At 38.1% G+C, this 51,909-nt stretch carries 44 protein-coding genes and 1 riboswitch; of the genes, 17 read left to right on the forward strand and 27 right to left on the reverse strand.

The features are described 5' to 3' along the window. Positions 1–9 precede the first annotated feature (9 nt). Genes C9J34_RS11545 through C9J34_RS11555 form a run of 3 tightly spaced genes read right to left on the reverse strand, consistent with a single transcriptional unit; the run spans position 10 to position 2,031 of the window. Positions 10–792, reverse strand: coding sequence for a hypothetical protein (locus C9J34_RS11545; protein ID WP_107840028.1), 783 nt, complete (start codon positions 790–792; stop codon positions 10–12). 1 nt (position 793) lies between these two features. Continuing rightward, positions 794–1,666: an ATP-binding cassette domain-containing protein gene (locus tag C9J34_RS11550; RefSeq protein ID WP_420799125.1), complete on the reverse strand. Its 873-nt coding sequence runs from the start codon at positions 1,664–1,666 to the stop codon at positions 794–796. After that, positions 1,663–2,031 carry a GntR family transcriptional regulator gene (locus tag C9J34_RS11555; protein ID WP_107840029.1) on the reverse strand — a complete coding sequence of 123 codons (369 nt, stop codon included), beginning with the start codon at positions 2,029–2,031 and terminating at the stop codon, positions 1,663–1,665. The genes C9J34_RS11550 and C9J34_RS11555 overlap by 4 nt, the downstream gene beginning before the upstream one ends. A gap of 147 nt (positions 2,032–2,178) precedes the next feature. Between C9J34_RS11555 and C9J34_RS11560 the strand changes: the two genes are divergently transcribed. Together C9J34_RS11560 and C9J34_RS11565 are read left to right on the forward strand one after the other, a co-directional pair. Beyond that, entirely contained in the window at positions 2,179–3,081 is a 903-nt protein-coding gene (locus tag C9J34_RS11560) for an AEC family transporter (protein ID WP_107840030.1), read from the forward strand. A gap of 385 nt (positions 3,082–3,466) precedes the next feature. After that, on the forward strand, positions 3,467–3,940 hold the full coding sequence (locus tag C9J34_RS11565) for a DUF4279 domain-containing protein (protein ID WP_107840031.1): 474 nt from the start codon (positions 3,467–3,469) through the stop codon (positions 3,938–3,940). Between the two features lie 254 nt (positions 3,941–4,194). Here C9J34_RS11565 and C9J34_RS11570 read toward each other — a convergent pair whose 3' ends face one another. Both C9J34_RS11570 and C9J34_RS11575 read right to left on the reverse strand, forming a co-directional pair. Next, positions 4,195–4,764, reverse strand: coding sequence for a nitroreductase family protein (locus C9J34_RS11570; RefSeq protein WP_107840032.1), 570 nt, complete (start codon positions 4,762–4,764; stop codon positions 4,195–4,197). 50 nt (positions 4,765–4,814) lie between these two features. Beyond that, positions 4,815–5,312, reverse strand: a complete 498-nt coding sequence (locus tag C9J34_RS11575) for an amidase domain-containing protein (protein ID WP_107840033.1) — start codon at positions 5,310–5,312, stop codon at positions 4,815–4,817. Between the two features lie 120 nt (positions 5,313–5,432). Here C9J34_RS11575 and C9J34_RS11580 point away from each other — a divergent pair, with 120 nt between their 5' ends. Further along, complete coding sequence (locus C9J34_RS11580) at positions 5,433–6,455, forward strand: DUF2804 domain-containing protein (protein WP_107840034.1); 1,023 nt, start codon at positions 5,433–5,435, stop codon at positions 6,453–6,455. 149 nt (positions 6,456–6,604) lie between these two features. On the opposite strand, the gene ccsB is transcribed toward C9J34_RS11580, so the two are convergent. Further along, complete coding sequence (gene ccsB, locus C9J34_RS11585) at positions 6,605–7,732, reverse strand: c-type cytochrome biogenesis protein CcsB (protein ID WP_107840035.1); 1,128 nt, start codon at positions 7,730–7,732, stop codon at positions 6,605–6,607. A 128-nt stretch (positions 7,733–7,860) separates the two neighbouring features. Here ccsB and C9J34_RS11590 point away from each other — a divergent pair, with 128 nt between their 5' ends. Together C9J34_RS11590 and C9J34_RS11595 are read left to right on the forward strand one after the other, a co-directional pair. Further along, complete coding sequence (locus C9J34_RS11590) at positions 7,861–9,132, forward strand: sensor histidine kinase (RefSeq protein ID WP_107840036.1); 1,272 nt, start codon at positions 7,861–7,863, stop codon at positions 9,130–9,132. Next, entirely contained in the window at positions 9,113–9,823 is a 711-nt protein-coding gene (locus C9J34_RS11595; RefSeq protein WP_107840037.1) for a LytR/AlgR family response regulator transcription factor, read from the forward strand. The genes C9J34_RS11590 and C9J34_RS11595 overlap by 20 nt, the downstream gene beginning before the upstream one ends. Positions 9,824–9,886: 63 nt before the next feature. Here the strand turns inward: C9J34_RS11595 and C9J34_RS11600 are convergent, their stop codons facing one another. After that, positions 9,887–11,659, reverse strand: a complete 1,773-nt coding sequence (locus C9J34_RS11600; RefSeq protein WP_107840038.1) for a methyl-accepting chemotaxis protein — start codon at positions 11,657–11,659, stop codon at positions 9,887–9,889. Positions 11,660–12,029: 370 nt separating this feature from the next. Next, a complete protein-coding gene (locus C9J34_RS11605; protein WP_107840039.1) occupies positions 12,030–12,632 on the reverse strand; it encodes a 50S ribosomal protein L25/general stress protein Ctc in 603 nt (200 codons plus the stop codon). 137 nt (positions 12,633–12,769) lie between these two features. Here C9J34_RS11605 and helD point away from each other — a divergent pair, with 137 nt between their 5' ends. Then, positions 12,770–14,989, forward strand: coding sequence for an RNA polymerase recycling motor HelD (gene helD, locus C9J34_RS11610; protein ID WP_107840040.1), 2,220 nt, complete (start codon positions 12,770–12,772; stop codon positions 14,987–14,989). 309 nt (positions 14,990–15,298) lie between these two features. On the opposite strand, the gene C9J34_RS11615 is transcribed toward helD, so the two are convergent. From C9J34_RS11615 to C9J34_RS11625, 3 genes are read right to left on the reverse strand one after another with little or no spacing between them, the layout of a single operon-like run. Then, complete coding sequence (locus C9J34_RS11615) at positions 15,299–16,174, reverse strand: GNAT family N-acetyltransferase (RefSeq protein ID WP_107840041.1); 876 nt, start codon at positions 16,172–16,174, stop codon at positions 15,299–15,301. A gap of 18 nt (positions 16,175–16,192) precedes the next feature. Then, entirely contained in the window at positions 16,193–18,004 is a 1,812-nt protein-coding gene (locus tag C9J34_RS11620; RefSeq protein WP_107840042.1) for an ABC transporter ATP-binding protein, read from the reverse strand. Further along, on the reverse strand, positions 18,001–19,725 hold the full coding sequence (locus C9J34_RS11625) for an ABC transporter ATP-binding protein (RefSeq protein WP_107840043.1): 1,725 nt from the start codon (positions 19,723–19,725) through the stop codon (positions 18,001–18,003). Before C9J34_RS11625 ends, C9J34_RS11620 begins: the two co-directional genes overlap by 4 nt. A gap of 410 nt (positions 19,726–20,135) precedes the next feature. Here C9J34_RS11625 and C9J34_RS11630 point away from each other — a divergent pair, with 410 nt between their 5' ends. Further along, positions 20,136–22,145, forward strand: a complete 2,010-nt coding sequence (locus C9J34_RS11630; protein WP_107840044.1) for a GGDEF domain-containing phosphodiesterase — start codon at positions 20,136–20,138, stop codon at positions 22,143–22,145. Positions 22,146–22,198: 53 nt separating this feature from the next. On the opposite strand, the gene C9J34_RS11635 is transcribed toward C9J34_RS11630, so the two are convergent. Further along, positions 22,199–22,672: a threonine/serine exporter family protein gene (locus C9J34_RS11635; protein ID WP_107840045.1), complete on the reverse strand. Its 474-nt coding sequence runs from the start codon at positions 22,670–22,672 to the stop codon at positions 22,199–22,201. A 13-nt stretch (positions 22,673–22,685) separates the two neighbouring features. Beyond that, positions 22,686–23,438, reverse strand: a complete 753-nt coding sequence (locus tag C9J34_RS11640) for a threonine/serine exporter family protein (protein WP_107840046.1) — start codon at positions 23,436–23,438, stop codon at positions 22,686–22,688. 366 nt (positions 23,439–23,804) lie between these two features. On the opposite strand from C9J34_RS11640, the gene C9J34_RS11645 reads away from it, so the two are divergent. After that, positions 23,805–25,241 (forward strand): polysaccharide deacetylase family protein, encoded by a 1,437-nt coding sequence (locus C9J34_RS11645; RefSeq protein ID WP_107840047.1) that lies wholly within the window; start codon positions 23,805–23,807, stop codon positions 25,239–25,241. 175 nt (positions 25,242–25,416) lie between these two features. Here the strand turns inward: C9J34_RS11645 and C9J34_RS11650 are convergent, their stop codons facing one another. The 3 genes from C9J34_RS11650 to C9J34_RS11660 form a co-directional block, all read right to left on the reverse strand. Beyond that, positions 25,417–27,558, reverse strand: coding sequence for a beta-propeller domain-containing protein (locus tag C9J34_RS11650; RefSeq protein ID WP_107840048.1), 2,142 nt, complete (start codon positions 27,556–27,558; stop codon positions 25,417–25,419). A 160-nt stretch (positions 27,559–27,718) separates the two neighbouring features. Continuing rightward, a complete protein-coding gene (locus tag C9J34_RS11655; RefSeq protein ID WP_107840049.1) occupies positions 27,719–28,891 on the reverse strand; it encodes a saccharopine dehydrogenase family protein in 1,173 nt (390 codons plus the stop codon). A gap of 104 nt (positions 28,892–28,995) precedes the next feature. Further along, positions 28,996–30,468 carry an aldehyde dehydrogenase family protein gene (locus tag C9J34_RS11660; RefSeq protein ID WP_107840050.1) on the reverse strand — a complete coding sequence of 491 codons (1,473 nt, stop codon included), beginning with the start codon at positions 30,466–30,468 and terminating at the stop codon, positions 28,996–28,998. 267 nt (positions 30,469–30,735) lie between these two features. On the opposite strand from C9J34_RS11660, the gene C9J34_RS11665 reads away from it, so the two are divergent. Together C9J34_RS11665 and C9J34_RS11670 are read left to right on the forward strand one after the other, a co-directional pair. Further along, the gene (locus C9J34_RS11665; RefSeq protein WP_107840051.1) at positions 30,736–31,533 is read left to right on the forward strand and encodes a TIGR00266 family protein; all 798 of its coding nucleotides are present in this window, start codon (positions 30,736–30,738) and stop codon (positions 31,531–31,533) included. Between the two features lie 140 nt (positions 31,534–31,673). Continuing rightward, on the forward strand, positions 31,674–31,853 hold the full coding sequence (locus C9J34_RS11670) for a DUF4083 family protein (protein WP_193768979.1): 180 nt from the start codon (positions 31,674–31,676) through the stop codon (positions 31,851–31,853). A gap of 1,105 nt (positions 31,854–32,958) precedes the next feature. On the opposite strand, the gene C9J34_RS11680 is transcribed toward C9J34_RS11670, so the two are convergent. The 5 genes from C9J34_RS11680 to C9J34_RS11695 all read right to left on the reverse strand — a co-directional run bounded on the left by C9J34_RS11680 (position 32,959) and on the right by C9J34_RS11695 (position 38,225). Then, positions 32,959–33,786: an undecaprenyl-diphosphate phosphatase gene (locus C9J34_RS11680; RefSeq protein WP_107840054.1), complete on the reverse strand. Its 828-nt coding sequence runs from the start codon at positions 33,784–33,786 to the stop codon at positions 32,959–32,961. 22 nt (positions 33,787–33,808) lie between these two features. After that, positions 33,809–34,873: a metallophosphoesterase gene (locus tag C9J34_RS11685; protein WP_107840055.1), complete on the reverse strand. Its 1,065-nt coding sequence runs from the start codon at positions 34,871–34,873 to the stop codon at positions 33,809–33,811. A gap of 249 nt (positions 34,874–35,122) precedes the next feature. Then, entirely contained in the window at positions 35,123–37,396 is a 2,274-nt protein-coding gene (locus C9J34_RS11690) for a HAMP domain-containing sensor histidine kinase (protein WP_107840056.1), read from the reverse strand. Positions 37,397–37,408: 12 nt separating this feature from the next. Further along, positions 37,409–37,561, reverse strand: a complete 153-nt coding sequence (locus tag C9J34_RS21950; RefSeq protein WP_193768980.1) for a hypothetical protein — start codon at positions 37,559–37,561, stop codon at positions 37,409–37,411. Continuing rightward, a complete protein-coding gene (locus C9J34_RS11695) occupies positions 37,539–38,225 on the reverse strand; it encodes a response regulator transcription factor (protein WP_107840057.1) in 687 nt (228 codons plus the stop codon). The genes C9J34_RS21950 and C9J34_RS11695 overlap by 23 nt, the downstream gene beginning before the upstream one ends. A gap of 111 nt (positions 38,226–38,336) precedes the next feature. Between C9J34_RS11695 and C9J34_RS11700 the strand changes: the two genes are divergently transcribed. After that, positions 38,337–38,567, forward strand: a complete 231-nt coding sequence (locus C9J34_RS11700; RefSeq protein ID WP_107840058.1) for a MerR family transcriptional regulator — start codon at positions 38,337–38,339, stop codon at positions 38,565–38,567. A gap of 51 nt (positions 38,568–38,618) precedes the next feature. On the opposite strand, the gene C9J34_RS11705 is transcribed toward C9J34_RS11700, so the two are convergent. The 3 genes from C9J34_RS11705 to C9J34_RS11715 all read right to left on the reverse strand — a co-directional run bounded on the left by C9J34_RS11705 (position 38,619) and on the right by C9J34_RS11715 (position 41,746). Further along, the gene (locus C9J34_RS11705) at positions 38,619–39,605 is read right to left on the reverse strand and encodes a homoserine dehydrogenase (RefSeq protein WP_107840059.1); all 987 of its coding nucleotides are present in this window, start codon (positions 39,603–39,605) and stop codon (positions 38,619–38,621) included. A gap of 295 nt (positions 39,606–39,900) precedes the next feature. Continuing rightward, positions 39,901–40,287: a hypothetical protein gene (locus tag C9J34_RS11710; protein ID WP_107840060.1), complete on the reverse strand. Its 387-nt coding sequence runs from the start codon at positions 40,285–40,287 to the stop codon at positions 39,901–39,903. A gap of 172 nt (positions 40,288–40,459) precedes the next feature. After that, a complete protein-coding gene (locus C9J34_RS11715) occupies positions 40,460–41,746 on the reverse strand; it encodes an O-acetylhomoserine aminocarboxypropyltransferase/cysteine synthase family protein (protein WP_107840061.1) in 1,287 nt (428 codons plus the stop codon). A 108-nt stretch (positions 41,747–41,854) separates the two neighbouring features. After that, positions 41,855–41,969, reverse strand: a riboswitch (SAM riboswitch). Between the two features lie 178 nt (positions 41,970–42,147). Here C9J34_RS11715 and nfsA point away from each other — a divergent pair. Together nfsA and C9J34_RS11725 are read left to right on the forward strand one after the other, a co-directional pair. Continuing rightward, positions 42,148–42,882 carry an oxygen-insensitive NADPH nitroreductase gene (nfsA, locus tag C9J34_RS11720; RefSeq protein ID WP_107840062.1) on the forward strand — a complete coding sequence of 245 codons (735 nt, stop codon included), beginning with the start codon at positions 42,148–42,150 and terminating at the stop codon, positions 42,880–42,882. Positions 42,883–42,987: 105 nt separating this feature from the next. Next, on the forward strand, positions 42,988–43,413 hold the full coding sequence (locus C9J34_RS11725; RefSeq protein ID WP_107840063.1) for a hypothetical protein: 426 nt from the start codon (positions 42,988–42,990) through the stop codon (positions 43,411–43,413). A gap of 82 nt (positions 43,414–43,495) precedes the next feature. On the opposite strand, the gene lepB is transcribed toward C9J34_RS11725, so the two are convergent. From lepB to C9J34_RS11740, 3 genes are all read right to left on the reverse strand, one after another. Next, complete coding sequence (lepB, locus tag C9J34_RS11730) at positions 43,496–44,053, reverse strand: signal peptidase I (RefSeq protein WP_107840064.1); 558 nt, start codon at positions 44,051–44,053, stop codon at positions 43,496–43,498. Between the two features lie 78 nt (positions 44,054–44,131). Next, complete coding sequence (locus tag C9J34_RS11735; RefSeq protein WP_193768981.1) at positions 44,132–45,826, reverse strand: methyl-accepting chemotaxis protein; 1,695 nt, start codon at positions 45,824–45,826, stop codon at positions 44,132–44,134. Positions 45,827–46,008: 182 nt separating this feature from the next. After that, entirely contained in the window at positions 46,009–47,694 is a 1,686-nt protein-coding gene (locus tag C9J34_RS11740; protein ID WP_107840066.1) for a hypothetical protein, read from the reverse strand. A 73-nt stretch (positions 47,695–47,767) separates the two neighbouring features. On the opposite strand from C9J34_RS11740, the gene C9J34_RS11745 reads away from it, so the two are divergent. From C9J34_RS11745 to C9J34_RS11760, 4 genes are all read left to right on the forward strand, one after another. Next, the gene (locus C9J34_RS11745) at positions 47,768–48,412 is read left to right on the forward strand and encodes a lysoplasmalogenase (RefSeq protein WP_107840067.1); all 645 of its coding nucleotides are present in this window, start codon (positions 47,768–47,770) and stop codon (positions 48,410–48,412) included. Positions 48,413–48,445: 33 nt separating this feature from the next. Next, a complete protein-coding gene (pepT, locus tag C9J34_RS11750) occupies positions 48,446–49,675 on the forward strand; it encodes a peptidase T (protein WP_107840068.1) in 1,230 nt (409 codons plus the stop codon). Between the two features lie 89 nt (positions 49,676–49,764). Further along, complete coding sequence (locus C9J34_RS11755; RefSeq protein WP_107840069.1) at positions 49,765–50,718, forward strand: DMT family transporter; 954 nt, start codon at positions 49,765–49,767, stop codon at positions 50,716–50,718. A 409-nt stretch (positions 50,719–51,127) separates the two neighbouring features. Beyond that, entirely contained in the window at positions 51,128–51,838 is a 711-nt protein-coding gene (locus C9J34_RS11760) for a Fe-S oxidoreductase (protein ID WP_107840070.1), read from the forward strand. The last annotated feature ends 71 nt before the right edge of the window (positions 51,839–51,909 follow it).

Here is a 51,909-nt window from a genome sequence, read left to right on the forward strand (position 1 = left end):
CTAACATCTTCATAGTTTAACAGCTACTTTTTTGGTAAATTGGCGAATCAATATAAGCATTATTGCGATAATAGCAATGGCTAGTGAATAGGCAACTGGCACTGGAATTGCGTTAATTGGCAATAAACTCGGCATTTGTGAACTGAATGCAATGCCTATCATTGCGTCATAGATTAATAAGAGTGCAATCGCTACTGGAATTGACAATAAGCCCATTACACCTCCAAAACGGTAAAAGCTAATGCCAATCAACCAGCCTGCCACATAATAGCAAAAAATATTAAGTGCAAAGAGCCCAATACCAAGTAACAAGCTATCGTTTAAACCAATATAAGGAGAAAACAAAATATTTTGAACTACCTGCCCTAGCAATTCTTCATCAGGCTCTACTATTTTTGAGCCATCACTAAATTGCCCTGGCAAGAATTTTTCAACTAATAAAACAAGCTTAATAATAATTGGTATTGCTAAAGCAACACCGAAAGAGCCTAGTGCTGCGCCGATAAAATAATGCTTGCGTGTCACACCATTGCTCACAAAATATTGAAGAAACCCATATGCTGCCACAATGCCAATAATGAACATAAAAATATTGGATGAATAAAAAATCATTGTAGAAAAAGAATCGATATCTGCTTTAGCTTTAAAAATCGCGAACTCGATACCTTTTATAAAGGAGGTTGCAAATCTCACCACGAAAATGAGCAGTAGGACAAATAAATAACCAGATGTCCAACTCATTTGTGTGAAAAACATATCCGATGCTACTTTCATTGAATTTGATTTTTGCATATTAATCATTCCCTCCCTCTGTCAGATGAATAAATAAATCTTGCAACGCAATTGGCCCAATTTCTAACCCTTGCTTTGCCGCATCCTTATATTGTTGCTCTGATAAATGACCATAGACCATCACAGCCTTCGTGCCACCTAATTGCTTTGTATTCAGTTGGCGCATATCTTGGACAAATGCATCTACATCCCCTGCGCTCCCTGTTACTGTCACACCTTTTGAAATCAGCTCATCGTATTCCTCATGTAACACCATTGTCCCTTTGTGCAAAATCAACACTTCATCAAATAAATACTCCATTTCTGATACTAAATGTGTAGACATCAATACCATTCGTGGAAATCGCTCCTGCGATTTTAGCAATTCTTCGTAAAAAATCGTGCGAGTAGGTGCATCCATTCCCGCATAAATTTCATCAAAAATCGTAAGAGGTGCATTGCTTGCTAAACCAATTGTCGCATCAACGGCTGCTTGCATTCCCTTCGATAATTGCTGCATTTTTTTATCCTTTGGTATTTGAAAGCGCACAAGTAAATGCTCAGCATAATTCATATCAAAGTTTGGGCGATATTTAGCAATCCCTTGTAGCAAATTCTTTACTTTATCTGACTCCTCTTTGTAATCTTTATTGTAGGCAAAAATAACTTGCTGCATGACTTCTGCATTTTCAAATGGTACTCGCCCTAAAATCTCCAATGTTCCCGCTGTTTGCTGACGAAAAGAGGCAATAATAGATAATAGTGATGTTTTGCCTGCCCCGTTTCTCCCTAACAACCCATATATTTTATTCCCGTCTAGCTGAAAGGAAATATTTTGTAACGCTGTATCTTGCCTATAATTTAAGTGAATGTTTTTAGCTTCCATCTTCATCATTCGCTTTTACGCTCCTTCACTTGTTGAATGTATTCAATGATTTCCTGCTCACTTATTTCCAATTTATTTGCCTCTTCAATGAGGCTGACGATAAATTGGTCAACAAATGCTTCCTTTCTCTTTTTCATCAATTTTTCTCTCGCTCCTATCGCGACAAACATACCGATCCCTCGCTTTTTATAAAGAATGCCCTCTTCTACTAATTGATTAACCCCTTTCGAAACCGTTGCATGGTTAATTTTATAAAAGCTAACAAGCTGATTTGTCGACGGAGCCTGTTCTTCTTCTAATAACTGACGGTTTACAATTTGATCCTCAATCTTTTCTCGAATTTGCTGGTAAATTGGCTTATCTTTATCGAACACAAAAACTTCACCACCTTATATGGTTATATACTTATGTGTATAACCATAATAGAAAAAATAATATTTGTCAATTTTTTATCTTTACTTCTTTTGAAAAAATGCAATAATGAAAGGTAAATTATTTCGCATCTCGAAGGAGAAGAAACAATGACTTTATTTTTTATTATTTTGCCTGCACTCGTCATTTTTTTGCTTGGCTTTATTGCTCAAAAGCTGGTAGGTTTTGATATTAAATCAATTTCAACCATGTCTCTGTACATATTGTCACCGTGTCTAGCCTTTCGAACATTTTTCACAAATGACATTACATTAGATTATGTGTATATGATGGTAGCAGCGCTATTATTAAGCTTTTCATTATTAGTCATTACATACATCGTTGCCAAAGCGTTAAAAGCGAATCAAGCTGAAAGCTCCGCACTCATTTTAAGCAGTGTTTTTATGAATAGTGGCAATTATGGAGCTCCTGTTGTACTATTCGCACTTGGCCCTGTGGGGTTTGATTATGCGGTTATTATTATGGTGCTACATTCCTTGTTAATGAACACGCTTGGTATTTTCTTTGCATCACTTGGGGGACAAGAAGGAGGGGGTTATAAGCAAGCATTGCAAAGTGTCGTGAGGATGCCTGTGCTTTATGCGGCCATCCTTGGCATGTTCTGTCATTGGATTGGCTTAGAGCTATCTAGCCCTTTTCAAGATGCACTTAACCTTGTAGCAAATGCAGCGATTCCTGTTATTATGCTTGTGCTCGGCATGCAGCTTGCTGTTATTTCTCGTAAAAAGGTGACATATCGTTTCGTTGTAAGTGCAAGCATCCTACGTATGGTTGTCTCACCTATTATTGCAGCATTTATTTTATCTTTTCTGCCATTAAACGATTTAGCGAAAACGGTGTTTATCATTCAAGCAGCGATGCCTGCTGCTGCCAATACAACGATGCTCGCATTGAAATATGATACCGAGCCTGATCTCGTATCATTTACAACGCTAGTTACAACAGCAATTAGCATTATTTCTTTGCCAATTGTGTTGTATTTAACCATTTAGGGGGAACCAAGAAATAAGGGGTGTAATTTCTGGCTTCGATGATAAGAACATGTGGATATTGATTGAACATTGTAGCGTGCGCTGAGACTTTATATTTCTTCACAAAAAACGATTCTCTGATGGAATTCCAAGAATCCATTTTGAAAATATGAATCACAATGGATTCAAAACTAGTAAATTTATATTTCTTTCAAAAATCAATCATTATCCAAAATCTCGCTCAGTTATTATTGATACATTTGTATCAAAGAAACTAACCAAGTATACTTAATAGATAAATTAGGAAAAATAGTTATTGAAACTGGTGTATATATTCGTTAGACCGCAAAAGGGGGTATCTTAAATACAGCCAAAAGTATTTATTACATTTTCTATTGAAACAAATATGGACCCAGACAATCAGTTTGAACATTTTGACCCGAATGAGATAACTAAGATTTTGCAAGTCCAACCAATTCAAACACAATCCTATGATTTAGAACGTAAAGAGCCACCTAGGTCAAGACGTCCTGGAAACCCTTGGTGTTCTTCATGGATTTACAGATTAGGCGGATATTATGATGAGGAACAATACAATCATCCAGATGGTTATATACAGCATTTATTAGAGCAGTTTAACAAACAATTTTTAACAGTTAAACAAAACCTGATTATTGACATACAAAATCGATATAATGCTATTTGTTATTTAGAAATATATTTATTTTCTGCTCAAGATTCCCTTACGCATGTTTCTATCCCTTCTAACATTATGAAATCTTTGTTAACAGTTAATTGTTCCGTAGACATATATACGCATAGTCAATCAATCGAGCACTACCCTCGTTATGAACAAAAGGACATGTATAAATTTAAATAAGAGCTATTATTGGGGCTGTCCATGTATTTTCTTTTGGACATGCTCCTATTTTTGAATTTGACGGGCGAATCATTACCCTTGAACTAAAAATTTCAAAATCCCGCACTTCTACACTATTTTCAACATATTTGGTTGTAGTATATTTCTTAGTGTATAGTTACCCTAAGAAATATGCACTCAACTCATAGTTGAATCCTTATTTCATGAGGCTTTAAGCATAAAAAAATCCACTGCCTATACAGTGGATTTTCTTGTTATTCTCCAAAAAACGCAACAATGTCAGTAGCTGTTTTGCGCTCTTTTCCTTTTGGTAGCTCATCAAAATAGCCAAGCTGTAGCATGGCAATAACTCGCTCACCAGGTTTTATACCTAGTGCTTCTCGGAATTTTGGTACATCTAAAAAGCCTGGTGTTTTCCAGCATGAGCCGATACCTTTATCCCATGCAAGCAGCTGCATATTTTGTAAAAAGCTCGATGCTGCTGCATAATCCTCTAATCTCTCTTTTTGACGCGCATCCTCAGGCACAACCATAAATGCATAGCCACCTGCTAAAGTAAATTTTTGCATTTGTGTAGCTAAAGCCTCATCTGATAGTTCTTGCCACTTTGGTACAGCTAAATCACGCAATAGTTCATGTAGTTTTGGTAATTGCTCCTCACATGCTACAACGAGGCGCCAAGGCTCACGTGTACCATGGTTCGGTGCCCATGCTGCATCATCAATAATATTTAGTAAATCTTCACGCTTTACAAGCTGTCCGTTAAATTTTTTAATTGAGCGACGAGTTGTAATTGCTTCTCGTACTGTTAATTTTGTTGTCATTATGCCATCTCCCTTTCTGCAATTGATGCTCCCTCTCAATTATAAAGCTTTTACCACGAAAATACATCTGCTATATGAAAGTAATAGTAACGCATATTCGGTGTGGCTGCCGTTGAGTCACGATAATGATAGGCCCTATCCGCGCTATCGGATGTATGTGCATGCACATATGGGACGCCCCCTTGAATGCTTGTCACAATCGTCGTATGATCAATGCGATTGTCTCCAGAAAAATCATAGGCAATAACATCACCAATCTCAAGCTCTGTAGGTGAATAGACGCGCGTTGCCGTAAGCCCCTCTTTCGATGTTTCTAAATACCAGCGCAGTGAATGAGCGACAGACCAACTAAAGCTCCAAATTCCTTGCTCAGGCAATATCCACCACCCTGTCGATTGATTAGGTGCCCCTCTCATTGGCGCGCCTCCTGCATATAAGCATTGCGATACAAAATTTGTACAATCATTTTGAAATGCAGGAAAGGCTGGATTACGGTCATTCCACCATCTTCTTGCATACGCTACTGCCTGTTCACGATTATAACGCATTTATCATCCCCCTTTTCTAGGATTTACATATTTTTTCATTTATCGTGTCAAAAGCTCCCCTCTTTGCTCACGATTTGTTACACTATTCAGTAATAGCAATATGCAAGGGGGATGATTTTTATGAGGCTAATTGCAGAACGTGAAGTGACGGTGCCTACACCACTATGTGACAAAAAGGGAAATTTGAATCCTGCTGCAATTGGTTTTGCGAGAAAACCATTGATTGATTGCAACGTTACAGGGCATTATTTACGGAAGAAAAAATGGAATTATTGGTGTGTGTATGGCGAGGATATACTATTTTCAGCAACAATTAGCCATTTAGATTATGCGGCTGTTTGCTTCGTCTATTTTTTAGAGTACGAAACACAGCGCTATTTTGAAAAAACGGTAACAATCCCACTTGGCACAAGTGTAAAAATGCCGACACAAGTACTTGAAACAGTAAAATTTTCACATAATGAGCTAGATGTTCGCTTTACTTATAACAATGATGCGACACAGCTCTCTGTCTCCATACCAGATTTTGATAATGAATTTTTACAGGCAGATTTAACAATTCAGCATCCTCAGCATGATGAATCATTGAATGTTGTCATCCCTTGGAACAGACAATTATTCCAATTTACAGCGAAGCATCATACATTACCGACTTCTGGTACGGTGCATATTGGGCAGCGAAGCTATACTTTTAATCCAGATGAATGCTTCGCAGTGCTTGATTATGGACGTGGTGTATGGCCACGCAAAGCGACCTGGAATTGGGGGATGGCTTCACAACGCATTCGTAATAAACGGATTGGGCTTAATTTCGGTGGACAATGGACGGATGGAACAGGGATGACGGAAAATGCTGTTTTTATTGATGGTACAATGATTAAAATTGGTGAGGATGTAGCTTTTACATATAATCGTGCTAACTTTATGCAACCATGGGCAATCCGCTCTAAATCAAGCAATCAAGTCAATTTAACATTCACGCCTTTTTTTGAGCGAATAGCAAAAACAGATGCAAAATTAGTAACATCTGAAGTACATCAGCTCGTTGGTTATTATCATGGCACAATCGAATTACCAAATGGTGAAACATTGACCATACAACAAATGCTAGGCTGTATCGAAGAACATATAGCAAAGTGGTAGGTGAAAATAGCTGCCTGAACGTAATACTTTCAGGCAGCCTTTTCCTTTCGCTTAAAAATTTCTCTATCCATTAATAACTCTTACAGTATGTAAAATAATCAAGATAGTTGGATTCAACAGGTGATGACTACCCGCTGAATCCAATTTTTTCACACATATGAATGCAACCCTGCAATCACTAAATTCACAAATACTTGATTAAACACAATCAAGCCAAAACCGATAATTGCGAGCCATGCTGTCCGCTCCCCTTCCCATTCCTTCGTCAAGCGCAAATGGAGTAAGGCGGCATAAAATAGCCATGTAATCAAGGCCCATACTTCTTTAGGGTCCCAACCCCAATATCTTCCCCATGCAATTTGCGCCCAAATCATCGCGAAAAATAAACCACCTAGCGAAAATAGCGGAAACCCAATTAATACGGCCCGATGCGAAATTTCATCAAGTAGCTTCAAATCCATACGCAACGTAAAAGGCTTCAATAGTTCACAAAATGTTTTGCGCACTACCAAGCGAATAACGAGATAAAGCACCCCGCCTACCAGAAAAGACCAAACAATCGTATTTAACTTTTTCGCATCAATGCTATTGGATAACATAAATAATCCCGCTTCAGCATGATTCGAAGTGATGATCGGCAGTATATATGTAGCAAGCTCCGTTTCTCCCTCTTTATTGGTAAACTTCACAGTTTGAGGATTCAAAAACAGTTGACAAAAAGTTGAGATTAAAATAAACCCTACAACGACAACAAGTTGAAACATCACAAACTCCAGCCATTTTATGCTACGTGCTTTTGCCGTTTTCAACAAGTACATTACGCTTGTAATAAATGCTACCGACAAAATAGCACTTGAAGCAGCTACAGTAATCACATGAATGGCTAACCAGTGACTTTGTAAACTCGGGATTAATGGCATTGCTTTATTTGAAAAGACACTGCCATAGCCTAAAATAATCAGTGTTATTGGGATAGCGAAGAAACCAATTGACCATTGCTTGTACAGCGAGCTAATCAATAATACTGCACCGATTAGCATAATGCCGAAAAACGTCATAAATTCATACATATTGCTGACAGGTGCATGTCCTACCGCTCTCCATCTAGCTACGAAATAAACCATTTGTGATATAAAGGCTAGCCATGTTAATGCTAATGCCATTTTCCAACTTGCCGCATGTCTTGTTTTTGTTGCAAAGCCAAATGGAATGATAGCGACGAGCAACAAAATAAATGCCAATAATAACGCATTGCTGCTTAGTGAAAAGTAATTCATCCATTTCCCTCTTTCTATTATGTAAATGCTATACTGTTCATTGTAGAAACTTGCGCTCAAAAAAGCTGAACTTTATCTTAAACGTTAGAAAATTCCTCTTGAACGTCTTATTTCGAAGGAGGGTCTGAATGAATTTTTTCTTTTGGGCTTTTAGTTTGTTGAATTACTTGATTGTCTTTGGTTCACTCTTTTATTTATTGCGTATTCGCCCCACGCCAAAAATGCTAGCTATTACTTTATTGTGCAATATAATCATTGCAATCAGCGCTATTTATTTGGCACCTTTTCAATGGGTGGCATTAATTTTAAGCGTGTTATTAAGCGGCATGTTCTTTTACTATATAACGAAAAAAAGTATCGCCTTTTTGCACAGCATCATCATATTATTGCTATTAATCCCTGTGGAATATGCAAGTTTATTGCTGGTTAAATCCTTTCATCTGCCGCTTGCCATACATGTTTTGCTCATCATTACATTATTTATGTTTGTGCTCTACCTGTATAAAAAATTGATGGATACAATGGCATGTTTGCCGTTAAAAATCGAACTATTGCTTATTTTAATGGCTACAATGACATTTATTATTTTTTATATTACGGTCTTTATGGACAATCTGTCACTTTCACTGTTTCATTTTAGCCGATTGCTCACCTATTTGATTTTTCTTTTTGTGATGATTGTCATTGTGCTGCAAACTGTTCGAAAAGAAGCAATACTTGAGCAAAAGGAATTGACGCAACAATCCTTTTATGAATATACAATCCAACTAGAGCAAATGAATCGAGAAATTCGCCAAGTACAGCACGACTATTCGAATATATTATTAGCAATACGAGGTTATATAGAGCAGGAAAATATGGAAGGGCTTAAAAATTATTTCGAGAAAGTGACATCGACCACACAGTCACCATCTATTCATAGCTTACAGCAGCTTGAAAATATTCAATTACCTGAATTAAAAGGGCTTCTTAGTGCTAAAATTGTTAAAGCTCATCACCTGTCTATTCAGATAAATGTAGAAGTGCCTAATATCATTGAACATTTATTTATTGAATCCATTGTTTTAGTTCGGCTCATTGGCATTTTATTTGATAATGCGATAGAGGCAAGTGTACAACACCCTACACCTCAAATCGAATTGGCTATTTTAACAATGAGTGCCAATGAACAGCTACTGATAATTCGTAACACTACAATACAGAGTTATAATGATATAGCAAAAATTTTTGCGGAAAACTATTCTACGAAAAAGAATAATCAAGGTTTAGGCTTGTATACTGTACAGCAATTCGTAACACAGCATCGCAATATCCTGCTGAATACATATGTCGAGGGTGAATGGTTTGTCCAAGAAATGCTAATCGAAAGAGGTGGAGAAGATGCGAATCGCAATATATGAGGATGACATTTTCTATCAACAGCTCATTGTAGAAACGGTGAAAAATTATGCGTTATTTCAAGCACCTAGCATTCAGATTGTATCATGCACAAAGCAACCACTAATTGAGGCAGCTGATTGTTACATACTTGATATTGAGCTAAATAGCTGTGTCAATGGCTTAGATATCGCACAAACGATACGCCAGCAAGACCCGCTTGCACATATTATCTTCATCACAACATATGCACAGTATTTAACATTAACATTTAAATATAAATTAGCAGCACTCGATTTCATCGTAAAGGACTCACCTTCACAAATACAAGCTGACCTTACCGAGGCATTACAAGCTGCCTTCACAAAATATCAACAGCTTGGTGCAATCGACCAAACAAAATGGTTTCAAATTAAAACTGGGGAAAAGGTCAAAAATATAGCTATAGAAGATATTTACTTTTTTGAAACGGCTACACAGCCACATAAAATTAAGCTCCATGAACGCAATGGTTGCCACTCATTTTACGGCTCTTTAAAGGAACTAGATTTAGGTGATGGTTTTTTCCGCAGTCATAAAAGTTTTTTAGTCCATTTAAAAAATATGAAGGAAGTAAATTTCAAAAAACGCAAAATCATTATGGAAAATGATAGCTACTGCCCGATTGCCTTCCGCTCACTGACCGCCTTGCAAAAAGTGTTACAAGAGAACTAAAAAGCCCGAACGATTATGGCATTTCCTTAGAGCATGCCATACATCATTCGGGTTTTATTTTAACTAAAGCTTAAATTTCGTCACATGTGTATTCAATTCCTCTGATAATTCAGCAAGCTGCTCTGCATTATTCGCAATTTGCTCCACTCGGCCATTTGTCATTTGCATCGTTGCAACGGTTTCCTCAATGCCAGCTGTCGTTTGTTCGGTAATCGCTGCAACCTCCTCAATCGACTGTTGAATCACTTGACTATTTTGCGCCATATCCGATAAATTATCCGTAATCGAATCTAGATTTGTAACCATCTCCGTTACAGACTGACTAATTTGCTTAAACGTTACGCCTGTATGCTGAATTTGCTCCGCACCTTGCTCTACTTCTCGATATCCCTCTTGTAAATAAGACATAACAATTGTGGATTCACTCTGAATATTTAAGACAATCGTTGTAATATGTGCCACAGATTGCGCGACTTGTTCAGCCAGCTTGCGCACCTCATCAGCTACAACGGCAAAACCTTTACCTTGTTCTCCCGCACGCGCTGCCTCAATTGCCGCATTTAATGCAAGCAAGTTCGTTTGATCAGCAATATCCTTAATGACCGTTACTAATTGTGTGATTTCCTGTGATTGTATATCGAGCCCCTCTACTTTTTGTAAAGATTGCTGGACGATTTCATCAATTTTGTGCATTTGCCCAATCGATGCTTGCATTAATTCATTACCGCTATTCGTCAATTGCAATATATTATGTGAGGTGTTGCGTGCCATTTCTCCATCTTGATTAATCGTTGTCACTTTTTGTGTAAAGGCATGCATCGTATGGGATAGCTCTGTTGCATGATGTGCCTGTGTTTCAGCACCAGTCGCAATGCCTAGCATCGTTTCTGAAATTTGATTGCTATTTTCCCGCACTTCATCCGATGCTGATGATAATTGCTGACTCGCTTCATATACTTGCTCAGATGTTTGGATTGTATTTTGTAAAATATTACGTAAATTTTCTACCATGCGATTCACATGCATACTTAGTTGCCCTATTTCATCTTGTGTCGCCAGTTTCATTTCTTCTTTTGATAAATCATTTTCCGCAACATGCTCCACATATGTGGCGATGTTTGTAATATTTTTCGCCAGACGTTTGCTAAATACATATAAAATCATAATAAATACAATGATTAATGCTACAATAATCAAAAATTGATTCATTAAGCTACTCGTCAAAGATTTTTTATTTGAATCATACTGTGCTTGTACTAGCTGCTCAATATCATCAATATAATTACCTGTACTTACAATATAGCCCCACGGTTCAAATAATGTAGAATACGCACGCTTTTTCACTAGCCCTTCTACTCCTGGCTTCTCCCACATGTACTCTGAAAAGCCATTGTTCGTCTTGTTCGTTGCAGCCTCTAAAATATTTTGCATTAAATAGGTGCCTTCTGGGTCTTGAATATTGAGACGGCTTGTCCCCTCATTTTGTGGTTGCTCTGGATGCGCCACTAATACACCATTTAAATCATCAATCCAAAAATACCCCGCTTCCCCATAGCGCAATTGTTTTACTAATTGCTGACCAAGTGCCTTTGCATCAGCCTCCGTCATCTCTTTTTGCTGATAACGTTCATAAGCATAATGTAAAACAGCCATCGCATTATCCACTTGTCCTTGAATATTCCTATCATAGGATGTTAGTAGACTTTCTTCATATCCTTGTAACTGCTCATTATTATGCTTTATTGTAAAAATAACATTCACTATACTTATAATACCAATTGACAACAAAAATAATAAACCAAAAATTACAAGTAATTTTGTTCTGATTTTTTTCATAGGATTCCCCCCTTGTAAACGCTTTATATATCATTATAGTACCATAATAGGTGTTACCAGAGGGCTTTCATAATCAAATATAACGATGTCATATCATTCTTTTTTCCTTAACTTAAGTCAGTACATGTTCTTCTATACGTGATGCCCCCCAAAATCCATTAATTACATCATATGAATGCAAGAATACAAGAAAAGTAATTCAATCAGAGGAGAAACAAAAAAACCAACGCAATTACGCCTCGGCATTATTGATTTTAAATTCAAGCTTTGTCACGAATTCCAGATAAGTTATTACAGCTATAAACAAAAGCTATTGGAAAACATAGGCGCTAACCTAACCTACTTTCCCAACAGCTTTTTCGTTTATATTCTATTCTTCAACTTCTTCAGTCGCTTCTTCTGTTTCCACTGGTGCCTCTTCCTCAACAGTCGGTGCTGCTACAGTGATAAGCACTTCTTCATCGTCATTTAAAATATCGTATGCCTGCTGTGAACGAATATCGCCAACCGTTAATGATGAACCAATTGCTAAATTTGTTACGTCTACCTCAATTGCTTCAGGTATCGCGTTTGGTTTTACTTTAATTGTTATTTCACGGATCGGTTGTAACAATAGTCCACCTTCTGCTACACCAACCGAATCTCCTGTCGTCGTTACTGGTACACTTACTTCTAAATCCTCTGCCATATTAATTACTTGGAAATCTACGTGCTTCACAAAGCCTTTTAAAGCATCGCGCTGCACTTCTGATAAAACAGCATTGATCTTTTCACCCTCTAATTCTAGCTGGAAAACGCCATTGCTACCTTGTTCAGATAAGATTTTTGCAAACTTCTTTGCATCAATCGAAATTGGTGTAGACTCAACTTGATAGCCATACACTACTCCTGGAATCGCACCTTGTTGACGTAGCTGCGTTAATGCTGAATGCTGTCCCTTCGTGCGTTTATTTGTAGTTAAAGCTGTACTCATTGTATCTTCCCCTTTCTATGCTATTATATATACCCAGCATGAATTACTTTTAAACATAAAGTTACTACTTGCTTATTCCTTCTACTATTTGATACGATGAATTTCTGACTTAACAGACGATTGGAGGAATGGATTACATGCAACATCCTGATTATCAAGACGAGGTACAACGGTTAGAACGAACGAAGGCGTATATGCATGATATTTTGTTTGCATCTGAACGAGATTTACAGGCAGCGCAAGAAAATATTCGCTCAGCGATGGCGAATCTTGAATACATTGATTCTAGTGATAGTTTTTTGAATATTTTAACGAATGCACGTTTTTTTGAGATGGCTCGCACACAAAAAGAAGGATTAGAGGCGGTTATGCAAAAGCCTTATTTTGCACGTATCCATTTCCAACGTACTGGTGAGCAAGAAGAATTTTTATATATTGGTAAAACATCGCTCTTTGATAAGGAAACAAATGAGCCAATTATCGTAGATTGGCGCTCACCTGTCGCAAATGTTTACTATGATGGGCGACTTGGTGATATGACCTACCAAGTACGTGAAGAAGAGCATGCTGGTCATTTATTCGCAAAGCGACAATATAAAATTGAGCAAGGAGAACTGCTCGATTTTCGCGATGTCGACTTAACGACAAATGATGAATTGTTGCAGGAGGCACTAGCTGGTAAAGCAGATGTCCGCCTAACAGAAATTGTTTCCACTATTCAAAAAGAGCAAAATGAAATTATCCGCGCCCATTTGCGTCAGCCCATTTTAGTGCAAGGGGCTGCTGGCAGTGGCAAAACGACGATTGCGCTACACCGCATTTCATACTTCCTTTACACAATGGGTGAGTATTTTAAACCCGAACAGCTTATGATTTTAGCACCAAGCCAATTATTTATCGAATATATTGGCGATGTGTTGCCAGAATTGGGTGTCGATAAAATTTGCCAAACGACATATGCAGATTATGTGCAAAATGCGATTGGCATAAAATTAAAGCTCCAAAATCCAAATGAACAATTAGAATATATAATAGAAAATAGTAGTGCTGTACTGCCTGCATTTTCAATTCCACAAGTGAAGGGCTCACTCGTATATCGTGATATGATGGAACGCTATGTAAAACGCCATGAAGAACAGCTCGCCTCACTATTTGAAGATGTTTTTATAGAAAAATACCGCATTATACGTGGCGCTCATTTACAGAAGCTATTTTTACAGGAGTTCGCTTATATGCCTGTGGAAAAAAGGCTCGAACGTATTAAATTAGTTATTCAAACAGAGGTAAAGCGCAAAACAACTGCGGTTTTAAATTCATTAAATGTGCGCTACGAGGAAGCTATTGGACGCGCTTTAAATGGGATACGCAATGCAGAAAACAGGCGCCGTATCGTTACAAAATATATTGATGAACGCGATGCACGTATTCCTAAAATTAAGCTGCAAACAAAAACGATTACATCGGCTTATATGAAGCGCTTTAGCAAATTAAAAATCAAAGCTGCCTACCGCGATATTGTTACAAACCGCCTATTACTGCAGGAGCTTGCGCTCGAATGGACGCTACAGGAGCAAGAATCGTTTCTAGAGGTACATAAAAAAGAGCGCTGGGCATTTGAGGATTTAGCAGCTCTCTACTATTTACATGCGCGCATTAAAGGGATTGAGGATAAGTGGAAAATGCGGGTCGTCTTTATTGATGAAGTACAGGACTATAGCATATTCCAGCTCGCAGCTTTAAAGCTTGGGCTTGAAACGGATATGTTTACAATGGTCGGTGATTTAGCACAAGGCATTCATAGTTATCGCTCCGTTACGGAGTGGACGCCTGTGCTTGAATTATTCCCACGTGCAACGTATGCTACATTGCAAAAAAGCTACCGAACGACAATTGAAATTATGGAGGTAGCCAACAAAGTCTTAGCAAAAATGGACGAGGATTTACCATTAGTTGAGCCAGTTGTTCGACATGGAAAAGAGCCCACATTTATCGAATCTAAAAATTTCGATGCTGCTACCATTGCTAAGCTATATGAAACAATTCAAACGGCGGGTCATCGTTCCATTGCGCTTATTTGTAAAACCGCGAAGGAAGCGAAGGAATTCGTAGCATTGTTGCAAGCACACGCTATCAATGCCGCCGAGCTCAATGAAAATTCCAGCATTGACCAAACGACATTGCTCGTCATTCCTTGCCATTTAGCGAAAGGCCTCGAATTCGATGCGGTCATCATCGCAGCTTTTGATATCGCCTTTTATGACCACGCAATCGATCGTAAGCTACTATACGTCGCCTTAACACGTGCGATGCATGAGCTATACTTAGTAGGTCCAGCAAAGGAAACGTTCTTGCTATAGCTACTGATCTTTGCGTGGTGGCACTTTAAAAAACGGCTTTTTTGCAAACCATTTTTGAGAAAATCTCCTACTCAATCTTTGAAAAATAGTCTTTTTATCTGCTTCATTTCGATTTCTAGGTAGTGCAGGCATACGCATGATGTAATCTCCTTTTCACATAATTATAAGGGGCTGTCCGAAAAGCATTACTTTTCAGACAGCTCTATCTTTCATATTAAAAGGAGCCGCCTTAAAATGACCTTTCAGACGACTCCTTTCCTAACACCTTTAGTTTACTATATTTATATGAGAGAAAAGATGAGATTATGCTTATTTTACATAGACATAATAATCTATTTGCATGGATTTAACAAAGCCTGCCTTTTCATAAATGGAGAGTGCATGCGCATTGTCGATTTCCACATCTAACAATACATGCTGCTGTCCACCATCAAAGGCTAACTGTTGTACCCATTTTAATAACGCTGAGCCAATGCCGCGCCCCATATATTGCGGATGTACCGCTAGTGCTGTCAGCCATTGAGCCTCACCTTCCTCACGCGTTGTCACCGTGCCAACAACTGTATCTTCTATAACTGCTACCCATAAAATATGCTGCTCTGATGTTGTATTGTAGGCAATTAAATCTTGGGCCTCTTCAGCAGTATCCCCAAATGCTGCTACAAATGTTTCTACTAACATTTGCTCATCGACTTCTTCATAACCGCGAATTGTCATATTTTCAGGTAGCTGACTTGCAGCCTCTGCTTTCCCTTGCAATGTCGCCTCAGAAAAACTATAGCTGTAGCCATTTTTCTTTAAAAATTGTGCACCAAACGGTCCTTGCTCTAAAGTTAAGGCGAGCGCACCTTCAGCACCACGGGCGGATAGCCCTTTATACACTTCCTGTAGTAAAGAATGTCCGATTGTTCGCTTGCGATAGGCTGGCGCTACAAGAATTGACCATTCATAGGTTTGTAACCCCATTATATCTATCGCACTTGCCAAGCCAATTAGCTGCTCGCATTCATCATCATAAGCAAGCACACAAAATCCTGACATCTCATAATTTTTTACAGCCTGTAAATTCATAATCAACTCATACTGTACATTATCCACTTGTCCAGCTTCAGCGCATAAAATACGCATTTCTTCAAATGTTTCCACATCAACAGGAAATGACACTGTAACAGTTGAAAAACTCATTTCTTTCCCCTCTTTCGTTTAACCTACCATCGAAGCATAAATACCCTTTTGCGCAATAAGTTCCTCTTGTGAACCTGACTCAACAAGTTCCCCTTTTTGCATAACAAAGACGACATCTGCATTGCGAATCGTATTTAAGCGATGCGCAATGACAAAGCTTGTACGCCCTTTCATCAGCACTTCAAGCGCCTCTTGAATTTTCATTTCCGTTACTGTGTCGATGCTGCTCGTTGCTTCATCTAATAATAAAATAACAGGATCTGCTACGAAGGCCCGCGCAATCGATAATAATTGCTTCTGCCCTTGTGATATTTCACTTCCATCGGCTGTTAATAATGTGTTATAGCCTTGTGGTAATTGCCTAATAAAATCATGTGCATTCGCCTTTTTAGCTGCTTCTTCAATCTCTTCATCTGTGGCATCTAAGCGTCCGTAGCGAATATTTTCATAAACCGTTGCCTCGAATAAAAAAGGTTCCTGTAAGACGAAAGCCATTTGACTACGCAATGCTTCACGCGTAAAATCACGCACGTCAATTCCATCAAACAATACCGCCCCTTCATTTGTATCATAAAAGCGAGAAATTAGCTGCATAATTGTTGTCTTCCCAGCACCTGTCGCTCCAACTAGAGCTGCTGTCTGCCCTGGGCTCACAGAAAAGCTGACATTATTTAATGTATGCTCATCCTCTGCCTGCTCATATTTAAATGACACATTTTGAAAAGCTACTGCTCCTTTTAACTGCTGCTCCTTAGCAATATGACCTGTCTCTACTTCATCGTTCTCATCCATAATTGCAAACACACGCTCTGCCCCTGCGATAGCAGATAAAACCGTATTAAATTGATTGGCTAAATCATTTAATGGGCGTGTAAACTGACGAGAATATTCGGTAAAAATAACAATCATGCCAATTGAGGCATGTCCATTCAAAGCAAGCAAGCCCCCAACACCTGCTACAACCGCAAAGCTGACGTTATTCAACGCGTGCATTACTTTTGGAATATAGCCTGAATACGACAGCGCCCAAAAGCCAACTAGTCTTAAGCGAGCACTTTTCTCTTGGAATTCCTCTTTTACGCGTTCCTCCTGTGAAAATGCTTTAACAATACGCTGTCCTGATATCGTTTCCTCAATCATCCCATTCAGTGCACCAACTGCTGCCTGCTGTTCCTTAAAAAGCTTACCTGTTCTACGCGTAATCCAACGCATTGCGATAAACATGGCAGGAATAATAATCATTGTTAAAAAAGTTAGCAAGGGGCTTAAATACAGCATCACTACTACAGTTCCCGTTAACGTTAGCACACTAGAAAACACTTGAATAAATGCGCTATTTAATGTCGCACTGACTGTCTCAATATCATTCGTTGCACGGCTCATTAACTCCCCATGCTGTCTTTTATCAAAAAAGCTAATTGGCAGACGTAAAAATTTATTAAAAACGCCTACACGCATACGATAAATAGTTTGCTGTGCAATACCAATCATCCAATAGTTTTGTAAGTAGAGCGATATAGAAAGGATGATATAAATAGCAATTAAAACACCAATCATGAATAATATGCCATCAAAATTGCCTGGCACAATATAGTCGTCAATCATTTTCCCAATTAAAAATGGACCGACTAATGCTAAAGCAGAACTAATAACAACCATCAAAAGCACCATAACTAATAGGAAGCGCTGCTCATCAACAATTTTCCAAATACGCGCTAATACCGACTTCCAATTATTTGCTCGTGGTCCTTTTTGCTTCTTCGGTTTTTGCTGTAAATCTTCCTTTGTTAATACACGCTCGTAGCCAAAAGGTTTTTCAAGGAATTTCATAGCTCATCCCCCTGTTCCTGCTGTGATTGTGCAATTTTTTTATATAACTCACTCGTTTGTAAAAGCTCATCATGGCTACCGAAGCCTACAACGCGCCCCGCATCCAAAAGCAAAATACGATCAGCTCCACGCGCTGTGCGAATTTTCTGTGTCACAACGAGCATCGTTGCACGTTCTTCCTCTAAAGCAGCCCATAAAGCAGCCTCTGTTTTTACATCTAGTGCAGATGTACTATCATCCAGTATTAATATTTGCGATTTGCGAATCAAAGCACGCGCAATCGACAAACGCTGTTTTTGCCCACCAGATAAATTCACACCTTTTTGCCCCACACGTGTCTCATAAGCATTTGGGAAGCTTTCTACAGATTCATGTATTTGTGCCTGTGTCGCTGCTGCTTCTACTTCGGTTAAACTAGCATCGACTTTCCCCCAGCTAACATTTTCCAAGATTGAGCCTGTGAAAAGCAAGGATTGCTGCGGTACAAAGCCAATCATCGCACGCAAATCATCCAAATCCCATGCTTTCACATCACGTCCATTTACAAATACTCGCCCATCTGTTGCTTCATAAAAACGAGGAATTAAATTGAGCAATGTCGATTTTCCAGCACCTGTCGCCCCCATAATTGCTAGCTTCTCCCCTTGCTTTACATCAAACGATACATTATGTATGACATTTTGCTTAGCATTATAAGCAAAAGATACATTTTCAAAACGCACTGTCCCTAATTCAGATTCATTAAATTCTAGCGCCTGTCCTGTGCGAACTTCAAGCCCATCCTCAACAAGTAAAATTTCCTCCATGCGCTCCGACGATGCCTTCGCACGTGCAAAGGCGATAATGATGAAGGCAAACATTGAAAACGAACCTGTCATACGCATCGCATAATTGACGATGGCAATTAAATCACCTACTTGTGCATTGCTGTTGCTCACCTCATTTGCGCCAAACCAAAGCACTGCTAGCAAGCTTAAGTTCATGATTAATAGTAAAATTGGCATAATGAGCTCCATCGTACGCAAAGCTTTTACCGTATCGATTTTTAAAGCCTCTGCTACCTTATTAAAGCGGCTTGCCTCATAGTGCCCTCGCATATAAGCTTTCACTAAGCGCATTGCCTGTAAGCTTTCTTGTAACACACGATTCACGCGGTCAAGGCGCCCTTGCACCTTACTAAAATAGGCCACGCCTCGCTTGACCATAATCGCTAAAAAAATGACTAAAATTGGTGCACCAATCATTAAAAACATCGCGATTTTCGCATTAACGATAAACGCCATCACCATGCTTCCGACTACCGCAAGCGGCGCTCTTAGCATAATGCGTAAGCTCATGAAAAAGACGTTTTGAACTTGCGTAATATCACTCGTTAAACGAGTAATTAAGCTTGAAGTGGGAAACTTTAAATAGGTTGCCATTGTAAATGACTGAATTCTACTAAATAAAGCATTACGTAAATCATAGCTAAAACTTTGTGCAGCATGTGAAGCAAAATAAGAGTTAGTAATTCCTACTACTAACGCCAATATCGATAGTGCAAACATCACTAAACCCCAGTACCATATTGCTTGTCCATCCTGCGCTAAAATCCCATCATCCACTATCTTCGCCATAATCAATGGTTGCGCCAGCTCCACGAATAATTCAATTAACATTAAAATAAGCGCAATTATAGCAGGCCATTTATATGGCTTCACATAAGAAAATACCGTTTTCATCTCAACACCCCTTACTACTCTTTACAACACACCTTTCAGTATGCCTACTAAACTTAAACAGTAAAACACCCACTTGAGTTAATCATAGCTTTTGACGATTGGTCTATTTTATTTTGTAATCCGAAATATAATTATGCCACAATATTCTTAAAAATTAAACTTTACTCCATTAAATCACCCTATAGTACATATGAAATAAAGAAACTTACACATTTTTTAGAAATTACGCTCTCTTGTTATCTCCGAAATAAACATCAGTAGCACTTTTTAGAATATTTTTTTAAAATACATCCACATACCGTTTCAAAAGATATATAATAGACTCAATTAGGAAAATTCTATTCATACTTTATACCTAAACAATTAATAGGCATTCCCTTTAAATATATAAATAGAGGAGGATTATTCATATGAAAAAATTACAATTACATAAAGTCACTAAAGAACTATTAAATCAAACACAGTTCCCTTCCTTTATTATTAATAAGCGCGGTTACTTATTGGAGTGGTCATCTGCTTGTGAAAATTTATTTGGCTATGAGGCGCAGGATTTTTCTTCTCAGTCGGCTATATTTACTGAGCAGTTATTCTCAATCGCTTCTCCTCATATTTACGAGGCAATTTTAAATAGTAATGTGGCATTAAAGCTCGAATCATTGCAACTAGTTACAAAGAACGAGCAACTATTAGAAATGGCACTAATGACATCACCCTGTCAATTTGAGGAACAACAAGGCATACAAGTTACTTGCATCCCAATGAAAAATATTCGTACCTTCCAACACGACAATGATACGCTTGTCCATTTAAAAAATAGTATTATGTCTTATTTCATGGTCGTGACACTTGATTATGAAGGGCTTATTACACAATGTAATGACTTATTTTTAAAAACAAGTCACTGGACGCCAAAGCGTGTTATTGGAAAATCTTTTTGGCAATTATTCCCTAAATCCTCAACCGGTGTGCAAGCTGCTGAAGAAATTTGGGAAACAATACAAAAGGGGAACGTATGGCAAGGTGAGGCTGAAAAGATAACAAAGGACGGTATGCTCTATTGGACCGATTTACTCGCAATCCCTATAACAGGGAATCGTTCCTTCCTACTAATCGAAAAAGACATTACAAACGAAAAAACGATACAATTACAGCTTGAAAAGATTGCCTATATCGATACAGAAACAGGCTTTATGAATGTACATCGTTTAGAGCACTCAATCAACGAAATGATAAAAGAAGAGCGCCGTTTCTCCTTTGTCTATATCAGCATCGATAAATTTTATACATTAAAGGGCTTATCAGAATTCAACGCAGCACAAAGCCTAGCTAGAGATTTTGCTAAACGCATTAAAATGTATTTCCAAGACAGTACAGTTGCACGTATTGATGCGAGTGATTTTGTTGTGATTACCCCTTTACCTGAATGGTTTATTCAAGGGTTTTTATCTTATTTACAACAAAATCCTATTTATAATGATAATATTGCAGTTCCACTTTCAATTAGTGGTAGCATTACGCGCTTCCCAGAGGATCAATTAACATTTGCTCAAATGATGAAAGCTTCTGTTCAAACAATTACAAATGTTAGAAAGGCTGGAGGCAATAGCATTATGTCGCTCTCTAACGAGGCACATAAGGCTTTAAGCCGACAAGCTTTAATTGAAAAGCGCCTTCTTTTGGCACTTGATCAGAAAAATTTAAATGTTCTCTATCAACCACAGCTTGATATGCATACGGGGAAAATTATAGCGGCTGAGGCACTTGTTCGTTGGATGGATGAGGAAATTGGGGTTGTCACACCAGATGAACTCATACCGATAGCAGAAGAAACAGGATTGATTCACTCGATTGGTTCATTTGTCTTAGAACAGGCGTGTCAGCAAGCTTTGACATGGCAAGATCAAGGTATTTCATTAAAAATTAGCATTAACGTTTCCATTCGCGAATTTCGGGATAAAAATATGGCCCGTTCTATTTTAGAAACATTAGAGCGTACAAAATGCCCTGCAAATTTAATTCAAATTGAAATTACTGAGAAATTTGCTCTAGAAGCAGAAAGCGAAACAGCCATTATGAAGCAAATGCGCCAGCTAGAGCAAGAAGGCATCGTTTTTGTGCTTGATGATTTCGGTACAGGCTACGCCTCTTTCCGCTATATGCAGCTACTGCCTTTAAAAACGGTAAAAATCGACGCAACATTTATCCGAGCAATGACGCAATCTGAAAAAACAGAGCAGCTCGTACGTGGGATTATACAACTTGCAAAATCGATGCAGCTTATCGTGTTAGCTGAAGGTGTTGAAACTGCTGAGCAATTTAAATTACTAAAGGACTTCGGCTGTGATTTAGTACAAGGTTATTATGTATGCAAGCCAACAACAGCAAATGATGTAAAAGGGCTCTATCATCAAAAGCTATAAAGCAAAACAAGCACGTGAAATCACTTTGATTTCATGTGCTTGTTCCATGTTTTCTACCTTTTCACTTTCACAAACGATTGAATCGAAGTCTTTCCTTTACGCAGCATACGGAATAAGATTTGCATAATGACTTCTGCAAATACGAGACCCATTGCAATTGCACCAGAAATCATCAAAACGCGCATTCCATTTTGCATACCTAACGCATAATCCAGCTCAACGATATTGCGCATTGTATTATAAGCAACTCCTCCTGGAACAAGCGGAATGATGCCGGATACACTATAAACAATCATTGGCATACGGAATTTCCTTGCGAGAGCCATCGCTAAAATCGCTACAACGAATGCTCCTGCAAAGGAAGCCCTCACCTCATCTACTCCATTAATACCAAGCTCATAGTAAATTAACCAACCAATCGCACCAACAATCCCGCAATATGGGATGGCCTTAACAGGAGCATTAAAAATAACACCGAAACAAGCTGTTGCAATAAAACTAAAAATTAATTGAATTACATACTCCATCTATTCCCCTCCATTACCATGCCATCACCAGTGCAATACCTGCACCGATTGCAGATGCTGTTAAAAAAGCTTCGGCTCCCTTTGCCATACCTGCCGTAAAATGCCCTGCCATTAAATCACGCACTGCATTTGTAATAAGAAGACCCGGTACGAGCGGCATAACAGACCCGATAATAATTTTATCTACCTGTGTTCCATATCCAAAGGAAAGCGCTAAAGAAGCAATCGTTCCTACAGCAAGCGTTGCAACGAACTCTGAGAAAAACTTCACTCGCGATAGCCTTTGCATGACCGTCACGATATACTGTCCTGCGCCCCCTGCAATAAAGGCTGCTGGCATATCTCCCCATATCCCACCAAATAATATTAAAAAACTAATACTAGCGAAGGAGGCTGCTAACACTTGCAAAATAACAGGCAGGAAATAATTTGTCTTTTGTATCGTATTTAACTCGTCATAGGCCTCTTCTAATGTTATGATGTGAGATGTAAGCTTTCGCGACACATTATTAACAAGTGCAATACGATGTAAGTCCGTAACTCTTGTCGAAATAGCTGAAATACGCGTTGGCTGTGTTTTACCAAGAGAAAAAATAATACCTGTCGGAGTTACATAGCTTTGGGCGTCGTTCATATTTTGTGAGCGAGCCATTCGTAGCATTGTATCCTCCACTCGATATGTTTCTGCTCCACTTTCCATCATAATGCGACCAGCCAATAGAAAACAATCAATGGCTAGTTCGTTTTGCTGGGGCTTCTCTATCATCGTTCAAACCTCCCTTGGTATTTTAACTTAACTAACTGCAAAACCTACCTGTTCTATTAATATTATCTTGATTCCGCAATATTGTCTGTTGCCAAAAAGAAATGTTACATATAGCATACTTCTACCTTAATAGGTGATGAACTGCTGAATAACTGACGAATGTCACAGATTTTGCACAGAAGTTTTTTGAGCGCACTCGCAAGACTCTGGGCGAAAGTTATCTAAGATGAATTTTACATTTAATTGCATCTAATAATACTTTGCCATCTACTAAATTTAAATAATCAACATTTTTTAAAAATTTGTCGTCTTTTTTCAACGCTTATTCGTCTATATTTTATAACAGAAAGGAGTCCTTAAAGCAACATGAAAAATGAACGTAAAAAAAGACGTGGACCATGGATTGACCTCCTTCTTATTGGGGCAATCATCGTTTTAGCAGCAGCCGTTATATTCTTTACCATCATTAACCCAGAATCAAAATTCCAACAGGTTGATGAACCCGAACAAACTGAATCAAATACAGTACAAGGTGAAATAACAGAAAGTCAATCTAGCTTTCCTGGTATTCGTATTGTAACAGATATTTCAAACGATAAAATCATGCCGTATGCGATTCAGTACCCTCAATCTACTTCAGATTCATTTAATGAAGCTGTAACAAATTTTATTACCGCTTCAAAAGAACATTACATAGCGGAAATGCGTTTAGAAAAAAATGTAGATAGTAATGAAATCGAGCCTGGTGAATTGAATATTATTTTTGAAACATATCCATATAAAGAGCATTATTACTCGTTCGTTTTAAAGAAAAAACTACGGACAAACAGTAGTGAAAAAACGACAGCAACAACATATTTTTATAACAATGAAACTGGTGAACTATTAGATATACGTGCTATTTTAGGAGAGGACCTAAAAAATTTAGAAGTACTTTCAACACATATTCGTTCACAGATTACAGATAGTGTCGAGTTTGAAGGACATTTATTAGAAGAGGAAATGCTAGCAAAAACCGAACCGAAATGGAAATTATTCCAGCGCTTTTCTATCCAAAATGAAGCTTTAGTGTTATATTTCGATTCAGGCGAGATTGCGAGCGCTGACCTAGGCATCTCCACTGTCACAACTTCACTTTCATATATTAATCCCATTCTTGCCGAGCAATTTCAAGAACAAATGGTCGGTACGGAAACGATTGTATCTGGACAAGACACATCGAACAATGGCGCTGAGCAAGATCATATTAAACGTGTTGCCTTAACATTCGATGATGGACCTGACCCTAAAGTAACGAGACATGTTTTACAGCTTTTAGAGCAATATAATGCCAAAGCAACCTTCTTTATGCTTGGTAGCCGTGTACAGTACTATCCTGAAATTGTTCAAGAGGTATATGATGCAGGTCATGAAGTAGGCAATCACACTTGGAGTCATCCTGTTTTAACAAAACTTACCTCCAAGCAAGTATTATCAGAGTATAATTCGACAGAGCAAGCAATCCAGCAAGCAATTGGACAATCAGCTACTGTATTCCGCCCTCCCTACGGTGCAACAAATCAGCGCGTTAATGGACTAATTCCAATCCCTGTTGTCAATTGGACAATTGATACATTAGATTGGAAACACCGCGATGCAAAGCAGCTACTGCCAATTATTAAAAACCACATGCATAACAATGCGATTATTTTAATGCATGATATCCATGTTTCGACTGCTGAGGGATTAGAAGATGTATTGCAATATTTGAGCGAGGAAGGCTATACATTCGTTACAGTTAGTGAAATATTGAAATATCGTTAATTATTTAAGGGTGTCTAAAAAGCAAGCTAGCGTATTGCTTTTTAGACACCTTTTACTAACCCTTTAAAGAGGTTTCTTTTTAATTTCCAACAATTATTCATTCATTTTACATTCGTCTTCCTATACGTAGAAAAACTACTTGCTCCAAGAATAAACTTGAAACAAGTAGTAATGTTTACTTCGCAAAATTCACCGTACTCAATTTCTCAAAAGTATTTAAGTCATAGCTCATAATGCTGTTTTGAGAGATTGCGTAAAGTGCATCATCGATATAAATCAGGCGACGCACCATCTTATCCCACTCCTCATACATTTGACTCGATTGTGCTGGTTCAATTAAATTAGCTTTTAGCTTAATACCTTTTGTTGTCACTTCATATACTTGTGAGCCTGTTCCTTTATAAAGCATTTCATTTGCATTCTTTTCCTCATATAACGTCACCGGGAAACCATAGTAGCCTTTCTCAATATGGCGCAACAGTGCTTTATGATCGTATTGCACATCCGAATATGTGCCACGCCCACCGATAATAACCGCTGCTTTTTCTTTCGGATTTGCTAGGTCACTTACATCAAATAAAGCGAGCTTCATGCCTTTTGTTACAACAAATGGCTCTTTCGAATATTCGTTCATGCGAACTTCTGTATCGTAGCCGATACCGATTAAATGCTTATCATCAAGCGGATGTAAATAGTTGCTGAAGCCCGGAATTTTTAGCTCTCCTAACACTTTGGGTTTCGTTGGATTTGCCACATCGATCACAAATAGCGGGTCCACTTCTTTAAATGTTACTAGATATGCTTTATCGCCCATAAAGCGTGCAGAGAAAATACGCTCGCCTCGCGCTAAATCCGTTACTTCACCTACTTGCTTTAAGTTACTATCTAAAATGAACAAATGGTTTTTTGAATCAGCATTGCGCCCCCATGCAAAGCCTTCTGTTGTGGCAATGCGGAAATGGCCTTCATATTCATCCATCGAGAATTGATTTAATGGCGTTCCTTTTACTTCTGCCTGCGCAGCTAATTTAATAGCTGTTTTATCGATCGTAAACTTATAAATTTGCGTATTTGATGTCATTGGCATAATCATCATATCAACCGCCATACGATTCGTCACCGTTGTTGCTGGGCCTATCAAATTATTATATTTAGGGGCTGTCACGTAAATTGCCTTTTGTGACATATATAGCTGCGAGCCACTACCTAAATAACTTTCGGTTTTCACTTCATTTTTAGCTAAATTCTTCAAATCAATCGCCGATAAGGTTGTATAATTCGGCTCTGTATTGCCAGGGAAGATAGAAATCTTTTCAATTGGCATCGGCTGTGATGTACTTTGAACATTACTATCATACATGTATGGGCGTAATTCTACATCCACCCCTTCACGTAACAGCCAGTAATGAGGCGCAGAATTTGTTACCATGTATAAAAAGTCTCCCTGCTTACGTATACCCGCCGTGTGTCCTTCCTGCCCAATTTCGCGTACTAGTTTTGGATTTTTTGCGTCTTTCACATCAAAAAATGCAAATTTTGATAACGTAATCGTCTGCATATAATCTTTTCCGGCTAGAGGGCGTTCCTCATAGCTACTATAAGCAACGATTAGTAATGAATCGTGCAAAATTAAATTTGATAAATATTGTTGCTCCTTAAATGCTTTTTTTGCAACAATCTCCATTTTTTTAGGGTTTTTTGCATCTGTAATGACAAGCTCATTTTCAATAATGGCATAAATATAGCGCCCATCTGTCACAACAATATCGCCTTCCTCAATACCATCTACTTGATTATTCGTTGTAGAATGATCTGAAGATTTACTGTTGGATGCTTCACTTCCTACAGAAGCATCAGACATCTCCTCTTTCGCTCCGCTACGAGTGAAATGTTGATTGTTTAATACCGTTTCAAAGTACGTAACTAAATCCTTTGTTGATTTTATTTGCTTCACTTCTTTCACAACATCAAACTTAATAGCATTTTTCTTATTGTTTAATGACAATTTCTTATACGCTCCTTTTTCAACATGTAGCGTGTATTTTCCTTGGCTTAAACCCGAAACGATAATTGCATCAGCTGTTTCGTTTAATGTTAGGCGTGCATCCACTTTCTTTCCACTAGCATCTGTCACATACACCTTGCCATTCGTTAAACTAGCGGCTTCAATATTTCCTGAAAGTTCAGCGTAAAATGGCTGCCCTTCCAATACAGATGTAGCTGTACTCGCCATTGTTTTATTTCCGAACAACGTAGTTGCTGCGATAAGCATCATACATGCAGCAAAAATAGCGACTATTGCTCGCTTTTTCATCATGTTTTTCTCCACTCCTTTTTATGGTTATATTTCCATGTCATTAAATAAGACGAGTCACGATAAGTTTCGTTACAACTTTATTAGAAAAGTCTGAAAAAAATATATGGCTGTAGTAGAAATGAGGTATCACGCCTCCTTCCCCCTACAGCCATATTTCATCTTACCATTTTACAATCAATGTAGAACGATGTGAAGTTTCTTTAATATCTACACCGCGCTTTGCCATTTCCTCAATGTATACCCCACCTGGCACAATTGATTCTGGTGCGAAAACACCATGCTCTGAAATTAAACCACTGCCTATCATTTGAGCAACAACAGATGCTGTGTTAGCCGTTGCACGTGCCATCGCTGTTACACCTGTTTCTAAGTCCTTTTTCACGATCATTTCATACTCATATGTTACTTGCTCTTCTGATTTTTCACCAGCTACAATCGCACGTAACAATACGGCATCTACTTTCTTTCCAAGCTCTAGCTTTTTCTTTAAAGCCTCACGTACAACTTCACGCACACTTACTTCGTGACCGCCTGCCTCTACAACATTATCTTTGCTTAAGAAGTCTAAATCTGCTAATAGCTTAAATTTCTCAACATGCCCTTTATAACGAATAGTTTTGTACTCTAACGTTTTTACATCTGGGAATGTTTGATACAATGTTGAAATCCCACCTGATGTATAAAACGCCTCTAATACACCAAATTCATCGAAATAAATTGGCTCTACGCCTGTTAATGACTCTACTTCTGTTAATTTACTATCTTGAATCATTTTTGACGGCTCAGTATAGTGGTCAAACACACCGTCCAAAGAGAATACATGTGTATAATGCAACGGCGGTTTTGGCTCTGTAGGAATCCCACCTACATATAGTTTAATAGATTCTACCTTATCAAGCTTTGTCGCCCCATACCCTGCTAAAATATTAACCATCCCCGGTGCAACGCCTAAATCTGGTATGATTGTTACGCCCGCTGCCTTTGCTTCATCTGCCATTGCCAATACATGCTCTGTCACACCACCTATATGTCCACCTAGGTCAACTGCATGAACACCTGTCGCAATAGCCGCCTTTGCTACTGCTTCATTGAATTCATAAAATAATGCGTTGATGGCAACATTTCCTTTTGACATAACATTTTGCAATGATTCTTCTGATGTGGCATCGAGTTCAATCACTTCTACTTTATTTGTATTTAATGTAGCGACAAATTCCTCCGCCGCACTTATTACTAAGTCTGCTAAGTATACTTTTTCAACTGATTCACTTGCTACTAAATCTCGTGCTACTTCTTTTCCCATTAAGCCTGCACCTAGAACTACTATTTTCATGTAATCCAACCCCTTTTATTTAGTATGTCATGATAAGTAAATCAAAATCACTTCTCGCAAAAACTGTATATTCCATTGCAACTCAATACTTTCCGCTGAATATACTAAGTATCTATCTGTGCCCTTTGCAATGTGCCACTGTAATCTACATAAACACTTTTCCACTCTGTGTAGACGTCGAGTGCGGCTTGACCTGAATCACGATGACCATTACCAGTGCCTTTTGTTCCACCAAATGGTAGATGGATTTCAGCTCCCGTTGTTCCTGCATTTACATAAACAATGCCTGTATCTAAAAGCTGCTGTGCTTTAAATATCGTATTCACATTACGCGAGAAAATAGAACTCGATAAGCCGAATCGTACACCATTATTTACTTCAATCGCCTGCTCTAAGCTATCAATCTCAATAATACTCACGACAGGACCGAAAATTTCCTCCTGTGCAATAATCATATTTGGTTGAACATTTGTGAAAACAGTCGGTTCAAAATAAAAACCTTTATCATACGGTTCACCTGTTAAAATGCGGCCACCCGTTAATAACGTTGCTCCTTCTTGTTTGCCAAGCTGGACATAATGATTAATTTTTTCAAGCGCTTGACGATTAATCACAGGACCCACCTTTACTTTTGGATCAAGCCCATCACCAATTGTAATCGCTCGCATTTCTTTAAGTAGCTTTTCTTCTAGCTCTTCTTTCACATCGCGATGTACAATGATACGGCTACATGCTGTACAGCGCTGCCCCGCTGTTCCAAAGGCACTCCAAACGATGCCTTGTACAGCTAAATCAACATCTGCGTCATCCATGACGATGACTGCATTTTTACCGCCCATTTCTAGCGATATTTTCTTTAAGTGCTTACCACCAAGCTCCGCTACCTTACTACCAGTAGCCGTTGAACCAGTAAAGGAAATGACGCGCACATCAGGATGCTCAATCATCGCTGTACCAATCGTTGGCCCCGTACCGAATACAACATTTGCTACACCTTTGGGCAAGCCGACTTCCTCAAAAATTTTCGCCAGCTCATATGCCATCATTGGCGTTTCATTAGAAGGCTTCCAAACGAATGTATTCCCTGCTACAAGTGCAGGAAACGACTTCCATGTTGCAATAGCAATTGGGAAATTCCACGGTGTAATTAATCCAACGACGCCGATGGGAGCACGCACGCTCATCGCAAATTTATTTGCCAGCTCTGACGGTGCTGTTTCACCAAATAATCTGCGACCTTCGCCAGCCATGTACAGTGCCATATCGATGCCTTCTTGTACCTCTCCACGTGCCTCTTCGATTACTTTCCCCATTTCTTTCGTCAAAACTTGAGCTAAATATTCCTTTTTCTCTTTCAATTTAAAACCAATTTCATATAAATAATCTGCACGTTTTGGGGCGGGGATTAACGCCCAACTTTTCTGTGCTTCTTTTGCAGCTTGAACAGCCACATCAATCTCCGTTTTTGTTGAGAGTGGCACTGTACCTAGTTGCTCACCTGTTGCTGGATTCATAATTGGTATCGTTTGCAATTCGCTCTCAACCCATTCCCCAGCTATATAGTTTTTCAGCTCCATTTAGTCTCTCCTTTCCGTACGCAAAAACTTTGTTTCTTGTGTTACATTACGAATTATTCGACATTAACTGCTTCAAACCCTTTTTTTCTAATTTTAAAAATAATTTTAATATTTTTGAAACTTCTTTTATTTACAATGCGTACATACATAGTAAAATTATCGTTTGATTTCTAAAAGAGCTGAATCAAAATAAAGTCTCTGATGGATGTCACAGACTTTAAACTGGATTCAGATTTCGCAAGGAATAATCGACAGGAGGAAATAATAATGAATAACCACGAAATTGATTACAAGCTTTACGGGGATGATATGCAATTTGTAGAAGTTGAGCTTGATCCATCTGAAACCGTTGTAGCGGAGGCTGGTAGCTTAATGATGATGACAGATAATATTCGTATGGAAACAATATTTGGTGATGGCTCTACAAGTACTAGTGGAGGTCTCATGAATAAATTAATGGGTGCTGGCAAGCGTTTATTAACGGGTGAAAGTTTATTTATGACGACATTTACAAATACAGGCTCTGGCAAACGCCATGTTTACTTTGCCGCACCGTACCCTGGAAAAATTATTCCGATTGATTTAAGCGTTTGGAACGGAAAAATTATTTGTCAAAAGGACGCCTTTTTAGCTGCAGCAAAGGGTGTTTCTGTCGGTATTGAATTCCAGCGTAAAATAGCAACAGGCTTTTTCGGTGGAGAAGGTTTCATTATGCAAAAGCTCGAAGGCGATGGTATGGCATTTATTCATGCGGGTGGAACCATTCATCGTCATAATCTACAGCCTGGTGAAACATTACGTGTCGATACAGGCTGTCTCGTTGCGATGACGAGAGATGTTGATTACAATATCGAAATGGTAAGCGGTGTAAAAACAGCATTATTCGGTGGAGAGGGACTATTTTTAGCAACGTTACGAGGACCTGGCACTGTATGGGTGCAATCATTGCCATTTAGCCGATTAGCAAGCCGCGTATTCGCAGCAGCACCAGCTCGCAAAGGTGGCGGTGGTAAATCAAATGATGAAGGCGGTATCGGTGGGTTATTTGATTTATTCAATAAGTAGAAGCACAGTGGCTGTCTGGAAAATTGTCAGGCAGCCACTTGCTATTTTTCGAAAGTTCGCAAATACTGCTATAAATTCAAATACACTCATCCTTTTCACTTACATAAATGTTAATATATACTTACAAGGGGGTTGTTTTCATGAATAGTACATTTCATGCTGGCGATATTATTTCTACAATGCTCTTTTTACTTTTTGCATTTTTAATCATTGGTGCAATCATCATTTTCTTTAAGCGAGTAAGCGATGGAGCAAAACAACAAAAGGAAATAAGCGCGAAGCTGGACACACTTATTGAGTTATTAAAAAATAAACAGTAATAAAGTATAGCCCATTTCAGGCGTGTTGATTAGCCTTTATTTTACAGAGAATACCTAAGAATTCGTTGATTTCTGTTGCGGGTGAACACTTTCCGCGGGTGCGGCTTCAACTAATTTATTTCAGCTCACACTTTTTCCGCTGGAGTCGCCATCCTCCACTCACTATTTTGAAGTGGGGATCTTACAGCCTGTTAATACGGGATAAAAAGCGTTTCTCCCGAAAAACACGTCGATTAATAGAAAATATTTACATAATCAACATGTCTGAGTCTATTTTATATGGATCTATCGTATTTTTAACTATAATTCTTCACTAAATAAGAGTAAGTTAATAGATAATTTCATATTATACTTACTTTGTTCCAAATTCGAATTTACAAAAAGTAATTGCTAAACATAAAATTCATCTCAATCAAAAAGTGCTACCTACTTAATCAATACGAAGAAAGGTAGCACTTTTTTATATTGATTTTACAAAGAAAGCATTAGGCTCTTATGGACAAACATGAAAGGCTAACTCATAAGTAATTTCTAATTATTATGCTATCTCTCTTAGCTGACTACGCTAAAAATGCTCATTAACAATTGTATTGAAGTGTAAATAATAAGAATGATTCCAGTATATTTGAGCCTATTATATTTTTTAACATTGGTGAATTTATAGTCTATTCGGGCGCAATACAACCCGATAGAGCCGAAAAAATAACCGAGATAAATAAATATTGGGCTTTTATCTTTAGCTATGAAACAAATGACCATCATCAATAAAAAGCCATAGTGTATTTTTTGACTATCTTTATTTCTTGTTTTTTGCATTTTACCACTTCCTTCAAATATATTATATAGGCTATCATAAAATAAGGAAATAACATTAATTTTTGGTTTATCATCGTAATATAGGATTGACATATTGTTGTGAAAGAAAACCGAAAACACCGTTAATTTCTAAAAAAGACAAGTAAGTAAGCAGACCGCTCTTTTACAAAATTCAGCTCCATGTTATTGCAAATGATTTTTTAGGCATAAGAAAGCTCCCCATTTCGATAAACAGATTTTATTTTTCAATCTGTCTACCTAATAGGGAGCATATTATGTCTTTTATTGCTTAGAAATATAGCACAACTAATAACACTGCCGCTAGCACGATACGGTAAATGGCAAACGGTGTTAGCTTAATACGTGAAATTAATTTCAAGAAGAATTTAATTGATAGTAATGCAAAGACAAAGGCACTAATAAAGCCGACCACATAAAACGTAAAATGATCTGGATTAATATCCTCCCAATGTTTAATTAACGATAGGCCACTTGCCCCTGCCATAATCGGCACAGCCATAATAAATGTGAAGTCTGCTGCTGTCTTATGGTCTAAGCCTAACAAAACCCCACCTGAAATCGTTGCGCCCGAGCGCGAGAAGCCTGGCCATAAGGATAAACATTGCACAAGCCCAATTTTCAATGCTTTGCCATATGAAATTTGGTCTAATGATGTAATCGCTGGCTTCTTTGGTCCAAATTTATCAGCAATAATCATTAAAATTGCCCCAATAATTAACCCAATGATTACAGTATGAATAGAAAATAAATGCTCATCAATCATATCTTCAAATAGTACACCAAAAATACCTGCTGGAATAATACCAGCAATTACATGCCCTAAATGAAAACGTTGCTTTGACGTTTGCCCTTGAATTTTATATAAACCTACTAAGCTCAACATGCGCTTCCACATAACGACAACAACGGCTAAAATCGATCCAAGCTGAATGACAATTTTAAATGTGTTTGCAGAGCTAGAGCCTAAAAATTCCTTTGTTTTCAGCCACATATCATCAACAATGATCATATGACCTGTTGATGATACAGGTGCGAACTCGGTCATTCCTTCTACAAAGCCTAAAATCAAGGCTTTTAATAACTCAATCAAGTCCACTTCGTAACTCCTCCAATTTCAATTAATTAGGTTCAATATGAATGACCCATAGCTCCGATTGGCTACCTATGCGCATTGGTGGACCCCAAAAACCAAAGCCACTTGAAACAAGTGCATGCATCCCCTCTTTATTTTTATAGCCATAATCCAACTCAAACACTTTATCCGTAATAAAGTTATTTGGCCATAGCTGCCCTAAATGGGTATGTCCTGATACATGCAAATTCACTCCTGCTTCCATAGGTGAATTTAAATCATCAGGCGTATGATTCATCACAATCCAAGGTTTATCTCGTTCTGTTGGTGCCAAATCGGCAATCACCTTTCTTGCCTTATTCGTTTTATCTTCCTGCCCTGTTAAATAGAAACGTTCCCCTACTAAAATAGTTTCATCCATCAGCATTTTTACGTTCGCTTTTTCTAGCTCATCAACAATCTCTGAAATGGCATTTCCATAGTACTCATGATTACCTAGTACCCCATATACACCATATGTAGATTTTAGCTGCGCCATCACTTCACCCATGTTCTTCTTGATAAACAAGTCTGGCTTATCGTCTACTAAATCCCCTGCTAATAACACAACATCTGGGTTTTGTTCATTTGATAGTGTCACAAACCTTTGCAAATGTGCCTTATTTGACAACACACCTAGATGGAAGTCTGATGCTAATACCACCTTCATCGGCTGATCGACATTCATTTTAATTGTCGTTTCTCGCACAACTGGCGAATAAGCATTGTATGTACCATAAATAAAGAGCACAATAAAAATCAACACCGCCACACTACCTGTCGTACGCGCTGTTAGCGGCGTTATAAAGACAATGATATTGGCAATAATACATAAAATTAAGCCATACTCAAAAACAAACATCCAATAGTTTCCTATAATTGATAATGGACGTAAGTATTCATGAATTCTCCCTAACACAAAGCCAAATGCTGCTAGATAGAGAATAGGCCAAAAAATTAGATTCGGTATATGTATCTTGATTGATGCCAACCACAAATTCAAATTCCAACCTATGTAAAATGTAAATCCACTATAAATAACAACTACTAATATACCAATTAAAAATTGCAATGTAGAATATCCTCCTGTTTCTTTTATCATGCAAAAGTATATCATTACTAATTGTATGTAGAAAAATATAAGTCTTAGAAAATATGATTTAACGATTTTTCGCCAGAAACCACCACTTCAAGTAATTATCTGCAAATTTTCCTATTCAAAAAGTCAAAATCACCTCTAAACAATGAAAAACCTAGTATAGAACAGTAAAAAGTGTTTGAAAAGTGGTCTAATACCCCACTTTTCAAACACCTCTATCTCTTAATATGCTACTTGTACAGCAACAGTTACTTTAAACAAATCGCCATCCACTTCAATTTTCATTCTCGCTCCGTGCAAATCAACGATGGATTGTGCAATTGCTAAACCTAAGCCTGAGCCTTCTGTATGGCGCGATGTATCCGCACGTTTGAAGCGCTCTGTTAGCTCCTCTACATTTTCAGCAAGTTCATATTTCGCTACATTTTTCACAATAAGCTCTGCCTCTGCACCTTGTTGCTTTAACGTAATATAAACTCGTGTGCCTTCTAATGAATATTTCTGTGCATTGACAATCAAATTATCAATGATACGCCACCACTTTTGCCCATCAACATAGGCGAAAATTGGCTGGCTTTCAATATTGATACGCATATCTAAATTAGCCGTCACAAACGCTTCTTCATGCTCACCAATCGCTTGTTGCAACAACTGCGCTAAGTCAACCCGCTGCTTCAATAGCTCAACATTGCCACTCGCCATTTTTGATACATCGAATAAATCTTCAATTAACGTTTTCAAACGTGCTGATTTTTTATCTAGTATATCGATATATTTACTGCGCTCTTCCTCTGATAAATCTGGTTTTTTCAATAAATCTGTGTACGTAATAATCGATGTTAACGGTGTGCGCAAATCATGGCTCACATTCGTAATCAGCTCGGTTTTTAAACGCTCGCTCTTCGCCTGCTCCGTCATTGATGTACGAACACCATCTCTTAATTTATTTAAGTTTTTTGCATGCTCTGCAATTGGTGATTTCCCCGTCACCTCAACATCGCTTGTCAAACGCCCTTCTGCCATATCTTCCGTTTGCTTCATCACACGATTTAGGTAGCCCATACGACGTAAGAAGATATAAAGTGTCGGGATAAGTACAAATAAAAATAACGGTATATAAATAACAAAAAGCTCTGTTTGCACCATCGCTCCTGCAAATCCTATCCCTGCAAGGAAAAAGATAATCAGCATTGCGAATACTTGGATACCAATCGAGCGGTTTAAAAAGACATCTTGCCCCGCCTGCCAAATGTGGAAAAACATCGCATTTTTCCAGCGCTCAACATCACGAATTCCATCCATCAGCCATATTGCGCCTATGAAAGTGACTGTAAACATTGGAACAGCAATTGCTAAAATCATAACCAAATCTATAACAAACGCTATGCCTCCATTTCCCATGGAGTAGGATACTTGATAAAGTGTACTTAATATCATCTCAATCATTTTAATCGAGAAAAGACCACCTACCAAAACTAAAATAAGTAATGAATCAATTGGTAGTTGTCTAAATGATGATTTCTCCTTGGGTAGTAATGACTGCAGCCCCGTTTTTTTAGAACGTATTAAAAAGATTAATAATAGTAGCGTTATAACACCTGTTACCCATATAAAATAAGTCAAAGTTTTAAATGTTTCAAAACCTTCATAATTTCTTTTGAGCTCTGTATTCTTTAATGCCGCTTTAGGTAAGGCAATTGTTCCTGTAAATTTCGGCTGCTCTAACGTTATTGGGATACTTCCATCTAATAAGGCGAAGCTTTCCTCAAAGGCTCCATCCATGTAAATTTCTGTATCCATTCTAGTTGAAGTAGAGCTACTAACCTCCTCAGTCCAACCTCCAGATGTGTACTCATAGCTTCCAGTTAAAACCGGTGGAAAATAATTCTCATCTCCATCTGGGAATTTTTCAAAAAATATTGCAGGCACATCTGTACTGTTATATAAAAAACGCTGCCCCGTATCAATATTTACTAAATCATAGCTGAACATTTTATAGTTGCTTGATGCTAAGAAATTTCGTCGACCTCTTTCCTTTTCCTCAGCATAGTTATCGATAATCTGTTCTTTTAATGAACGTATTTTCGCTTCTACATGCGCATCATCTGCAAAATTCTTCTTAATTTCTTCAATTTTTCGGTCGCGTTCTTGCTTTACTACTTCTTTTACCTCATCAGAAAGACCTTCATCTTGCAAGCGATAATCATACTGTGAAACAATATTTTCTACCTGCTCTTCCAATGAGCCGTAATAATTGCGATAATGACGAATTTCTTCCTTACTTACTTTTATTTGTTTCTTTGCCATCTCTGTATCAAATGTTATTAAAACATTTTCATACAAATCCCGATAATAACTATTTACTTCCCATTCAAATTCATCTGAGGTAACAAAAGATTTACCGATGATTCTATTGGCATTTTCTAAAAAAGAAAATAGCGCAAATATTGTCCAGAAAATCAATAAAAGTGTAAGGGCGCCTCTCCCTTTCTTCATTCCTTTATCCTCCTAAAAAAGTTTTCGTAATAATTGCAATGTGTCGATTAAATCCGCCTTTGCTGCCCATAAAAATATCCCGATATAAATGAGGCCAATCACACTAGCTGCCGCACTAATAATTGTACAAATTAGCGCAACATTATTTTTCCATTTTGTAGCCAAGTCCCCAAACAACCTTTAAATAACGTGGATTTTTCGGATCTGTCTCAATTTTTTCGCGGATTTTTCGGATGTGGACAGCAACAATATTTTCGGCGTTATACGCCTCTTCCTTCCAGACAATTTCATAAATTTCTTGAATGGAAAAAACACGCCCTACATTTTTTAGTAATAACTCGGTAATTTTATATTCGATTGGTGTCAACTTGATAGGTTCCCCATCTTTCAATACTTGACGACCAGCAGCATCCAGTTCTAAACCTTCAACCTGTACCTCGCTATTTTGAAATGTTCCAAGCTCTACATATCGACGAAGCTGTGACTTCACACGTGCCATTAGCTCTAATGGATGGAATGGCTTCGTAATATAATCATCTGCGCCAACAGATAAACCATGAATTTTATCTGAATCCTCCGCCTTTGCACTTAACATAATAATAGGAATATTACGTTCAGCACGAATTTTAAATGTTGCTGTGATACCATCCATATTTGGCATCATAATGTCTAAAACAATTAAATGTACTTCATGCTGTGACAGCATTTCTAGTGCCTCTACACCATCAGCGGCCTTCAAAACATTGTAGCCGTCATTTTTCAAATAAATTTCGATACCGTCACGAATATCTTGATCGTCATCTACTACTAATACAGTTAATTTCGCCATATCGTTCACCTCACTGCAAACTCTTATAATGTTATAATAAAGGATAAAAATGAAGTATTGCTTATTGTAAATCTTAAGAATTTCTGAAGAAATGGAAAGGAAATGTCGTTTATGTATAAAACTGTAGCCCAAACAGCGGTAGATTTAAATATGCCAGAAGAACAAATTTTATATTATATTCACAACGGTCACATTAAAGCGGTTTATGATGGGGAGCAATTTTTAATAAATAGTGGACAATTCGATACGTATCACGAACAAATCGAGCGCATTAAAGAGGAAATTGATATTTGGCGAAGCACACCTATTCCTGAAGATATCGATGTGAAGGATGAAGATTAAAAGTGCCAGGCACAGAAACAATTCAGAATTGTTTCTGTGCCTGGCACTTATTTAAATCCACACAGCCTGCCCTGCGCCTCGCAACATAATTTCTGCGTAATCTTCCACCATTACACTCGCAGTCGGATACATGCCCGCCCCAGGTCCAACAAGCGTCAGTGTGCCAATATAATCTGTATCAACAGTTACCGCATTATATACATCATCAATTGGATAGAGTGGATGCTCTTGATTTACTAATAAAGGAGCTACTTTCCCAACAAGCTTTCCATCTGCTAAGCGCTCAATTTCTGCAACATGACGATAGCGTAGGCCTTGCGCATTTGCAGCCTCCACATCTGACAAGGAAATTGTATCAATACCAATCACATCTATTTCTGACCAGTTCGGCTGTTCACCGAATGCTAAGCTTGATAAAATCATTAGTTTTTTGAAGGCGTCTTGCCCTGACACATCATTGAATGGGTCTGCTTCTGCATAGCCTAGTTGCTGTGCCTCGCGTAAAGCGTCCTCAAATGACACATTTTCGATACGCATTTTCGTAAAAATATAATTTGTCGTTCCATTTAAAATACCTTGAATGCGCTGCGCATTATTAACCAATAGCACATTTTTTAATGTTTTAATAACAGGTACACCACCAGCTACAGAGGCTTCATATCCTACACGTACTCCATGCTCTTTAGCAAGCTGTTCAAGCTCCTGCCCGCGCTTTGCAAACATCACCTTATTCGCTGTAATTACGTGACATTTGTGCTCTACCAAACGCTTTAAATAGGAAAATGCCGGCTCTTCATTGACAATTGCTTCAAAAACAATTTGCAAGCCCGGCTCTGCTAATACATCCTCTATGCTTTCTGTCATGAGATGCAATGTGTTCGGTACACGCTCTTTACTCGCATCTGTTACTAATATTTTTGCAACTTCAAGCTCCACCCCTAATTTCTCTTGAAGCTCCAGCTTCTTTTCCTTTAATATATGATAAATTCCTTGCCCCACAGTTCCAAAACCGAGGATGGCTGCCTTCACTGTTGCCATTATATCATTCGCCTCCAAATTTCCTTTCACAACCGAAAAAAGTATAAAATAGCGCATATCCCTCATTATGCACAAAAACCATTAATTACATCGTTCTAGTTATTATATAGTGATTCTAGCGTAATACTTATAATATTACAAGGAAATTCTACCTTAAACGTACATTTGTTTTTCTACAGTGTTCAATTTTATTAAATGACAAGAAAAGGAGCCATCTAACGGTAGATGACTCCTTTCGTTTTTAATATATAAATAAAAGAAATGGGGGAATTTCTTCTATTATAATAGGAAAACCTCAACTTACTTGCGTCAACTGTCTACGGCGATAGTTTTGTAAAATCGATTGGACGATTTTTTCCTCTACCGCTGAGAATGCAGGCACTGCGTATGTGCGCTGAATGAGTTGGAATTCCCCGTAGCGCAAAAACCACTCCTTCGCTGGCAAAGCAATATGATTATCGCCATGCTCCACATATGCATCATAAACTTCTTTTACAATATAGCCATTCGATAAATCGCATGTTGCTTCTAAGAACGCACTGTGCCCAAACACTTTCATCCACATCTTTTCCACAATTGCTAATACAGATTGAATTGCCTGCGCATTGACGAATGTAGATGTTTCATTTAAATCATATACGATATACGATGCTATGTTTTGCGCGCTATATGTACGTCCCATGTCCAACACTCCTTTGATTCATCATTTTAATTCCCTGCAAGTTGGTTGGTTTTATTATAATTCATGAAAACGAATAAGTCAATAATTCTTATATAAATACTAGGTATTAAATTTTTTATACTTTAAATTAGAAAGCTGCGACTGCGAAATGATGCAGCCTACAGCCCATTAGTTAAGCCTCTTTCGAAATTTGCTGCAATGCTTGGTCTAAATCTGCAATGATATCTTCTGCCGCCTCTAAACCAATCGATAAGCGAATGAGCTCCTCTGATACGCCAGCAACTTTCAGTTCCTCTGTTGATAATTGCTGATGTGTTGTAGATGCTGGATGAATAATAAGCGAGCGTGCATCCCCGACATTGGCTACATGCGAGAATAATTGTACGCTATCAATCACTGCACGTCCTGCCTCTCTACCACCTTTAATACCGAAAGTTAAAATAGAGCCAAAGCCATTTTTCAAATACTTTGTCGCCAATGAATGCGAGTCAGCATCTTCAAAGCCATTGTAATTTACATATTCCACAAATGGGTGGTTACGTAAATATTCCGCTACTTTTTTAGCATTTTCATTATGTCTTACTACACGCAAATGAAGCGTTTCTAAGCCTTGTAAGAAATTAAATGCCGCGTCCGCACTCAATGTCGGACCAAAATCACGTAGTAATTGTACACGCAGCTTTGTGGCAAATGCAGCCGCTGCTGTGTCAATTCCGTAGCATATTCCGTGATATGTTAAATCTGGCTCTGTAAAACCTGGGAACTTGCCCTGTGTCCAATCAAATTTCCCTGCATCGACAACGATACCGCCAATTGTCGTACCATGCCCACCAATCCATTTTGTCGCTGAATGGATGACGACATCTGCGCCAAATTCGATTGGGTTAGAACCATATGGTGAAGGGAATGTATTATCAATAATTAATGGAATATCATGTTCATGTGCAATTTTAGCAACCGCTTCGATATCTAACACATGTAAACTTGGATTACCAATTGTTTCTGCAAAAATTGCTTTCGTATTTTCTTTAATAGCCGCTCGGAAATTTTCTGGATCGCTCTCATCTACAAACGATGTCGTAATCCCATAGCGTGGCAATGTTGTAGCAAATAAATTATAAGTACCGCCGTATAAAGAGCCAGCTGATACGATATGGTCTCCTGCACTAGCGATATTTAAAATAGAAAATGAAATAGCTGCCATTCCTGAAGAAAGTGCTACTGCTGCCGTGCCCTTTTCTAATAAAGCAACACGTTCTTCAAATGCTCCAACTGTCGGGTTCATAATGCGAGAATAAATATTGCCCGCTTCTTCTAATGCAAATAGTCGCTGCGCATGGGCAGTGTCATTAAATGCATAAGCAGTTGTACGATAAATCGGTACTGCAATTGCTCCTGTTACTGGATCAGGCTTTTGCCCACCGTGTAGTAGCAGTGTTTCTGGACGTAGTATTGACATGATGTTCCTCCTAAAATTTATTCGATGGTTAGTGGATTTTGAGGAGGGTCGAAAAACAAAAAACCCTCTTCCTAAGAAGAGGGTTTTGCAAATGAGCAAGTTTTCCTCCCCTTATCTGTCAGATTCCATCTTGAATCTGTAGGAATTAGCACCTTTGCAAGTTCATCACTTGCCGGTTGCCGGGCATCGCAGGGCCTAGTCCCTCCGCCGCTCTTGATAAGAGTATTTGATTCATGTTCCATCGTTGAGATTGAGTATAAAGCATTGTAAACCTAGAAGTCAACTATTATTTTCAAAATTTTTTAAATTGCTTGAGACAATAGCTTTTAGTCAACATAATTGGTTATTTGATATAAGTAGTATAAAATATGAGGAGAATACAGGTATTTAGGAGGATGGAAATGGATACTAGAGAACTTTTACGCAGTCATTCATCTGTGCGCAAATATACGGGGGAGCAAATCTCACGGGAAACGGTAATAGATTTAATCGAAACAGCACAAATGGCGGCTAGCTCACATTTTGTTCAAGCATATAGCGTCATTTGGGTGACGGATGAAGATAAAAAGAAAAAGCTTGGCGAATTATCTAGAAATGAATTTCAATTCCAAACAGCTGGTGCTTCATTTTTATTTTGCGTTGATTTCAAACGCCTACAAGTTGCAGGACAAAAGCATGGCATAGACATCGTTACAGATTCAGCGGAAAACTTACTCGTTGGCATAGTGGATGTATCTTTATTCGCACAAAACTTCGTCATTGCTGCAGAGGCAAAGGGCTACGGGATTTGCTATATCGGTGGTGCACGCAGCAACCCAACAGAAATTAGTGAGTTATTCAATCTACCTGAAAATGTTTTCCCATTATTCGCTCTGACAATTGGAACACCGACAAAACGTAATGAAACAAAACCACGTCTACCTGTTGCAGCTGTATTGCATGAAGATAGCTATGACACAGCAAAATATGATACTTTGTTAGATGACTATGATGCCATGATGGAAAGTTATTATACAAGTCGTTCAGCAAATCAAAAAACAGCAACATGGACGAAGCAAATGGCTGATTACTTAATTGATCAAAAACGCCCATTCATTAAAGATTACCTTGCTAAGCAAGGATTTACATGGAAATAATAGCGCTTGTGAGATGCCCATGTCTCTTCACTTCGATTTTACGTAGCACTATGCTCATGTTAAAATATACCTACAATACACGAGAGTATTAAGGGGTGTTCGCTTATGCAGATAAATAGACATGCCGCCAAATCGTTAGAGCGCCAGCAATTAAAATCAATTCGTCGCTTTTATTACGCTATCGCTGACATCAATTTAGCATTGGCAGATATTCACAAAAAAATTCAACAAAATATCGATGAAGTGACATACAAACATGCTACGGCCTATATTAATCAATATATATCTTATACAACCGTTTGGAACATGAAATTTGCTTACAATATAGAGAGCCCTGAAGTCGCAATGCTTCAACTATTCCATTTGCGCTATATTTTTCAACATGAGCCTGTTGTCGCTTTTATACAGGAACGCCAACTCGTTCAAGAGCAGCAACAAGCATTTGATAAGCTACAACTATTTACAAACGAGCAACTTTTCCTGCGCTACGAAAAAATGCTTAAATATATTGATGAACAAAAAGAACTGTAGGGAGCACTTTTCCTACAGTTCTTTTTAATACATTCATGCGAAATTGCTTTGTATATGTGTAAATCATTACTTTCTACTTAGCTCATTCTTTAATTATACGCGCATTTGGTAACGGCCAAACCACGACTGGTACTGTACCCAATATTTTTTCCTGTGCGACAAAGCCAACTCGTATATCACGGCTATCCCAGCTTTTACGACGATTATCCCCAAGTACAAAATAATGACCTTCAGGTACAACCTCCTCACCTAGCGCATCCTGCAGAGTAAAGTTCCCTGTTAAATTTCCACTGTCTACTAAAGCCTCTCTGTTGCTAGTTAAATATGGTTCATCAAATTTCTCCCCATTAATAAACAACTCGTCATCACGATATTCGATGCTGTCTCCAGGTAAACCAATAATGCGTTTAATAAAGTTTTCATCGTTCGGTGCTTTAAAAACAATCACATCAAAGCGCTTATAGTCTAATAAAGTAGGACCGATAATATTAACAATTACTTTTTCCTCATCTTCAAATGTAGGCATCATCGAAGCACCCTCTACATTAACAGGTGTAAATAAAAAGACGCGAATTCCAACAGCTAGTATAACAGCAAATACAATTGTTTTAATCCAGCTTACAACTTCACTTTTCTCCAATTCTACACCTCCTTCAACTTTCTGCTTATGCTATATAGACGTTCCGTATAAGCAGAAAGTTGCAAGGATTTGCCATCATTATAATTGGAATTTCCCTACTGCATTATTCAAATTCATAGCTAATTGATTGAGCATCTGTGTTGCTGAAGAAATTTCTTCCATAGAGGCAAGTTGTTCCTCTGATAAAATTGCTACTTGTTGAGATGCCTCTGTTGAAGATTGTGAAATCGCCTGCAACGAATCAAATGTCGCGGAAATTTGCTGTGCACTTGCTGCCATTTGTTCAGAAACCGCCGAAACTTCTTGAATTTGATTGGTTACTGTGTGTACAGCCTGAATAATTGTTTCAAAAGATGTACCTGTATGTGTAATGGATTGTGTGCCAACCGACACTTTATCATTGACCTTGTTCATTTGTTGTACAGTTGTCTGCATGTCCGCTTGGATCATATGAATAATATTCGCAATTTGCTTAGCCGAATTACTTGATTGCTCTGCTAACTTCCGTACCTCATCTGCCACAACGGCAAAACCTTTGCCACTTTCCCCTGCTCTTGCTGCCTCAATCGCAGCATTTAATGCCAACAAGTTAGTTTGGTCAGCAATACCTGTAATCGTTTCTACAATGTTTTCTATTTCTTGTGATTGTATCGATAATGATTCGATAGACGCCATGGCTTCATCTACAGCTGTATCAACTTCCTGCATTTGAACAATAGCATGCTGCAAGCCTTGTCCCCCATCCTCTGCTTGTTTAGATACTTCTGTCGATGAGGTCGCTACGTCGGATGCTGCCGATGCAATATGTTGAATCCCTTGCGCTACTTCCATCATAGCCTTTGAACTTTCTTGTATTTGCTCAAGCTGTGTTTGTGCTCCGCTAGCAATGTCATCTGTCGCCTCCGTTACACGCTCTGTAGCCCCTGTTGATTGACTGACATTCACACTTAATTCCTCTGTTGATGCTGATAATTCCATACTGGCCTCATTAACAGTGAATATTGTACGCTTTAAGCTCTCAAACATCGTGTTAAATGCGATAGATAGCTGAGAAATTTCATCCTTTGCCCCCTCTTTTACAGCAAGTGGTTGAACCATTAAATTACCATCTGCCACTTGTTCAATTTGCTGAATTACAGCAAACAGCGGCTTAATTTTGGAAATAATGAAAACGCTTGCAATTATACTAAATAAAGATGACACTATAACAGATAAAATTAAAATAATCATACTAAATGTCACTCGATTTTGAGCTGTTGTTGATAATTCATCAATCCATTTCGTCATATCTGTATGAAATTGTTGTAAATGACCATTAATGCGGTCTTTTCCTTCAAAATAAGTGGCATCATACATCATTTCTACAGCACTTTGTTGGTTTCTTTGCTGCATCAGTTGGAAGCCTTGTTGTTCTATTTGAGCTAAATTCCCTGATTCTAGCTGTACATTACGTACAATCGCCAATAAACTTTCTGGTAGTATTTCTTCAAATTGAGCAATGATTTGAGCATATGTTTGTGTGTCATTTACTTCTTTCATATATGCATCATAAAATATCTTATCCCCTGTAGTTACATAAGCACGCGCATCTGTTGTTAAATTATCGGATACAACAACAAGCTCTTCTTTTAATTGAAGCACTGTACTTTTCGTTTGGAATGCTTGCACTTGTTGTTTAGTGCTTTGTACTAAAAAAACTAAACTAGCTGCATTAACAACAAATAAAATTACCGCAATTGCTGAAACCATCATTAACATCGATTTAATTTTCATAAGCATTGCTCCCCATTGGTTTTTTAGCTAGCATTTCTTATTAGGAAAAATACAAATATGCTAGTATACTACATATTTCGACATTTTTCGTCAAAAAACCTTTCAAAATAGCGATATCTAGGCATTTTTTTAGAAAAAAGCTATCGAGAAATAGAGGTTATCCCTCATTTCTCGATAGCTTTTCAATTATTTCCCATATTTACAACTTCAAGCTGCTTAATTGGCTGGAATTGCTCACCTGTTGCATAGTAAGTCATCATCACTTCATCCCCCTGCTCTAAATAAATAGCAAGTGGTGCTGCTTCTGAACTGACAATGAAATTCCCTCCATTATCTACCATAAACGATACAATCGTAAAATCGCCAACGCGCTCTTTATATACGCGCACAACCTTCGCTCTCAACTGCACTTCCTTCGCGTTAGAAGAGCCATCTACTGTACTACCACCACGACTAAGCGCTGTTTTATATTGCTTCAACGCTTCATTCGGTGTAAAAGCAAATGCTGAAATTTCTGGATTCGCCGCAGATACGATAAAGTAATTTTGTAGGAAGCCGTTCGAATCTAACACGGCTGATAGCCAGCTTGCTTCACCGTAGAAGTTATACAAAATTGGCATTTCGCCTTCCCACTCTTTTTCGATAAACTTTTTCTCGATAATGTCTAATGCACCTTGCGAATCCATATAAGATTCTTCTAAATTGCCTGTGTAATACGTTGCTTGACCCGTTCTTGCATGTGTTAAAGAATAGCCAAGCATTGAGTCAACACCCTCTTTTGGGCTTGAGAAATCTGTGAAATAATACATTTCTCCATCTTCCATAAAGACAGGACTTACATTTGCCTCTGTTCCTTCATCCGATGGAAGTTTGACATCTTTTTTGCCAAATAAACTATTCCAAAAGCCATGCACATAGTTGCCGTAATAGCTATTTTGTAAGCTAACTGCCTCTGGTGAAATTGCACCATCAATAAATTCTGGCACATCTGCTAATGCAATTTTCTCTGATTGTCCTGTTTTCGCATCAACCTTCACAATTCCTCGTACATCAAAGCCATTACGTGCAGAAATAAAATCACCATATGTGCGAATATAATAAGGTACACCGTCATCATCAATTTCTAGCTGCACATCACCATAAAAAATTAATGTTGGGTATTGTAAGCGTATATGGCGCTCTAAATTTTTATTAAAATAAGCGGATGGTACATAGGCCATGTCATGTGCCATGAATTTTGGATTATCACTTGAGTCTGTAGCACTCATTACAAAGTAACCTGGCGTTGTTTTACCATTAAACCATTTAAATAATCCTGAAAACTCCACTGGTGCAATATAAACATATTCACCATTCACCTTTTGTATTTGCAAGCGACCTAGCTCATAATAGCTTGTGTTTGGTACTTGCCCAAACGCCTTTTTCATTTTATTTTTCACAAACTTTGGAGGTACACTTGCTGGTGTTTTTGATTCATCAAATGGCTGAATTTCAACTTGCTCCTCCATTTCAGAAGATTGATATTTTTTTTCTGCATTAAAAATTGGAGCTGCTAGCAAATAAGCAACAGCTATAATCGATAGCAATGTTACTACCGATTTTAGCTTCTGCTCAGCGCCCGTTGCAAATAATGCACCTACTAAAGCAACTACAGGCACAACATATAAAAATACCGTCCAATGTAAATCAATTTTTGAAATATATACCGTTAAAAATGTTAAACTTAAACTACCTAAAAAAACGGAAGTTAAAAGTGTACTATATTGCTTGCTAGTTAACTCGCCCTTTGCTATTTTTTTTGTTAATGGCACGACTAAAATTGTCATTACAATCGCAGCAATTAGCACCGTTATAAATAATTGTCCCACTATAATCACCTCTTATTTGTTTTACGTATGAGGTGCATGAAAGTTTCATTTAAATTATTGAAGGAGGATTTCGATGGAAAGAAAAATAGTGTTATTTTTATTCGCAATTTCCGGACTTTATTACATCTTTTTCTTTGATTCAATTGCGTCTTCACTACAGATGGTGTTCAAATTAATTCCGATGATTTTGCTGATTTTTTTAGCCATACGCTCAAATGGAGAAAGGAAATATAAAGCGATTATTATCGGTGGGCTTATTTTTTGTACAATCGGCGATTACACATTACAGTGGTTTATCGTTGGACTCTTTAGCTTTTTAATTGGACATATTTTTTATATAGTGGCCTTTCAGCAAACAAACGAGGGGCGAATTCCGACCACTTTCAAAATGCTGTTAGTTGCATATGGAGGGTTTATGATGGTGTGGCTTATGAGCTCTCTTTTACCTGATGGCAGCTATGTTTTAGCTGTAGCAGTTTGCGCTTATATTACAGCAATTTTATTAATGGGCTGGAATTCATTCCGTACAGCGAGCCGCTTTGCCATCATTGGTGCACTTTTATTTATTTCATCAGATTCAATTTTAGCAATCAACCGCTTTATTACAGATATTCCATACTCACATATATTGATTATGGCAACTTATTACGGCGCACAATTATTTATCGCACTAAGCATCGTTCAATATTCCGCACTGCGAAATAAAGTGATACAATAGCGTAGAAGCATGATAACAAGGGGGATTATTTCCATGAAAGAACAATTAATCGAACGTTTAATTCGCTATGCGAAAATCGACACACAATCGGATTTCACAAGTACAACAACACCTTCTACAATGAAGCAATTTGATTTATTAAACGTCTTAAAAGATGAACTAGCAGCAATTGGCTTAACTGATATTACATTAGATGAGAATGGCTATTTATTCGCAACATTACCAGCGAACACAGAGAAAGATAATGTACCAACATTAGGCTTCCTTGCACACGTTGACTCAACACCTGACTTCTCAGGTACGAATGTTAATCCACAGCGCATCGATAATTACGATGGTGGCGACATTCAATTAAATGAGCAGCTGGTAATGTCAACGAGCTACTTCCCTAACTTGAAAAATTATATTGGTCAAACTTTAATTACAACGGATGGCACAACGCTTCTTGGGGCTGATGATAAAGCAGGAATCGCAGAAATCGTGACAGCAATGGAATATTTAGTGCAGCACCCTGAAATTAAGCATGGCAAAATTCGCGTTGCCTTCACACCAGATGAGGAAATCGGTCGCGGCCCACATAAATTTGATGTAGAAGCATTTGACGCAAAATATGCTTACACATTAGATGGTGGCCCACTTGGTGAGCTTCAATATGAAAGCTTTAATGCAGCTGGTGTTAAAGTAACGACACGTGGTACAAGTGTACACCCGGGCTCTGCAAAAGATAAAATGGTCAACGCAACAACAATGGCAATTAAATTTCAAAACGAAATGCCAGTTGACCAAGTACCAGAAAAAACAGAAGGCTATGAAGGCTTTATCCACTTAATGAGCTTTAATGGGCGTATCGAGGAAGCAACATTAAGCTATATTATTCGCGACCACGATCGTGCAAAATTCGAAGAGAAAAAAGCACACTTTATCGAAGCAGAGAAAAAAATGAAAGCACAGTTTGGCGAAGATGCGATTACAGTAGAAATCGAAGACCAATATTTCAATATGGGCGAAAAAATCGAGCCTGTGATGGAAATCGTAGATATCGCAAAAGAGGCAATGACAAAACTTGGTATTACACCAGTTGTCGAGCCTATCCGTGGTGGTACAGACGGTTCACAGCTGTCTTACATGGGCTTGCCAACACCAAATATTTTCGCAGGTGGCGAAAACATGCACGGTAAATTCGAATACGTATCAGCAGAAACGATGGAAAAAGCAACAGAAGTTATTTTAGAAATCGTGCAAGCATTTGAAGCACGCGCCTAATAATTCAGGAAAAACGCTAGCATAATGGCTAGCATTTTTCTTCGGTTATACGTTCAGAATATTCAGTGATAAAGGAGGTGTCTAAATAAATGAAAGAAATTCTAATCGGCATTATTGCGGCTCTGTTTTTTGCATTTACATTTATTTTAAATCACTCGATGGAATTAGATGGCGGTAGTTGGCTATGGAGCGCCTCCCTACGTTATTTCTTTATGCTACCATTCCTAATTGCTATTGTTCTTTACCGAAAAAATTATCGACAATTACATAATGAAATGAAGACACATCCTCGGCAATGGTTTGTCTGGAGCTTTGTTGGCTTTGTATTATTTTATGCACCATTGACTTTCGCAGCGGCATACGGTCCTGGCTGGCTTGTTTCAGGCACTTGGCAGTTTACAATTGTTGCAGGGGTATTGCTTGCACCACTTTTTATCACGGTCATTGCAGGTCAAAAAATTCGCCAAAAAATTCCGATGATATCATTGCTCATTTCATGTGTTATCTTAATTGGTATCTTATTAATTCAAATTCCGCACGCCAAATCCGTATCAACAACCGCACTTTTACTTGGCATTTTTCCAGTGCTCATTGCAGCATTTGCTTATCCACTCGGCAACCGAAAAATGATGGATGTGTGTGGTGGACGCATTGATACATTTCAACGGGTGCTCGGCATGACAATTGCTTCCTTACCTGCATGGATTATTATGGCTATCTATGCTGCTATGACTGTCGGATTCCCTTCAAGCAGTCAACTATTCCAGTCGTTATTAGTAGGGGTAAGCTCAGGGGTGATCGCAACGACATTATTCTTTATCGCCACTGACCGTGTGCGTGATAATCAAGGGAAGCTAGCTGCAGTAGAAGCAACACAATCAACTGAAGTAGCCTTTGTTATTATTGGCGAAATGCTATTATTAGGCATTCCCCTTCCGACACCTATCGCGCTGGTTGGATTAGCAATTATTATTATCGGGATGCTGCTACATAGTTATCATACAATGCTTGCAGCAAAGCGCAATTTGATCGCCGCCAAATGATGTTTATTGGCGGTTTTCATGTTTTTATTGGCGCCTTTTAACATTCTATTGGCGCTTTTCTTAATTCTATTGGCGAATTTAGACGTTTTATTGGCGCTTTTCTTATTCCATAAAAAAATGCCGATCCTATGGCTAGGGATCGGCTCAATTTGGCTCTCAAAAGAGAAGCTTTGAAGAAAATATAAAGGGTAAAAAATTACGTTCTAAAATGAGGGGGGTAGAACGTATTTTTTGAACTAGCGAACTTCTGGAGAAAAGTAGCTAAAGTTCAAGCTCATAAGCACTGTATTGCATATGAGTAATGCTTACAATGATAATGATAATCGTTTTCATTTAACTTGTCAACAGTATTTGTGCAATTTTTATTTTCATCTTAAAAAATGTTATGATAGTTGAAAAAGGTGAGTTTATGCCCACATTATCCTATGATCAAATACGTCAATTAAATGCTTATAGTATCTATACCGAGAATCCTGAACGCCCTTTATTTACTGTAGCTAATTTACAAAAAGATTTTTATTTAACTGATTTTCGCAACTTAATGATGGGCATTACACAGGCTGCCACAGAAACAGCCGCTATTTCTCATTTCACTCGTCGCTACGGTATGTTCGTTGCCATGCAATTTTATATGTTAGCCGTTTATGATGAAGTTTGGGACGGAAAACTAGAGGACATTCGCTTCGCACTCGTTCACGAATATGGTATCAATACGCTTGGTACATTTATTACAGCAAATGATTTTCGCTATGTGGAAGATAACGAACGCGAAACTGTTATCCACAAAATATTATATAAACAAACTTTTGAAATTATTCAGCAGCTACGCAAAACAACATCTATTTCACCGCTCATTATGTGGGAAAATATTTTTGGCTACCTTATATGGCATTACCATACCTTGCTCGAGAATCCAGCATTAGCTGACCGAGCATACGAGGACATTGAAATACTTGAAGAAACAAAAGTGTGGAACTACATTTCCGATAAATCACTGTTTTTAAATTACACAGGCGGTAAGCATCCTTCCCAGTTGTTAAATACACCCGTTCGCAAAAGCTGCTGCCAATCAAAGGATATTCCTGGTTTAATAGCCTGTGGATTTTGCCCATTGAAATGAATAAAAACCACCAGTAAAACTGGTGGTTTTCTCTGCGCGTGAAACGCTGGGGTACTGGCCCACGTCTAAAG

Origin of the sequence: Metasolibacillus meyeri (genome assembly GCF_003049505.1) — a bacterium.
In the GTDB taxonomy this organism is placed as follows: domain Bacteria; phylum Bacillota; class Bacilli; order Bacillales_A; family Planococcaceae; genus Metasolibacillus; species Metasolibacillus meyeri.

Excerpts from the sequence above, each read along its gene's own strand:
- C9J34_RS11545 (WP_107840028.1), bottom strand. The coding sequence starts at position 792 with ATGCAAAAATCAAATTCAATGAAAGTAGCATCGGATATGTTTTTCACA.
- C9J34_RS11550 (WP_420799125.1), bottom strand. The coding sequence starts at position 1,666 with ATGATGAAGATGGAAGCTAAAAACATTCACTTAAATTATAGGCAAGAT.
- C9J34_RS11560 (WP_107840030.1), top strand. The coding sequence starts at position 2,179 with ATGACTTTATTTTTTATTATTTTGCCTGCACTCGTCATTTTTTTGCTT.
- C9J34_RS11565 (WP_107840031.1), top strand. The coding sequence starts at position 3,467 with ATGGACCCAGACAATCAGTTTGAACATTTTGACCCGAATGAGATAACT.
- C9J34_RS11570 (WP_107840032.1), bottom strand. The coding sequence starts at position 4,764 with ATGACAACAAAATTAACAGTACGAGAAGCAATTACAACTCGTCGCTCA.
- C9J34_RS11575 (WP_107840033.1), bottom strand. The coding sequence starts at position 5,312 with ATGCGTTATAATCGTGAACAGGCAGTAGCGTATGCAAGAAGATGGTGG.
- C9J34_RS11580 (WP_107840034.1), top strand. The coding sequence starts at position 5,433 with ATGAGGCTAATTGCAGAACGTGAAGTGACGGTGCCTACACCACTATGT.
- ccsB (WP_107840035.1), bottom strand. The coding sequence starts at position 7,732 with ATGAATTACTTTTCACTAAGCAGCAATGCGTTATTATTGGCATTTATT.
- C9J34_RS11590 (WP_107840036.1), top strand. The coding sequence starts at position 7,861 with ATGAATTTTTTCTTTTGGGCTTTTAGTTTGTTGAATTACTTGATTGTC.
- C9J34_RS11595 (WP_107840037.1), top strand. The coding sequence starts at position 9,113 with ATGCGAATCGCAATATATGAGGATGACATTTTCTATCAACAGCTCATT.
- C9J34_RS11600 (WP_107840038.1), bottom strand. The coding sequence starts at position 11,659 with ATGAAAAAAATCAGAACAAAATTACTTGTAATTTTTGGTTTATTATTT.
- C9J34_RS11605 (WP_107840039.1), bottom strand. The coding sequence starts at position 12,632 with ATGAGTACAGCTTTAACTACAAATAAACGCACGAAGGGACAGCATTCA.
- helD (WP_107840040.1), top strand. The coding sequence starts at position 12,770 with ATGCAACATCCTGATTATCAAGACGAGGTACAACGGTTAGAACGAACG.
- C9J34_RS11615 (WP_107840041.1), bottom strand. The coding sequence starts at position 16,174 with ATGAGTTTTTCAACTGTTACAGTGTCATTTCCTGTTGATGTGGAAACA.
- C9J34_RS11620 (WP_107840042.1), bottom strand. The coding sequence starts at position 18,004 with ATGAAATTCCTTGAAAAACCTTTTGGCTACGAGCGTGTATTAACAAAG.
- C9J34_RS11625 (WP_107840043.1), bottom strand. The coding sequence starts at position 19,725 with ATGAAAACGGTATTTTCTTATGTGAAGCCATATAAATGGCCTGCTATA.
- C9J34_RS11630 (WP_107840044.1), top strand. The coding sequence starts at position 20,136 with ATGAAAAAATTACAATTACATAAAGTCACTAAAGAACTATTAAATCAA.
- C9J34_RS11635 (WP_107840045.1), bottom strand. The coding sequence starts at position 22,672 with ATGGAGTATGTAATTCAATTAATTTTTAGTTTTATTGCAACAGCTTGT.
- C9J34_RS11640 (WP_107840046.1), bottom strand. The coding sequence starts at position 23,438 with ATGATAGAGAAGCCCCAGCAAAACGAACTAGCCATTGATTGTTTTCTA.
- C9J34_RS11645 (WP_107840047.1), top strand. The coding sequence starts at position 23,805 with ATGAAAAATGAACGTAAAAAAAGACGTGGACCATGGATTGACCTCCTT.
- C9J34_RS11650 (WP_107840048.1), bottom strand. The coding sequence starts at position 27,558 with ATGATGAAAAAGCGAGCAATAGTCGCTATTTTTGCTGCATGTATGATG.
- C9J34_RS11655 (WP_107840049.1), bottom strand. The coding sequence starts at position 28,891 with ATGAAAATAGTAGTTCTAGGTGCAGGCTTAATGGGAAAAGAAGTAGCA.
- C9J34_RS11660 (WP_107840050.1), bottom strand. The coding sequence starts at position 30,468 with ATGGAGCTGAAAAACTATATAGCTGGGGAATGGGTTGAGAGCGAATTG.
- C9J34_RS11665 (WP_107840051.1), top strand. The coding sequence starts at position 30,736 with ATGAATAACCACGAAATTGATTACAAGCTTTACGGGGATGATATGCAA.
- C9J34_RS11670 (WP_193768979.1), top strand. The coding sequence starts at position 31,674 with ATGAATAGTACATTTCATGCTGGCGATATTATTTCTACAATGCTCTTT.
- C9J34_RS11690 (WP_107840056.1), bottom strand. The coding sequence starts at position 37,396 with ATGAAGAAAGGGAGAGGCGCCCTTACACTTTTATTGATTTTCTGGACA.
- C9J34_RS11695 (WP_107840057.1), bottom strand. The coding sequence starts at position 38,225 with ATGGCGAAATTAACTGTATTAGTAGTAGATGACGATCAAGATATTCGT.
- C9J34_RS11700 (WP_107840058.1), top strand. The coding sequence starts at position 38,337 with ATGTATAAAACTGTAGCCCAAACAGCGGTAGATTTAAATATGCCAGAA.
- C9J34_RS11705 (WP_107840059.1), bottom strand. The coding sequence starts at position 39,605 with ATGGCAACAGTGAAGGCAGCCATCCTCGGTTTTGGAACTGTGGGGCAA.
- C9J34_RS11710 (WP_107840060.1), bottom strand. The coding sequence starts at position 40,287 with ATGGGACGTACATATAGCGCGCAAAACATAGCATCGTATATCGTATAT.
- C9J34_RS11715 (WP_107840061.1), bottom strand. The coding sequence starts at position 41,746 with ATGTCAATACTACGTCCAGAAACACTGCTACTACACGGTGGGCAAAAG.
- nfsA (WP_107840062.1), top strand. The coding sequence starts at position 42,148 with ATGGATACTAGAGAACTTTTACGCAGTCATTCATCTGTGCGCAAATAT.
- C9J34_RS11725 (WP_107840063.1), top strand. The coding sequence starts at position 42,988 with ATGCAGATAAATAGACATGCCGCCAAATCGTTAGAGCGCCAGCAATTA.
- C9J34_RS11735 (WP_193768981.1), bottom strand. The coding sequence starts at position 45,826 with ATGAAAATTAAATCGATGTTAATGATGGTTTCAGCAATTGCGGTAATT.
- C9J34_RS11745 (WP_107840067.1), top strand. The coding sequence starts at position 47,768 with ATGGAAAGAAAAATAGTGTTATTTTTATTCGCAATTTCCGGACTTTAT.
- pepT (WP_107840068.1), top strand. The coding sequence starts at position 48,446 with ATGAAAGAACAATTAATCGAACGTTTAATTCGCTATGCGAAAATCGAC.
- C9J34_RS11755 (WP_107840069.1), top strand. The coding sequence starts at position 49,765 with ATGAAAGAAATTCTAATCGGCATTATTGCGGCTCTGTTTTTTGCATTT.
- C9J34_RS11760 (WP_107840070.1), top strand. The coding sequence starts at position 51,128 with ATGCCCACATTATCCTATGATCAAATACGTCAATTAAATGCTTATAGT.